The sequence below is a fragment of the Rhodococcus sp. IEGM 1306 genome (assembly GCF_036541985.1).
GTDB classification, from domain to species: Bacteria; Actinomycetota; Actinomycetes; order Mycobacteriales; family Mycobacteriaceae; genus Rhodococcus_F; species Rhodococcus_F qingshengii.
Map to the genome: position 1 here is coordinate 135,496 of NZ_JAZHFF010000009.1, position 57,671 is coordinate 193,166.

Genomic DNA, 57,671 nt, shown 5'->3' on the forward strand with positions numbered 1-57,671 from the left:
ACCGACCACGCTGGCCAAGAGCGACGTTCGGACAACGCGGCCTTTCCCCGTCTGTTCGCGTTCCTTCAAAGCCGCGACGACACCGAACGCCCCGTACATTCCGGCGAGAAGGTCGGCGATCGGAACTCCGACTCGTTGAACGTCGTCCGGACTCGAGCCGGTCAGCGACATGAGTCCGGCTTCCCCCTGGGCGATCTGGTCGTAGCCGGCGCGACCGCCTTCCGGGCCGTCGTGGCCGAAACCGCTGATGGACAGAACGATCAGTCGAGGATTGAGTTCGGCCAACCGCTCGGTCGAGAATCCGAGTCGATCGAGAACTCCGGTGCGGAAGTTCTCCATGAGAACATCGGCGCGGCAGACGAGATCTTCGAGGGTCGCGCGCCCACTGTCGGATTTCAGATCGAGCGTGATCGACTTCTTGTTCCGGTTCGTGGACAGAAAATACGTCGATTCCCGTTGTGTGTTCGGTGGTTCCAACGTGGGCTCCACAAAAGGCGGCCCCCACCCACGGGTGTCGTCGCCGCCGTGAGGTGATTCGACCTTGATCACGTCGGCACCCAGATCGCCGAGCATCATTGCCGCGTGAGGACCCGCGAGTGCGCGCGTGAGGTCGACGACTATCACGTCGTGTAACGGACCACTACGAGCACTTGTGTTGTGAGGCTTCGAAGTCGAGTTCATGTCGCACCGCCGTGTTCTGGTGTAATTGGCTGAGCCAGTTGGTGGTTGAGGCCTCCGTAGTTCGGTCGACTCCGGTCCGCTGGACCGAGAAACCGGCCAGGGCCACTGAAGGAGGTATGTGCGGCCCGTCTTTCGAACCGTAAGCGGGCACCGGTGAACGGCACATGGGTAACCTTGCCGACGACGGGTGTCAGTGGTGGGTAAGAAGTGACGAACGCTCACCGGGCGGCGCGATTGCGGTTGTATCGAACCGTTATCGGGACGTTCTGTCAGCTCATATCGTGCGAAGTCATGACATTTCGTGCATCTTCATGACCTGCAGGGCGAGTGAGACGTTCAATCGAAGGACGGGGTCGTCGGTGAACGATCCGACGACGCTCTCCAGCTTTCCGATTCTGTAACGCAAAGTGTTGTAGTGCATGTGCAGCGCCCGGGAGGCCTCGGCGACATTGCAATTGCAGTCGAGCAGGGTCTGGAGTGTCAGACGCAGGTCAGCGGCTTCGGCGTTGTCCGCCGACAAGGACTTCAGAACGTCATCGGTGAACGAACGCAGTTCGCTCTTGTCCGTCTGGAGCGAGAGGAGTCGGTGTACACCGAGTTCGTCGAAGTGTGCGATCTGCCCCGGCCCGTTGATACGTCGGCCGACGACCACGGCTGTACAGGCTTGGTCGTAGGCCGCGGGTAGATCGGCCAGGGAGTAGATCACCCGGCTCACTCCCGTGCTGAAGGATCGGCGGCCGCTGGTGCGATCGCCGGCAACCTTGCGCACCAACCCTTCGATGTCCCGAACCGCACGGTCGGTGCTGGTCGGGAAAAGCGTGACCACCTCGTGTCGAAACCCGACGGACGGCGCCGTCCGCTCGTGTGTTCGTACCACTTGTTGCCAGCCGTCGCTGAGTCGATCTTGGTCCGTGCGAGTGGAATTCGCGTGCTGGGATTCCGGGTAATCGACGTCGAGTTCTGCAACCACAACGGCAAGTGGACGAGTGACATCCCACCCCAACTGGGTGAAGTGCGCGCTCACTTCCGCAGGCGAGCCGGCTTCGCCTATCAGTGCGTCGCGGAGGAAGTCGCCGCGGAACTTGGATTCCACTGCCGCAACTGCCAGCTGTTTGGTGACGGCCAGCGCGGCAACGGTGGCCGCTCGCTCCAGCGCTTGAACGACAACTGCGCCGAGTTCGTGGGTGCCGGCGTACGCCACCATCCGGCCGTGGTCGGTGCCGCCGGCCACCACTCGGGTGAGCGCCAACTGGCCGGGAAATCCCTTGGGCGCGTTCTGTAAACCGACGGCGACCCGCTCGGTCAGGAACCGACCGGTGCTTTCGAACAACGGAAGCGCGTTCAGCGCGGCTGAATCCCCGGCCTCGGTCAATACCCTTCCGTCCGGCGAGCAGATCAGAACGCTGACGTCGAAAAGCGCGGCGAATTCTGCGGCAATCTGAGGTAGATCGCCACCTTCCAAGACGATCGATGTCAACGAGCGGTGAAGTCGATCGGCAATATCGAGTGCCGCGGACTGCTTCGCCACCAACTTGGTGAAGACCTCCGAGATCACCTCGTCGAATCCCGCGGTGACGGGAAGAACCAACAGCGGAAGCCCTCGCTGCTCTGCCATGTGCAGCATCGCCTCGGGCAGCTCGTCGAGATAACGGCCCGTTTTCACGGCAAGTGCCGCGACTCCTCGACGTGCAAGACCGTCGACGAGGTCACTGAGATCTGTGTCGTCGAGAAGCTCGCCGGTTCGCCCGTAGCGCAGCGGGAACCCGGTTGTCACCAACAACTCGTTCGGCTTCACCCAAGCGAGGATGTCCGGTACTTCCATCACGTTCACCGATTGAACGAGGTGGCGCAAGCCCCCGTGCCCGGCAAGGACTTCGGCTCCACGCAGACTGGGCAGCTCGAGGACATCCCGAACTGTGAGTCTGTAGTCGCCACCTTCTGGCAAATGTTGAAGCTCTTCGCTCGAATATTTGGCAGATCTATCCATGTCGCGAGACTACGCTCGATCACGCGACGAACATTGTCAACAGTTGACGAAAATAGCCTCTCGGAATGAGCGGTTCTCCGTATGTCTGCCAACTACCGCGGCCCGAATTGGCGATCGCCCGCGTCTCCGAGTCCAGGTATCAGGAAAGCATTTTCGTTCAGGCCGTCGTCGATGCTCGCTGTGAGGAGCCGGACCGGATGTCCGGAGTTCTTCAGTGCTTCGATCCCTTCCGGAGCCACGACTACACATATTGCAGTCACATCGGTGGCTCCGCGTGCAATGAGCAGATCGATTGTGCGGACGATGGATCCACCGGTCGCCAACATCGGATCGAGGACGTAGACGGGGGTGCTCGACAGATCAGCAGGCAGGGACTCGAGATACGGAACCGGCTGGTGTGTCTTCTCGTCTCGTGCCATTCCCACGAAACCGACGCCTGCCTGCGGAATAAGGGCACTCGCCTGTTCGACCATGCCGAGGCCCGCTCGCAAGACCGGGACCAGGAGCGGTGGATTCGCCAGCCGCACCCCCAGCGTCGGAGCAACTGGCGTCTCGATGTCGAACTGTTCCAGTTCTGCGCCGCGCATGGCCTCGTAGACCAACATATGGGTCAGTCTGCGCAAGGCGGACCGGAACGTTGCGTTGTCGCTGCGAGCGTCGCGCATGGTCGTGAGCAGAGATGCCGCCAGCGGATGGTCGACAACAGTGGTGTCCATGGTCGAATCGTAAGTGAGAACCGATGGGGCGGCGCACAACCGGTGAATCGGAGTCGAAATAACCAATCACGGTTTTCGTTTGGGCAAGTATTGACGATGCCGAAGGGTTCGAGTCGTCATAGCGTGGTCGACACGGCAGTTCCGAACCGCTCGGCTGGACTGGGCGCCCGGAGCTGTCAAGGCCCAATTTTGCCTCCACGATTCCCTATACAAGGAGATGCCAATGCCCGAAGCAATCGAGGTCCGTAAGGTTCCGCTACACAGCGTCTCCGACGCCAGTGAGCTCGCCAAGCTGATCGACGACGGTGTCCTCGAGGCCGACCGCGTCATTGCAGTCATCGGCAAAACCGAGGGTAACGGCGGCGTCAACGACTACACGCGCATCATCGCGGACCGAGCGTTCCGAGAGGTTCTCTCCGCCAAGGGTAATCGCAGCCCCGAAGAAGTGGCGGAGGTGCCGATCGTCTGGTCCGGCGGCACGGACGGCGTGATCAGCCCGCACGCGACGATCTTCGCGACCGTGCCGGCAGACAAGGTCACCAAGACCGACGAGCCGCGACTGACCGTGGGTGTCGCCATGAGTGAGCAACTGCTGCCCGAGGACATCGGCCGTACGGCCATGATCACCAAAGTTGCTGCGGCAGTGAAAGACGCGATGGCCAATGCCGGCATCACCGATCCCGCCGACGTGCACTACGTACAGACCAAGACTCCGTTGCTGACAATTCACACCATCCGTGACGCCAAGAGCCGCGGCAAGACTGTGTGGACCGAACAGACTCATGAGTCGATGGACCTGTCCAACGGCGGAACGGCTCTGGGGATCGCGGTTGCGCTCGGCGAAATCGACATGCCGACCGACGAGGATGTCATGCACAGCCGCGAACTCTTCTCCTCTGTCGCATCCTGCTCGTCCGGCGTCGAGTTGGACCGCGCGCAGATCGTCGTCGTCGGTAACGCACGTGGCGTCGGCGGACGCTACCGGATCGGCCACAGCGTGATGAAGGATCCGCTCGACCAGGACGGCATCTGGGCGGCGATCCGTGACGCCGGACTCGAACTTCCGGAGCGGCCGCACTCGAGCGACCTGGACGGTCAACTCGTCAACGTGTTCTTGAAGTGCGAGGCCAGTCAGGACGGAACGGTCCGTGGCCGTCGTAATGCGATGCTCGACGACTCCGACGTGCACTGGCACCGCCAGATCAAGTCGTGTGTCGGCGGAGTCACGGCAGCTGTCACCGGCGATCCGGCAGTGTTCGTCTCGGTATCGGCAGCGCACCAGGGTCCCGAGGGCGGCGGCCCAGTCGCTGCCATCGTCGATCTCGGTCAGTAGTAGGCAAGAACCTCGCTGGAAACCTCGACAGTCGCGCCGCCACCGGCAATTCGTCCTCGAATCAGTTGCCGGTGGCGGCGAGTCCGCCGCGGCGTACCCCACTTCACTGCTTGAAAGGATTCACGATGGTTCATGCTGCTGACCCTGTCGACGAGAGCGTTTCCGGTGCGCCCGAGAATCGCGAACTCGTCATGGCCGATGCGGTCACGCTCAGTGGTCTGATACGCAGGCGTGAAGTGTCGTGTGTCGAGGTGATGGACAGCTTCCTCGATCAGATCGAATTACATAACCCGGCGGTGAACGCGATTGTCGCATTGCGGGATCGGGAAGCGTTGACGGCGGAGGCGCGCGAGCGTGATTCGCAGTTGGCGAGTGGGGAGTATCTCGGTTGGATGCACGGGTTTCCGCATGCGGTGAAGGATCTTTCGGCGGCCAAGGGTCTGCCGTTCACGTCCGGGTCGCCGATGTTCGCGGACCGAATCGCCGAAGATGACGAACTGTTCGTCAAGCGGATCAGGTCTGCCGGTGCCATCGTGATCGGCAAGACGAACACACCGGAGTTCGGGCTCGGATCCCAGACGTACAACCCGGTGTGGGGTACGACGGTGTCGCCGTACGACAATTCGCGCACTGCCGGCGGTAGCAGCGGAGGCGCCGCTGCGTCGTTGGCGCTCCGCATGCTGCCGGTGGCTGACGGAAGCGATTACATGGGTTCGCTCCGAAACCCGTCGGCATTCAACAACGTTGTTGGGTTTCGACCATCCTGGGGTCGGATACCGGAGACGGGATTCATCGCTCAGGGCGCTGTTGTGGGCCCGATGGGCCGAACCGTCACCGACGTGGCTCACCTGCTTTCCACGATGGCGGGGCCGGATGCTTATGCACCGTTGGGGATTCGTGAGAATCCCGCGGTATTCACCGAAAGCCTCGCACGTGATCTGAAGGGCTCTCGGATCGCATGGGTCGGTGACTGGAACGGTTACCTGGCAACCGAACCTGGAGTTCTCGAGTTGTGCGAATCCTCGTTCGAGGTCTTCGAACAGTTGGGGTGCCGCGTCGAGGCGGCGCTTCCCGACTTCAAACCCGAGGACATCTGGCAACTGTTCTTGCGGTGGCGTTGGTGGGCACAGCTCGGCTTGATCGATCAGTACAACGATCCGAGCTTGCGCGAGTTGATGAAGCCCGAACTGTTGTGGGAACTCGAGCACGCGGTCACACTGTCGGCTCTCGACGTGACCAAGGCCGCGGAGGCCCGCAACGGCTGGCTGTCGGCCATTACCAAGATGTTCGAAACCTACGATTACATTCTTGCGCCCAGTGCCCAGGTGTTTCCTTTCGACAAGAACACTCACTGGCCCGAGACCGTCGACGGCCGGTCGATGGACACGTATCACCGGTGGATGGAGACGGTTGTTCCCTGGACGATGGCCGGGGTTCCGGTTGCGGGGATGCCGGTCGGCTTCGATGATCGCTCGCTTCCCATGGGTATCCAGATCATCGGTCGGCACGGCGCCGACTTGGACGTACTCCAACTCGCCTACGCATTCGAGCAGGCAACCCAGTGGGTCGAGCGGGTTCTTCCGCCCGCACTCCGCGTGAACTGACCGATCTATTTCGAACGTATCCAGTTGGGAGAGAACGACGATGGCTTCGGCATTGTGGCACGGGTTCGCGGACATGGGCGCTGTGGAGAAGAACGGCGCGTTTGTCGTCTCTCGCGGTGAGGGCGCGTACATCTGGGACCGCGAGGGCACTCGGTATCTGGATGCGACGGCGGGCCTGTGGTTCACCAATGTCGGGCACGGGCGCACGGAGATCGCGGATGCGGTGGCGGCTCAGTTGTCGAAGATCGCTCATTTCTCCAACTTCGGTGATTTTGTTCCCGAGACCACGCAGGTGTTGGCGGAGCGGTTGGCGACGATCGCGCCGGTTGCCGGGAGCAAGATCTTCTTCACCTCGGGTGGTTCGGATTCGGTGGACACTGCGGCGAAGCTCGCTCGCCGGTACTGGCACGAGGTGGGGCAGCCGGAGAAGGCGATTATCGTCGGTCGTCAGAAGGCGTATCACGGAATGCACGTTGCCGGAACGGCTCTCGCTGGTATTCCGGTGAACCGTGAGGGGTACGGCGAGCTGATGGCGGATGCGGCGACGGTCGGCTGGGACGATGCGAAGAGCCTGCTCGAGTTGATCGAGAAGATCGGTGCGAACAAGATCGCGGCGTTCTTCGCGGAGCCGATCATCGGTGCGGGTGGGGTGTATCTGCCGCCGGAGGGGTATCTGGCGGAGGTGCGTGACATCTGCCGCGAGCACGACATTCTGTTTGTCGTCGACGAGGTGGTGACCGGTTTCGGCCGGATCGGTGGTGAGTGGTTCGCGTCTACTCGTTTCGATTTGCAGCCGGACATGATGACCACGGCAAAGGGTTTGACGTCGGGTTATGTTCCGATGGGTGCGGTGTTCATCGCGCCGCGGGTGGCGGAGCCGTTCTATGCGGGTTCGTGGTGGCGTCATGGGTACACGTACGGCGGGCATGCCGGTGCTGCTGCGGCGGCGATGGCGAACCTGGACATTCTCGAGCGTGAGAATCTGCTCGCGGAGTCGAAGCGTTTGGAGGCGTCGTTGCATACGCATCTGCAGCCGTTGGCGGAGCATCCGCGGGTGGCGGAGGTTCGTAGTGGGCTCGGTGCGGTTGCTGCTGTGCAGTTGGCTGATCCGGCGGAGGCGTTGCCGTTCGTGAAGACGCTTCGCGAGCACGGTATTTCGGGTCGCGCGGCGGGTCAGGGTGCGATGCAGATTTCGCCGACGTTTGTGATGACCGATGATCAGGTCGCGGAGATGGCAGCGGGAATCCTCGCAGCCCTCGGCTAGGACTGTCGTTTTCCGTTGACAGACATCGTGTTACGGAATCATTAAGCCGAAGAAAATGTTTGGGCCCTTCGTGGCGTGGTCCTCATTTCGGTCGAAACTGCCTCCAACACTGACGATGACCCCTGCCCGCATCATCTGCCACCATTGTTGCCAATCTCGGTGAGTGGGTTCTGGCAGATTGTCATCACGTCCAAATCTCGGTCCTGCATTAGCGTTTCACTCCAGACACGGTGTTTGTGAGCTGGGGCACAAAGCATTTCGAACACCTTCCTCCTTTGCGAAAGGTCTCGTCATGCCGATCTGGACGTTGCACGGAGACGGAAAGAACATCGGAGCCGGCGAAGTGGTCGCTCCCGGCGAGCGACTCAGTTGGGCGAGAACCATCGGGTTGGGCGGCCAGCATGTCGTGTCGATGTTCGGCGCGACGTTCGTCTTCCCGATCATCATGGGCCTCAATCCTCAACTTGCCGTGATGATGTCAGGCTTTTGTACGCTCTTCTTCCTGCTGGTGGTCAAGGGGCACGTCCCCAGCTACCTCGGAACATCCGCAGCTTTTGTCGGTGGCGTTGCCGCCATTCGTGCCCAAGGTGGAACGACGGCCGAAGTGACCGGTGCGATTCTGGTGTCGGGGTTGGTTCTGGGATTCGTCGGCATCGCCATCCACTTTCTCGGCGGTGGCGTCATCAGTAAAGCGCTACCGCCGGTGGTCACCGGCGCTGTGGTGATGTTGATCGGCTTCAACCTGGCGCCCGTTGTCGCGGGGTTGTACTGGCCGCAGGATCAGTGGGTGGCACTGATCGTGATGGTTGCACTGATCGTGATGAGCGTTGCGCTACGCGGCTTCCTGGGACGTATCGCCATTCTCGTCGCGCTGGTTTTCGGCTACATCTTCTCGTGGGTCCTCGACCGGCTCTCCGGTCCGATCACGTCCGCCAGTGGTAGCGGCGCACCCACCGAGCACTTTCGTGTCAACTGGGATTCGGTGCACTCGGCGTCCTGGTTCGGGTTGCCGCCGTTCTCGGACGAAGCCAACGGGATCGTCGGTATTCATGCTCCCTCGTTCAGCCTCACATTCATCGTTCTGGTGCTTCCCGGTGTCATCGCACTGGTCGCGGAAAACGCCGGACACGTCAAGGCGGTCGCCGAAATCACGGGCGACGATCTCGACCCGTACATCGGACGCGCCATTGCCGGTGACGGTTTTGCCACCGCCATCGCCAGCGCAGTAGGCGGCTCCCCTACGACGACTCATGCCGAGAACATCGGTGTCATGGCTGCCACGCGGGTGTACTCGACCGCCGCGTACGTGATTGCGGGTTTCATCGCGATCCTGCTCGGCTTCTCGCCTAAGTTCGGAGCAGTCATGGCGGCGACGCCCGGCGGCGTCCTGGGCGGAATTCTTGTGGTTCTGTTCGGCATGATCGGTCTGCTCGGCGCCAAGATCTGGAAAGAGAACGGCGTCGACTTCGGGAACCCGCTAAATCTGATGCCGATTGCCGCCGGTCTGATCATCGGTATCGGCGACACGGCGCTGAAGTTCAGTGACACGTTCTCGCTCGGAGGTATCGCGCTCGGCACCATCGTCTTGATCGTGATGTACCACCTCTGCCGGCTCGTAGGGTCCTGGAACCCTGAACTGAACAGGCCGAAGTCCGGCAGGCGGCCGGGCGCAACGCCGGGGGCGAATGCGTCAGATGACGAACGCGAAGAGCCCGTGGCGCAGCTCACGTGATGCCAAGTTGAATGTATGCCAGGTATGACCCGTGACCGTTGTCACATCTGCACAAAACGTGAAGTGACTCATAGAGGCAGGATTGAGTAATGAAACCGTCGCCGCTGACTTATCACCGACCGTCCTCGGTCGAGGACGCGTGCCGAATCCTCTCCGAGGTCTCTCACGAGGGGAAGGTGCTCGCCGGTGGGCAATCGCTTGTGCCGCTGCTGTCCATGCGCCTCGCCGCGCCCGCCCACATCGTCGACATCGGATCGATCCCGAACCTCGCTTCGGTGACCTCGTCCGAAGACGAAGGAGTGCGGTTCCAGGCCCTGGCCACGCACTCGGTGCTGGCGGCCGACGAAGGTGCTCGTCGAGTCCAGCCTCTGCTGAACCGTGCTCTGCAGTTGGTAGCGCACCCCACGATCCGTAACCGCGGGACGAGCGTCGGCTCCATCGTCCATGCCGATCCGTCGGCGGAGATGCCGGCAGTCCTGACGCTGCTCGGGGGCAGCGTGACCGTCCAGTCGGTGCGTGGCACCCGCGAGATCGCGTCGACGGATCTCTTCGCCGGCCCTCTCGAGTCGAGCCTGGAATCAGACGAGATCGCGGTGTCGGTGTCGGTGCCCGCCGCCGAACCCGGCGTGGGAACCGCCATCGACGAGATCGCGCGTCGTCACGGTGACTATGCACTGGTCGGCGTCGTCGCCCGGATTCGCGTGGTCGACGGTCTGGTGACCGAAGCGCACATGACGTACGTGTCCGCCGGAGAGCTGGGGCAGGTCGTGGACTACACGAACGTGCTGGCGGGGGCGTCCGCGACGGATCAGCGAGACCCGCGGTGGCGCACCCTCGGGGAATGCGCCCGCGCGCAGATAGATACCGAGGCAGACATTCACGGGACGGCGGCGTACCGCTCGCAGTTGGTGTCCGCGCTCACGGCGCGGGTCGGCTTCGCGGCGGCAACGGATGCTCTCAGTGAGAACGCAGTACTGGCAGGAAAGTGGTGACAATGTCCAAAAACGATCGCTCCATCGATGATCAACTTGCCGAGCTGGCAGCAGATACCGGTGAGCACCATGTAGCTGTCACGTTCACGCTCAACGAGGTGACGAACACCGTCGTTCTTCCCTCCCGCACTCTGGCTTCGGATGCCATTCGTCACCACCTCCGTAAGACGGGCACGCACGTGGGTTGTGAACACGGCGTGTGTGGTGCGTGCACCGTGCTGCTCGACGGAAAGCCTGTTCGATCCTGCCTCGTCCTCGCGGCCAGCCTCGAAGGTCGATCGATCACCACCGTCGAAGGCCTCGTCGAGCCGGACGGCACTTTGCATCCGGTTCAGCAGGCGTTCAAGGATTGTCACGGTCTGCAGTGCGGATTCTGCACTCCGGGATTCGTGACGACCATCGCGGCATTTCTCGAGGAGAACCCCAACCCCACGCGGGAGGAAGCTACCGACGCGATAGCGGGAAACCTCTGCCGTTGTACGGGGTACCAGAACATCAGGGCGTCGGTTCTGCGCGCAGCCGAGATCAAGCGTGAACGGGCCGGGCAGTTCCCGCTCGGAATCGACGACGCGTCCACTCGGGAGGCGTTGGATCGTAAAGTGCGGGGAACAACGAATCCCGTCGGAGGACGGGCGGGTAAGGCATGAGTACTCCGGTCAAACCAGCAAAGCGCAACGGGGCGAAGCATCCCGCTTCCGATCATTCGACGGCCGATCATTCGGTTGCCGACGACGGCAAGTTCTTCGGCAAACCGATTCCGCGCGAGGAAGATACGCGTCTGCTCAGCGGGCAGGGGCGATACCTCGACGATCTGGGCCACAATGCGCTGATCGCGGCATTCGTCAGGTCGCCGCACGCCCATGCGCGAATCATCGACATCGACATCGATCAGGCGCTGGAAGTGCCTGGCGTACATGCCATCTACACCTACGAAGATCTCCTCGCGGACACGCCGGAAATGGCGGAGAACCTGCCACTGCTCATTCCTCATCCGGGAATCATCGCTCCGCGCAACGGGTATCCCCTCGCGAAGGACGAGGTGAAGCATGTCGGAGAAGCCATCGCCATGGTGGTCGCCGACAACCGGTACATCGCCGAGGACGCTTGCGCGAAGATCGACGTCACCTACGAGGCGCTGAAGCCTGTAGTGGGGATCGACGTCGCTCGCACCGCCGCCAACGCCGTCCACGCCGACGTTCCGGACAACGTCGCCGCTCACCTGCAGCACGGGTTCGGAGATCTGGATGCCGAACTGGCCGCCGCGCCGCACCGACTGACGCTGGATCTCGAAATCGAGCGTTCGGCTTCCATGCCGATGGAGGGCAAGGGCGTCTACGCACGTTGGGACGGTGACGAGAACACCCTCACGTTCTGGACCTCCACCCAGACGTCCACGTCCGCCCGCGCCGCAATCGCCGCGCGATTGGGGATGGCGCTGAACAAGGTTCACTGCATCGCTCCTGACGTCGGCGGCGGATTCGGCGTCAAGATCGTTCACCCGTGGCCCGAAGAAGTCATGATCACGTGGGCCGCTCGACGCCTCGGCCAGGCCGGTATCTCCTGCGAGGTGAAGTGGGTCGAGGATCGCCGTGAGCACTTCATCTCGAGCGCACACGAGCGCGGGCAGATCCAGAAGGTCGACATCGGATTCGACGACGAGGGTCGTCTGTTGGCGTTCGACTTCACGTTCTGGCACGACAACGGTGCCTACCTGCCGTACGGGATCATCGTCATGATCAACACCGCGACGCAGGTTCTCGGGCCGTACAAGCCGAAGTCGTTCCGGGTCAACGCCTATTCGCTGTATACCAACACCGTGATCGTGACCCCGTACCGCGGCGCCGGACGTCCGCAGGCCGTGTTCGCGATGGAGCGATCCATGGACGCCATCGCCAAGTACCTGAACAAGGACAAGATCGCGGTGCGGGAGGCGAACTTCATTCGCCCCGAGGACATGCCGTACGACTTCGGCCTGATGTTCCAGGACGGACGCCCGTTGATCTACGACACGGGCGACTATCAGGCAGGCATCGACAAGCTCAAGAAGCTCATCGACTGGGACGGATTTCCCGAGTACCAGAGGAAGGCTCGCGCCGAAGGTCGGTCGGTCGGAATCGGTATCGGTGCGTACGTCGAGGGAACCGGACCCGGACCCTACGAGGGTGCGCACGTCGTGGTCGAGACGTCTGGAAAGGTCAAGGCGGCAACTGGCTTGACGACGCAAGGCCAAGGCCATCAGACCGCGTTCGCCCAGATCGTCGCGGACGATCTCGGAGTCAAGGTCTCCGACGTCGAGATCGTCACGGGTGATACCCGCCGGTTCGGTTATGCCGTCGGCACTTTCGCCTCGCGTGGGGCGGTCATGTCGGGTTCGGCCTTCCATGTCGCGGCGCAGATGGTCGCGGAGAAGGCGAAGAAGATCGCCTCCGGAATCTTGGATCTGCCGGAAACCGAACTGGAACTCCGGGAAGGGCACGTGTGCAAGATCGGCACCGAAGCCGGAGTGGAGGGTACGTCCGTACCGCTGAGTGTTGTTGCCGTGCTGTCGAACCCGCTACGATATGCGTTCGACCGTGAGTCGAAGCTGGCCACCGGTTTCGCCAAGACCGACACGGACATGTCGAAGCCGCCGATTCCCGAGGGTGAGCAGCCCGGTCTGGAAGCAACCGGCTACTACTCGCCGCCCAGTTCTACCTTCGCTTCGGGAGTGCACGCGGCGATCGTCGAAACCGATCCCGTGACAGCCGAGATCACGGTCCGTCGTTACGTTGTCATCCACGACTGCGGAAACGTGATCAACCCCCGCATCGTCGAAGGTCAGGTCATGGGCGCCGTCGCGCAAGGTATCGGCGGCGCACTCTACGAGCGGATCGTCTACGACGAGCACGGGCAGATGCTCAACGCGTCGTACATGGACTTCTTGATGCCGTTCGTCACCGAGATGCCGGATTCGCTCGAGATGGATCACACCGTCACGCCGTCGGGACTCAACCCACTCGGAATGAAGGGTGCCGGTGAGGCGGGTGTGATCCCCACCAGCGCCGTCATCGCGGCTGCCATCGAGGACGCCGAAGGAATCTCGATCACGTCCATGCCCATTTCACCGTCCGAACTGTTCGAACTTCGACTCGCACACGCGGGTTCGTCATCAGAGGAGAATGCATGAGAATCGCCGGCACCGCGCAGCTGACGGCACCTCGCGAAGAGGTCTACGACAAGCTCCAGGACGGTCGTGTACTGGCCGCGACCATTCCCGGTGTGCAGTCGCTCGAGCAGCTCACGGACAATCACTACAAGCTCTCCATCATGGCGGGAGTTGCGTCGATCAAGGGCGTCTACGACGGCGAGGTTGTTCTGTCGCAACAGAATCGGCCCAATTCGTTTGTCATGACGGCTTCGGGGGCGGGTGCTCCCGGCACGGTGAAGGCGGACGTCACGGTCACCTTGACGGAGAACGAGGGTGGCACGCTGCTTTCGTATGACGCCGACGCCGTGGTCGGCGGGATGGTCGGCGGCGTCGGGCAGCGCATGATCACCGGTGTAGCCAAGAAGATGGCCGGGGTGTTCTTCAAGAGCATCGACGGCGTCATTGCCAACGGCATTCCCGAGAAGGTCACTGCCGCCGTGGCGGCGGCGGTACCGGCAGTGGCGGTCGAAGGCGCGCCGGTAGTTTCCGGAGCTGTCGCGGCACCGGCGGTTCTTCCGGCCGCTGCACCGACAGCGGGCGGCACAGATGCTCGCACGGTGATGGTCAGCGCCGTCGTCGGCGCAGCCATTGCTTTGTCAGGTGTTGCTATAGGCGGATTCCTGGCGCGTTCTGGTTGTCGCGAGTAGTTCGCGTAGGTGTCAACAGCTGATTCACGATGAGGGAAACGCCCCGAACCGACCAGGTTCGGGGCGTTTTTCACGTCCGCGTAACCCACTGGGGCGCCGGCGAAGATCCGCTCGTGATCGTGCGCCGAACCTTGGTCCCCCGATTCGCCGAATTGTGACAAAGAATCCGCTCTTCCGAACCTGTGGAATAGCTCTACACGTCAGGTACGAGCCACTTACCGGCTAGGCCGCAACCGTCGATCGGTACCAGACGAGACGAGCCAAAGATCTCAGGAGGAAGCGTGGAACCCAGGAAGATTCGGGTCGGTATCGATACCGGCGGAACGTTCACCGACATCGTGGCAGTGGACGACGAAACCGGCGCCATCGTCACCACCAAGACCCCGTCCACCCCGGCGGACCCCGCCGAGGGCTTTCTCGCCGGTATCGAGAAAGTGCTCGCCAAGCTCGGTGAGAGTGGCGACTCGATCGGTGCGGTCAGCCACGGCACGACCGTAGCGACGAACAAGCTGCTCGAAGGCAAGGTCGAGAACCTCGGCTTCATCACCACTGAGGGCTACGAGCACGTTCTCGAAATCGCTCGTCAGTCGGTGCCGGACGGTTACGGCAACTCGTACTTCTGGGTCAAGCCCGAACGCATCGTCCCCGCCGATCGTGTACGCACCGTCGGTGGACGCCTTTCCTTCGACGGCAGCGAGATTCGTCCGCTCGACGAAGAGAGCGTTCGCAGCGCAGCGCAGTTCTTCAAGGACCGCGGGATCCGGACCATCGGCGTCTGCCTCATGCACTCGTACGCCGATCCGACGCACGAGGAGCGCGTACGCGACATCCTCTTCGAAGTTTTCCCCGATGCGACGGTGAGCATCTCGAGCCAGGTGCTGCGTGAGTACCGCGAATACGAGCGGTCCATCACCACACTCGTGGACGCCGCGGTCAAGCCGAATATCCGCAACTACGTGAACAACATCGCGAATCGTCTGCGTGAGTTCTCGACCACCGACGGTGAACCCCGCGACATCCCGTTCTACGTCATGAAGTCCAACGGCGGTGTCCTGTCGGCCAAAGAGGTTGTTCACCAGCCTATTACGACAGTCCTGTCGGGACCGGCCGCCGGAGCCCTCGGTGCTGCGCTGATCGCCGACGCCGCCGGCGTCGAGCAGGTGTTGACCTGTGACGGCGGCGGAACGTCGACGGATGTCACCGTCGTGGTTCGCGGCGAGCCCGCGCTGACCACCGAAGGGCGAGTGGGCAACTACCCGTCGAAGATCCCGATGATCGACGTCGTGACCGTCGGCGCCGGTGGTGGGTCGATCGCGTGGATGACGCCGGAACACACCCTCCGAGTCGGCCCTCAGTCGGCCGGCGCCGATCCCGGACCGTTGTGCTACGGCAAGGGCGGCAGCGAACCGACCATCACCGACGCGCACGTCCTGCTCGGTCGCATCCCACCCCACCTGCTCGGTGGCGAGATTCCTCTCGACACGGAATTGGCACGCAAGGGCCTCGAAGAGCTTGCAACACAGCTCAGTCTGGGCTTCGAGGAGTGCGCGGTCGGCGTCCTCGAGGTCTCGGCGTGGAACCAGGCCAACGCCCTGCGTCAGATCACCGTCAAGCGTGGCCTCGACGTTCGCGACTTCACCCTCGTGACGTTCGGCGGTTCCGGCTCCCTGCTCGCCTGCCGTCTCGTCGACATCCTGGGTCTGAAAGACGTTCTCGTCCCGCTCAATCCGGGTAACGTCTCCGCGTTCGGTCTGCTGACGGTCGATGTCCGCAACGACTACGTCCAGACGCACGTCAGTCGTCACGACCGGTTGAAGGCTGAAGACCTGCAGAGCCAGTTCGACGCGCTGGCCGGCGAAGCCGAGATCGCGCTTGCCGAAGAGGGTTTCGACGAGACGCAGCGCAAGTACTCTCGCACTGCGGATCTGCGCTACCTCGGTCAGGCCTTCGAGGTACGCGTCCCGGTGGCGGAAGGTACCGTCACGACGCAGATCATGGACGACGCGGCCGAGGCGTTCCACCAGGCGCACCGCGAGCTGTACGGCTACGACTTCCGGGGAGACCCGTCGCAGCACGTGGAATGGGTCAACCTGCGCGTGAGTGGCATCGGCCCGATCAAGCGTCCGACGCTCAAGGAGATCCCGGCCGGCACCGGCGCCGACACCGCTCGAACCGGTTCGCGTCAATCGTATTTCGACAGCTGGGTCGAAACGGCCACCTACGATCGCACACTGCTCGGTGCGGGTGACGTCATCGAAGGACCGGCCGTGATCGAGGAGTTCAGCTCGACTGTCCCGATCCATCCCGGATTCTCGGCACGTATCGACACCTTCGGGAACATTCGTATCTCGAAGTCTTCCGACTCGAACGGAGTGAAGTGATGACCGCCATTCTCGATGCTGCTGCTGCCACCGCGGCCAAGCCGTACCGACTCACCGCTACCGACGGCGCGTCACCTGATCCGATTTTGGTCGAGATCGTCGCCGGTTACCTCGCCAGCGTGGAAATGGAGGTCGAGACCTCCATTTCGCGCACCTCGCGCTCACCGATGATCCGTGATGCTCACGATTTCCGCGCCGGTATTCACGACCGGAACCTCCGCAAGCTCACGGGCCGTTCGTATTCCGCGCTGGTGCATCCGATCGCCCGGGACTTCCCACTCGAGACGATGAAGCCGGGAGACGTGTACTTCCACAACGACGTCTACCTGTCCGAAGGTGGCATCGGCCATCTCCCCGACCTCTGCGTCACGGTGCCTGTCTTCGCCCGCGTCACTCCCGATGCCGAACCGAAGGTTGTTGCGTTCGTTCAGGCATTCGGTCACCACGACGACATCGGCGGTTGCTGCCCCGGCTCCATGCCGTCCGGCGCCACCACGGTGTACGAAGAGGGACTGATGGTTCCGCCGATCAAACTGTGGGACCAGGGAGTTCCCAACGAGGCGGCGCTGCGCATCATGACGCGTAACTCCCGCATGCCGGACGCCCTCGCAGCTGACCTCGACGCCGAGTGCTCGGCGTGCCTGATGGGTGCGCGTCGACTCACCGAATTGTTCGAGCGCTACGGCGTCGACACCGTCGAGTCGTGCTTCGACGCGATGATGGACGCGACCACCGAGACGTACCGCCGCGAAATCCTCAGCAAGATCCCGGTCGGTGAGTACACGTGGGAGGACTACGCCGAGCACGACGGCGTCGACGAGCCGATGCTCCACATCCAGCGCATCACGCTCACGAAGACGCGGCCGGAGGACGAGGGCGGCGAGCGACTCATCCTGGACTTCAACGGAACCGGACCGCAGGCAAAGGGCCCGATCAACCACTGCGGTGACTACGCGGACGGAAACTTCCTCATCAAGTGGTTGGCCCCGATTCTGCGTAACCTCGCGGACACCCCGGAGCGCATGGCCGAACTGGATGTCAACGAGGGCGTCGTACCGCTGATCGAGATGAAGTTCCCCGAAAAGGGAACACTGATCACCCCGATCTTCCCTGCCCCCACCAACGCGCGCACGTTCGTCATCCTCCGTCTGCTCGGAGTGCTGGCCGGCGTCGTCGCCAAGGCTGTGGACGGCAACATGCCCGCCGATCAGGAGACCATCAGGTACACCGGCGTTTACGGTGAGGACTTCGAGGGTCACTCGTACCTCATGCGTGAGGTGCTCGGCGGCGGTTCCGGCGGACGCTACTACGCCGACGGCGAGGACACGATTCACGTCGTTCCCGATTCACGGAACCTGCCGACCGAATTCACCGAGAGCCGTTTCCCCTTCATCGTCGAAAAGCTCGGTCTGGCCATGGATTCCGGCGGAGCCGGACGCTACCGGGGCGGCCTGGGATACGAGAAGCACATCCGCATGCTCAAGGATGCTCACTTCATGTCCATCGCGGACCGTTCGATCCTCGCCTGCTGGGGAGTCAAGGGCGGCAAGGCCGGTCGGCCGTTCTCCGTCGTCCTGGATCCGGGTGGACCGAACGAGCGTGAGTTCGACGCGCTGACCGATGCCGAGCCGATCAAGGCCGGCGAGGTCGTACGGATTCGCACCACCGGTGGTGGCGGTTGGGGAGATCCACTGGAGCGCCCGACCGAAGAGGTCTTGCGAGACATTCAGTGGCGCAAGGTTTCCGTCGAGGGTGCACGCGACGACTACGGCGTTGTCGTCATGATCGAGGGTGACGAGCCGACCGTCGACGAGGCTGCTACCACGGAGTTGCGGGATCAGTTGCGCTCGGAACGCGGTGAGAACGAGCCCTTCTTCGATCGGGGTCCGGGCTACGCGCAGCTTTCGGGTGGCGCCACCTCAGCGGTCTACGACTACGTCTAGGACGGAAAACTCTCATGGAGAACGGAATTGCTCGCGGCGCCGACATCGCGGTGATCGGCGCCGCGGGTAAGACCGGTGAGGCCGTCGTCGCCGCACTGCCGCCGAGCGTGACAGTTCGGCGACTGGTGCGAAAGGCGCGTGTCGACGGGGACTTCGAGGTAGAACTGGAAACCGGAAGCGGACTGCGCAAGGCGCTCGCCGGGTGCCGAGGCGTGTACTTCATTGCCCCGAACGTCCATCCCGACGAGCCCGCACTGCTTCGCAATGCGCTGACGGCAGCGGCATCGGCGGGAGTGGAGCACTTTGTCTATCACTCCGTCGCGTGGCCGTTCAGCCCGTCCATGCCGCATCACCTGGACAAAGCCAGGTGTGAGGACGAACTGCATCGTTCACCCTTGAAATGGACTGTGCTGCAACCGTGTGCGTACGCGCAGAATTTCGAGGCGGTACTCACGGGCCGATCTGACACCATCGTCCTGCCGTACAGCGCGGAAACGAAGTTCTCGTTCGTGAGTCTGGCGGACGTGGCGGCTGTTGCCGCGGTCGTACTGAGCGAGGGCTCGGGTGAACATCACGGAGCGACGTACGAGGTGGGCGGCCCGCAAGCTCTGAGCGTCATGGAGGTGGCACAGATGGTGGAAAAGCAGACGTCACGGACCGTCGCGATAGATCAGATCAGCGTGGATCAATGGCGCGAACAGATCGGCAGCAGCCTTGACGTCAACGCCAGCTCGCGTCTGGCGGCGATGTTCGAGTTCTACAACCACCACGATTTTCTTGCCGGCAGCGCGGCCGTCGAACTGCTTCTGGGTCGCCGACCGATGGCCGTCGAGAGCCTGATTCGCTGAATCCGGCTACGAAATGCCTCCTGCCGCCCAGACCACCAGTGGGGGCAGGGCGGCCAGGATCAGGCAGACCGTTCCGTTGAGCCACTTGTGCTCCACCGTGACGGCGGCGAACTCGCGCAGAATGGCGCTCGGCAGGTAGTACCGGGCGGTGTGGGAACCGATGACTTCCGCATCCAGATCGAGGCTTCGGGCAAACGTCGCAGTTCGGAGGATGTGGAAGTTGCTGGTGACCAGCACCATTCGAGGCTTCGTGGTGTTGGCACGGAGAAGGTCCCTGGTGTACTCGAGGTTCTCGAGCGTGGTGGTCGAGCGGTCCTCGAGAATCACGCTCTCGCGCGGTATCCCGTGATCGACGAGGTAGACGCACATTGCCTCCGCCTCGCTGACCACCTCGTCCGAACCCTTCCCGCCGCTCACGACCAACAGTGGTGAACGTCCTTCGCGGACCTCGGCGCGAAAGACGTCGGCCGCCTTGTCCAGACGGCTGGCAAGCAGGGGCGTCACGTCGGCGCCCGAAAGCCCGGCGCCGTGAACCACTATCGCGTCCATTCCGGGCTGGTACTTCTGGCGTCCGTAGACGTAGGAGTAGAGCAGAAAGCTCGTGAACAGAAACCCCAGGTACGACGCGACCAGGCTGAACGAACCGAGAACGACTGCGAGCCAATATCTCTGCGTCAGCAGCGCTGATGCGAGCAACACGTAGGGAACGAGCAGGCCGAGTCCGGCGACGAGTGAGAGCAGATTCGCGACGCTGAATCCCTCGCGCCGCAGCATCGTGACTCCGTTGACGATCAGGAATCCTGCAAGCATGAGCACCAGCAACGGCGAGAGCAGAGCGATCGTCGCGATGACGAACGACGGGACCTCGGTTCCCGGCGCACCCGACTGCAACATCCACAGACCGGTGAAGATCAGTCCGAGAAGTAGGTAGACGCCGTTGCTCAGCCTCCGTCGATCCTGCCTGAACCGGTAGCCGCAGAATCCGAGCAGCGCGAGGCCGATGAGGAGAAGGATCACGGAGCCAGCCTAGGCGAGGCGCTTACGACACGGGCGCCACCACCTTCGACTGCTGGATCGCGGACAGGACCCTGGTACGGCACTCGATGAACAGTGGGTCTGCCTTGGTGGTCAGTTGATCTCGAGCTCCGGTCAACGGGACGTCGACGATGTCCTGCATCAATGCCGGAGTTCCGCCGAGGACGACCACTCGATCGGACAGTTACACCGATTCGTCGACGTCGTGGGTGACGAGGAGGACGGTGATGCCAAGATCACGCTGAAGCGTCAGCAGCAGGTCTTCGAGTTCCGCGCAGGTCTGCGCATCGACGGACCCAAAGTGGGTGCGGACATGGAGGTCGAATGCATGGCCTACACCCCGCGGTTCTGACTGCTCGCGGGCACTAACCGTCCCAATCCACACGTTCAGCCAGGCGCAGCAATGTGCGTCGGCGTGTAGTGCTGGTTTCGCCGATGTGCGCGATCCGGCCGTAGATGTGGGCGCGGAAGTTCTCCACGCCATCCCGATTCTGTTCCTGCGCAGAAGTACTGGCGGCATTGTGCAGCAGGGCGCGCAAGCGATCGTAGTCGTCGCGCGGATACGAGGGTTGGTCGTTGATCACCAGCCCGGTGAGGTGTTGGCGTCGATGAGGGCGCATCACCTTGATCTTTCGTGGATGGATGGCAAACCCTTCGTCTCTGGCGATCTGCTCGACCGTCCAGAGGAGGGTGCCGACGTCGGCTACTTCGATTCCAGAGAACGCGAGGTCGTCGGCGTATCGGGTGTAGGTGAGCCAGTTCGCTTGTGCGAGTCCACTCAAGCGGATGTCGAGTTTGCGTGCGACGAGATTCGCCAGCGCAGGAGAAGTGGGTGCGCCTTGCGGAAGATGCGCGGTGCGTAGCTGTGATGCCTGTGCATACGGTAGGCCGCGCAGGGTATCGGCAGGTGTTGCAACAGTGCACAATCCGGTGAGAACGCCTGCCACTGCGGGTGGATAGCCGAGGGCGGCGAAGACGGCATGAACGCGGCTGCCGCTGATCGACGGGAAGAACTGCGCGAGGTCCGCGCCGATCACGATTTCCGACTGTGCGTGCGGAGCTGCAAAAGTCAGAGGGCTTCGACCACGGACAAATCCGTGTGCCGCGTCGTGCGGGGGCACCAGGTCGAGGATGCGGCGCAGGATCTTCCGCTGAATTTCGCGCAATCGGGGTTTCGGTACCTCGAGGAGGCGAGCGCCGGCCTTCTTGCTGATCTGCATCGGCCGGTAGTGGCGTAGCGGTCGGGGTTTCGTGCGGAGCCATTCCCCTCGGTCGGCGAACCACTCGAGTTCGGAGATCGTCAGATCCAGTGAACGAGCCAGGTCCACACTGGTGTTGTAGCGGGGAACGTCGAACCGCCACACCGAGGTTTCATTGGTGTCCAGTGAGAGAGGAACAGGCCGCAGGCGAGGTAGTTCGCGAAGCAATCGATACAGAGTCTGCGGTTCGAACGGTGGAGCGGGCATGAGGTCGAGAACGCGCACGGCCAGGAGCGTCGGGGAAACGCCGAAGACGGTTCCGAATGCCTCCTCGAGGCCGCTGAGGGTCCACGGAGTGTCAGCGGCCGCAACGGCCAGACGACGCGCCAACTCGGGATCGAGCTCGAAGTCACGCATGATTCGACTCCGGGATGCGACGGGGCGGGGTGACCAAATCCTTTGTCCGGTGCGGCGGCAAGCACGCGGAGCGTGCCGAACGCCGGTGGACGCAGTATCCAATTCTTCTGGCCGACCCAGGGGTTACCCCTGAGACTGGTCGCGTGGACCAACTCTCACCCACGCGCCGCCGCATTCCTTCACAATGGCAGACCGTTCGGTATCTGTCACGTGTGAAGCGGATCTGTCAGGAGTGGGTCCTCAGATCGACGAACGATCCGAACCGACGAACTCGCTGATCCACGGCACGACTGCTTCGCGGACGGTGACCCCCTTCGGCAGTAGTCCGTTGCTCAGCAGGAGATCGGCCGCGCGCTGCTGCTCGTCCAGGAACTCGTCGGTGACAGGGTTGACACCGAAAGGACGTCCGCGCAGTGCAGCTTCCCAGGCATCGAGGCTCGCGGACCCGCCACGCTTCTCGACGTCGTCGACGAAGACCTGGGCGGCTTCGCGGGGGTTGGCTTCGATCCAGGCGTCGGATTCCTGCAGGGCCTCGATGATCGCCTGGAGGGCCTCCGGGTTGGTATCCGCGAAATCGCGCCGGGTGAACCACAGTGAGGGGTGGCTGAAGAGTCCGTCGGTGGCGATCAGCGTGCGCAGTTCGTGGTTCGCTTCGATGTCCGTCAGCCCCGGGTACGCGCCAACCCAGGCATCGATGGTGCCGTCGACGAGGTCCGCTCCACCACCGCGTACGTCGGTGTCGACAGGGACGATGTCGGACCAGGTCAGCCCCGCCTGATCCAAGGCGAACAACAAAAGTGTGGTCTGCCACGATCCGTGCGCGATGCCGACGCGCTTGCCACGCAGGTCCTCAACCGTGTTGATCTCGGACTCTGCCTTGACTACCAGGCGCCCGTTCTCCACGCGGGGGCCGGAGATTCCGATGTAGACGAGATCGCGGCCCTGGGCCAATCCGGTGACGGGCGGCGTGAATCCGGTTCCGATCACGTCGTATCCGCCCTCCTCGAACAGCCAGTCCGAGTGCAGGGTCGGCAAGGCGTTTTCCGGGTTCACTGCAGGCTTGGCGGGAAGCTCACGCAGGTCCACCCACTCGACATCGGGGAGACGGCGTTCGAGGATTCCGGTGTGGCGCAGTACGAACAGCGAATTGTTGTGTGGGAAGTATCCGACGCGAACGGTCATGAGATCTACGGTTTCCTGTTCTGAATCAGTGATTGGGGGTGGCTAGATGAGGCCGCGTCGACGCGCCTCGTCGGCGAGTCCGCTACGGCCCCACTGCACGACGAGGTTGGATGGATCGAATTCAACCGAACCGCCGAGGGATTCGGCGATCGCCTGGAACTGGGCGCCTTCCTCGAGGAGGACGACGAACTTCGCGAGGTCGAGCAACCCGCTGCGGCCGATGACGTTGACCCCGCCGTTGGCTTCGAAGATCGCCACCAGATCGGGATCGTGTTCGAGACGCTCGAGAATGAAATCGCCTGCAGAACGGGACCGATCGATGTGCGGCGGAATCTCTCGGGAGAGCGTCAGCCTCTGCGAAGCCGCATAGCGGATGGGTAGCGTCCGATGTGTCTGTGCCCAACCGCCGAGCCACGGTGTGTGGATGTGGACAACGCTGGTGATTTCCGGATGCTGACGGAAGACCGATGCGTAGCCGGTGACAAATCCGGCCGATCCGTTGCCGGACAGCACCTCTCCATCGAAGGTGGCGACAACCGGTGACACCGACGGATCGTTCGCCCACGGTCCCGGATCGTTCAGGGCGACCGCGATTTCGGTGCCGGGTACTCGTTCGACGAAGTTGACGGTCCCGTTGGCTGCAACGGTTCCGGTCTTGCGGAAGACGTCGAATGCTTTGTCTGCTGCTTTGCGAGCTTCTTCGACGAATGCTGCGGTTTCGGTGTCGAGTCGAGTTTCGGTGGTGGTCATCGAGTCTCCAGTCCAGAAGGTGTGATCGGGGTGCGCTGCAGGAGGGGAAGAACTTCTTCGCCGACGCGGTATGCCTCTTCGAGATGCGGGTTACCGGCGAGGATGAAGGCGTCGACGCCCAGTTCGCGCAGCTCGTCGAGTCTTTCGGCGACCTGCTCGTAACTGCCGACCAGTCCGAACGCCGGTCCGCCGCGGATGAGGCTGAAGCCGCACCACACGTTGGGTTGCACTTCCAGATCTCGGTAGCCGGTGATGTGTTCGGGTACCCAGCCTTTGATGCGGGCGGCGCCCACCGAGTCACCCTGGGCTGCACGGTCGGCGGCCCCCTTGTCGACGAAGGCCCAGCCTTTCTCGATCTCGGCCCACGCGGCTTCTTCGGTGTGCCGGGCTACGACGTCGATGCGTACGGCGAATTTCGGCGTGCGTCCCAGTTTGGCCGAGTTCTCCCGCACGCCGTCGATCTTGGCTCTCAGATCGGCGTACGGTTCCAGCCAGGAAAGGTAGTAATCGGAGTGCAGTCCGGCGGCGGCGACGGCTGCGGCCGAAGATCCGGAGAAGTACACCTCGGGAAACGGTTGGCCGGCAAGCCCGGGTGGCAGTGCAGCGCCGTGGGTTTGGAAGAAGCGACCGTCGAAGTCGAAAGGTTCACCGTCCCACACACCTTTGAGGACATCGAGGAACTCGGACGTCCTGGTGTAGCGATCGTCGTGGTCGACTTTGTCGCCCCACCACAGCTGAGGCGCTCCGCCTCCACCACTGATGATGTTGTAAACCAGACGTCCGCCGGTTGCTCGCTGCAGACTGGCCGACATCCGCGCTGCCTGTACCGGGTGAAGGAACCCCGGTTGGAACGCAACCATGAAACGGTAGGTGGTGGTCTCGGCGGCCAACGCTGCTGCGGTCGCCCACGGATCCTCGGTCATCGGGAAGGACGGCAGAAGTCCACCGAGGAACCCTGCGGACTCGGAAGCCTTTGCCACCGCTGCCATGTGGTCGATGTAGCTGTATCCGTCCAATTCGCCGCCGCGGATCGCGGGAGCAATGTTGCCCGGCCCGTATCCACCGGCATCGCCGCGGTTGTAGCGACGCGGAGTACGCAGCGACGCGTGGTCGCCTTCCATCCCGATCCGCCAATAGAAATCGATGCTCATGCGGTGGCCTTCTCTTCTGTGGTGGCCTTCTCTTCCTTGCGAATCCGACCCTCGGGATCGACCAGGTGCAGGAGATGCTCGCCCGCCCGGTGCAGCTCTTCGATGTGTGGCCGACCGGACAAGACGAAACCGTCCACACCGATATCGCGATACGACGACAATCGTTGGGCCACCTCCTCGTAGCTTCCGACGAGGCCGATACTGTGCTCGTAGCCGATGCGGTCGAATCCGGACCACAGGATGCCGCCCCGATCGATCTCGAGTGCAGCGGAATCGGCTTCTCTCAGTTGCCGTTCGACGCGAGCCCAGGCTTCGTCCGCTGTTTCCCTCGCGATGATCGGGATGCGCAGGACCTTCTCGACGGTCCTGCCGAGTTCGGATGCTCGGTCGTCGAGGGTGGTGATCCGTGTCGACAACTCGTCGCCGGCAAGGGTGAACTGATGGACATCGGCATGGTGGGCCGAGAGTTCCAGAGCTTCCGGTGAGTCCCCGGTCAGATGTACTCGGGGAAAACGGAGTCCCGACAAGATGCCTCGGAATCCGCCGCCGAGTACGTCGTAGTATTCGCCGTCGAAGTCGTAACCCGTGCCGCCGAATCCGCCAGGGAGAATTTGCTCCTCGTTCCATACGCCACGGGCGACGGTCAGGAACTCCGCGGCGCGCGCGTAGCGGTCGGCTCCTCGAACCACGTCGCCGCGAGCAGCGGCGTCTTCGGGGTCCGTCTCTACCTTCACTCGCCATTCGAGACGACCTGCCGACAGGCGCTGAAGTGTCGCCGACATTTTGGCGGCGTAGACGGGGGTGCCGAAAGTGGGGTGAAACTCCACGACCACTCGCGAATGACGCGTCTGACGTAGGGCGGCGGCAGCAACGATCCAGGATTCTTCGCCATTCGGATCGTACGGTGCGACAACGCCGTTGACGCCCGACAGTTCGGCGGCGAGAACGATCTGTGCCAATTCGTCGAAGGGCCCGAAGTTTCCGGGACGAACATCGGTCGCAACGGTAGTCGGTCGCTGCGGCCCGAAGCCGCCGCGACTGTTCAGCGCGGCCACTGCTCGGCGTCCGTCACCGCGCGAGGGCAGCTCCCAGTAGACGTCCGTCATTCTGCTGTGCCCTTCGTCGCAACAAGGTTGCGTGCCTGTTCCAGTGGTTCGTGCGCCACCCAGGACTGCAGGTCGAAGTCGGCGGCAAGGAAGCCGTGCGCATACAGGAATTGCTTCTGCACCCCGAGCAGGTCCACACGCTCGTCAGACAGGCTCAGATGCAGTCCGGTGTGGAAGTTCTCGCCGTATGCTGCCACCACACCTTCGGGCCCCGACTGTGTTTCGGTTTGCAGAACGGCTCGGACCTCGTCGATGTTGGCTGCGGCCCAGTCCGCCGCTCTCAGGCTCTCGGCAAGGAAACCCACGACGATGTCCGGGCGCTGTTCGAGTAGATCGGCGTGAACTGTGATCGGTCGTGGGGTGCCGTTGTTGATGCGATCACGCAGGGAAGCAGTGGAATCGAGATCGACGGCCACCGCGAGACCGTGTTCGCGGGCAACTTCCTGGGCTCGGGCGCCCTTGACGTAGATTGCGTCGACGTCGCCGCGTAGCAGGGATTCGACGCCCCACGTCGTGTTGCGGGTGGACGAGGCGGTGCGGACCTCGGGGGCCGCCGTCGTCGCAACCTCGACGAGAGTGACGTCGGCAAAACTCAACTCGCCGAGTCGAAGTGCGGAGGCGAAGCCGTGCAGGGCCATGGCACGGGGGAAGCTCCTGGCCTGATCTGCCGCCCAGGCCGGGATGCCGATCCGAGCGCCTGCCAGAAGACCGGCTTCTCGGATGTCGGAGTCTCCGCGCACCAGGATTGCCTGGGCCTCGTCGATCCAGGTGAGCCCGATGAGCCTCGTCGGAGAACCACTGGCACGCGCGGCCAGTGCGGGGACGTTGCCGCCTTCGCGAATGAGTCCGGAGAGGTGGTGATCGAAATGGCGCACTGCCAATTCCGGTCCGGCATCTTGCAGTACGCCGAAACGCACTCCGGATTCGTTTGCCGTCCGGTCGAGCCAACCGAGACTGTTGGCGAGGCCGCTGGCGGTGGGAACGGGGCAGCGGGTGTACCAGAGTGTGTCGATTGCGGAATCAGCGATCAATGTCATGACTGTCCTGTCCGTCGGGGAAGGTGCGACCGACGCCGAGTTCCTTCAGGAAACTCGCTCGGTAGCGCAGAGATTCGGGATCGTTCCGATCGCGGGGGCGTGGTAGGTCGATGTCGACATCCAGGGCAAACCCGCCCTTGTCGAGGATGAGCACACGGTCGGCAAGTCGTACGGCTTCGTCGACGTCGTGCGTGACGAGCAGTACTGCCGGACGGTGGCGGGCGACCAGATCGCCTACCAAGTCTTGCATTTGGAGCCTGGTCAAAGCGTCGAGGGCTGCGAACGGTTCGTCGAGCAGTAATAGTTCAGGTTCGCGAACCAGAGCACGAGCCAATGCGACGCGTTGGGCCTCGCCGCCGGAGAGGGTGGCCGGCCAGGCGCGGTGCTTGTCCGCGAGGTTGACCTCGGCGAGTGCGTTGCGTGCATTGTCGGTGACCTGACGTGACCGTTTCTGTCCGACTGTGACATTGGCCAGAACTCGCTTCGACGGGATCAATCGCGGTTCCTGGTAGACAACCGTGCGGTCGCGCGGAACCAGCACCTCGCCGCTGTCCGGTGCTTCCAAACCGGAGAGCACTCGCAACAGGGTCGTCTTGCCGGTACCGCTGGGGCCGAGGAGAACGACGAACTCGCCGCGCGTGATCTCGAGGTCGATACCGCCCAGAACAGTCTTGTCACCGAACGACTTACGCACTCCGGTGAGCGAGACCGCTACCGGTGATCCGGCACGTCGCTCGGCCGCAGTGGTGCCGGTCCGCTCACGGGCTGCCAACGGCGGCAGAGGTGCTTCGGTGGATGGCAGCGAGCCGATGGTTGTATTCGTCATCGCGCCACCGACAATCTCCGCCACGGCATGGAGTACCGCTCGATCAGTCTGACGATTGCGTCAAAGATGAGTCCCAGTGCCGCGTACATGACGATGCACAGAACCATGTAGTCGGTGCGGTTGTATTCCTGCGCCAGGGTGACCAGATATCCGATGCCCTCACGTGTGCCGACCTGCTCGGCGGCGATCAATCCGGTGATGCTGAGCGACAGGCAGATTCGAAGCCCCATCAGAACACCGGGGAGGGCGGTCGGAAGAATCGCTCCGAACACCAGTCGCCAACCCGTCAAGCCGAAACCTTGTGCCGCTTCCACCATCTTGCGATCGACTCCGCGCACTCCCAGGTAGGTGTACGCGTACATGGGGGCGACGGTCGCGACGGCGATCAGGACTACCTTGAAGGTTTCGTCGATACCGAACCAGGCGATGAACAACGGAACGAGCGCGAGGAACGGAACCGCGCGGTTGATCTGCATGGTCGAGTCGATCAGTTCTTCGCCGAGCGAGGAGAGACCGGACAGAACCCCGAGCACCAATCCGACGATCACACCGACCGAAACACCGAGTGCGGCACGTTGAAGCGACGCGAGACCGAAGTCGACCAACTGACCCGACTGGTACAGCTCGGCGAATGCCGTCCACACCGCCGGAGGTCCGGCCAGGATCTCTTCGCGGATCAGTCCGGTAGCGGATCCGATCCACCATCCGGCAACCAGCAGCGCGGGCACGAGGAAGCGGAGTGGGATCGAGACCCACTTGGGCCTGCTGCGATTGCGGCGGTAGCGGGGCGTTTCGAGTTGCGGATGCTCCACTGACGGCGACGCAGTTCGTGCGGGCCGGGTCAGCGTCACCATCGGGTCACTTCCCCTCGGTGGTGGGTGCTGCCGCTGCCGAACCTGCCACAGCACCCTGGAGGTCGAAGATCACGTCACTGCCCTTGATCGGCTGCTGGATCACCTTGTTGTCGGCGAACAACGTGGAGATCGATTCGAGGTCGGTAGCGTCGGCTGCAGTCGGGTAGCGGAAGTTGGTGATCTGGCCGCCCAGGGTGATCGCGTCGTCGAGTCGCTGTCCGGAGAGTGCGCGCGGACCGGTCTGTTCGAAGACGTTCTCGAATGCTGCCGGGTCGGCCTGCTGCTTCGCGGTGAGTTCCTGGGTGACCTCGAGGAACTTCTGGACCACTTCGGGATGCTCTTCGAGTACTACGGTGCGGCCGGCGATGATGGTGCTGTCCACGGAGTCGATGCTCGCCTCGGTTGCGATCTCGACCGCGCCCTTGGCCTTGGCCTCCTGATACGGAATCAGGAACGATGCCCACGCGTCGACCTGCCCGGTGGAGAACGCCGACGCCGCGTCAGCCTGTTGCAGCGGAACACGTTCGACGGAATCGATCGGCACTCCGGCCTGCGTCAGGGCCTTGAGCGTGATGTACTCGCCCTTGCCTGCAGGGTTGACGGCAATACGCTTGCCGGCCAGATCTGCGACGGTCTTGATGCCGGACTCCGGAGTGGCGATGATGCCGGCCTGGTCCTTGTTGTACGGGTCGGACGTGGCGAAGATGCGGACACCCACGTCCTTGGACAGTGCGCCGACGACGGGACTGTATGCGCCGGTTTGGATGTCGAGTTCACCGCTGTTGAAGAGTTTGAGGTTGGAGCTGAATCCCGGTGTGGTCTTGACCCATTCGATCTTTGCGCCCAGCGGTGCCAGAGCCTCGTCGTAGGTTCCGTCACGCTTGCCGACGGCGATGGCACCGGAGTTTCCGGGATCGAAGACTTTGAGCGTGAAGTCTGCGCTGGAATTGCCTGCGGCGCTGTCGGAATCGGAAGACCCACACGCCACCGCCAACCCGGCCAGCGGGATCATGGCGAGCGCAGCGGCAGCTCGTGGCAGTCGGCGGAAGCGGGACATGTATGTGGCTCCTTCAGGCGTTGAATCGTCAGAACTGACGACGATGACGCTATTGGGTGCCTGTCCGTTTTACCCCCGTTTGTTTTCTGGAGATTGGAAATCTTGACAACATCGGAAGTCTGTTCATCTGGGCTTTTGTAGGTCCACGTTTGGTTCCTTTCCATCTGATGGAAAGGATGGCCGGACTGCTGGGTCCGTGTTAGCGTCCGATTCTCAGGTCGATCAGGCCACAGCGAAAGGATCGTTCGTGACGGACGCACGCGGCGCGGGAGTTCAGACGGTAACCCGTGCCCTGACCATGCTCACATGTTTTCGCAGTGGCGAAGAACTGGGAGTCTCGGAAGTTGCGCGGCGACAAGAGCTTGCGGTCAGCACCACGCATCGATTGCTGCAGTCGCTCGTCGACGCGGGATTTCTCGAGAAGGACGACGCAACCAGTCGGTATCGCATCGGCGCGGCGCTGGCGGCTTACGGACAGGTCTCCTACCGGCAGCATCGGATCTATCTGTCCGAGCCCTATTTGGAGCAATTGGCCGCGACGACAGGAGCATCCGCTTCCCTGGCAGTGCGAAGCGGAAGTGAGGTGGTGTTGCTCGGATTCAGTCGGTGGCGCGAGGCCGACGGGCACGTGCTGCAGGGTGTCCGCCTTCCCTTGCATGCGAGCGCACTGGGGAAAGCCTTTCTGGCTTGGTCCGATGTCGACGATTCCGAGCTGGCTGCGCTGCCACGTGAAGCGACCACTCAGCGTGCGATCACCGATGTCGCCGGTATCCGCCGGGAACTGGAACTGACTCGTGAGCGAGGATACGGATTCAACGACGAGGAGTTGACCCCGGATTTCCGAACGATCGGAATTCCGATCATCGATGGATCCGGCACTGTGCGTTACGCTCTCGGGCTTCGTGGTCCGGTCGAGCTGATGATCGACGAACGGATTCCGTTCCTCGCGGATCTTGCCAAGGTGACTGCACGACAGATCGGTGAGGTCCTTCTCTGACGTGATGTGAAAGCGCTTGTGGCAGATCCGGCCGAACGTGATTACCGTTGAAGTCGAGGGCGCGATCGCACAATGGCTACGCGACGTGACCGCGTCCTCGCGAGCGTGGAGACGAGTGATGACGACGATCGGTGTCGTTGCCCTGTTGCTGGGCGTCCTGTTGATCGTGGTCGAGGCGCATGCCCCAACCGCGGGGGTGCTCGGTGCGCTTGGAGCACTCATGATCGGTGCCGGCGTGTGGATGCTCTTCACATCCGACGGTATCGGGCAATTGATCGCGATCCCGGTGACGGCGGGGGTCGCGGTAGTCGGCCTGGGCGTGGTGGCGGTAGCGAGTCGAAAAGCGCTTACCGCGCGCCGCGCTCCCGTGCGTACGGGGACGGAATCTCTTGTCGGCTCGGACGCGACCGTTCGCAGTTGGACCGGTGTGCAGGGTCAGGTCGAGCTCGACGGCGGATTATGGCGTGCTCGAATGGAATTCGGGTACGACGATTCTGTGCCCGCCGTGGGCGAATCCGTCGTCGTAGAGCAGGTTCGAGGCCTGACTCTGAAAGTGCGCCGTCGTGAACCGTGGGAGCTGCCGCTATGACCACCGTGCTTGTCGTGTTGTCCGTGTTTGTCGTGCTGATTGCAGTCCTTGTGGGCATGTCGGTGAGAGTTCTGCGCGAGTACGAGCGCGCGGTGGTGTTCCGCCTCGGTCGACTGATCACCTTGAAGGGTCCTGGTCTGGTGATTCTGGTGCCGGCGATCGATCGTATGGAGCGGGTCAGTCTGCGAACCGTCACGCTGAAAATACCGGTCCAAGAAGTGATTACCCGCGACAATGTTCCTGTGAAGGTCACCGCCGTCACGTACTTTCGGGTCGTCGACGCTGACCGTTCGATAGTCGAAGTCGAGGATTTTCTGGCCGCCACCTCACAGATCGCCCAGACCACACTGCGCTCCATCCTCGGTAAAGCTGAGCTGGACTCGCTGCTATCCGAACGTGAACGCCTCAACGAGGATCTGCAGAAAGTCATCGACCAGCAGACCGAACCGTGGGGAGTCAAGGTCACGACCGTCGAGATCAAGGACGTCGAGATTCCGGCCAACATGCAGCGCGCCATCGCCAGGCAAGCAGAGGCCGAACGAGAGCGGCGAGCCAAGATCATCAACGCCGACGCCGAGTTTCAGGCTTCGGCCAAGCTCGCCGAGGCGGCCGAGGTGATCAGCCGCAATCCGACCACCCTGCAGTTGCGTTATCTACAGACGCTTCACGAGATCGGTAGTGAGAACAACTCCACCGTTGTCTTCCCCTTGCCGCTGGATCTTGTCCGGCCCTTTATCGGTGGCGGAGTTGCGGCAACTCCCGCGACCCAAGAACCTGCCCGTTTCGTCTGGAATGCGAAAGTTGTTGATTAGCATCCAGTTTCGGTTCTCCATCCCTTGTATTCGAAACTTTGTTCGATTAAACTTTGAGCATGGACAGTCGGGAAGCGTGGCAACTGGATGGCGAGGACCTCAAGGGTGAGGTTCTGGATCTGGTGCGCGCCCGGCACGAGTTGCAGTCGCGGATGGTGTTGCTGATCGTGGAGATGTTTTCCCGGGACGTTCTCGGTGGGAAGGGTTTTCGGGCGATCGCGCAGTGGTTGCATGGTTCGACGAATCTGGAGATCGGTGAGTGCAGTCTGCTGGTCGGGTTGGCGCGGTTGTTGATGCTCGAACCGGTTGTCGGCGATGCGTTTCACCGCGGTGACGTGGATGCGTTGAAAGCCCGTCAGGTGGCGTCGTTTTGTCAGCATCCACCCAAGAACATGACCCTGGCGGATGTGGACAAGGCCCGCGGGATCTTGCTTGGCCTGGCGTCGAAGAACATTGCCGATTGTGATGCGGTGCGGGCGGCGATCCGGCGGATCGAGAAGCAGTACGGCAAACGCGAGGACGGCGTTCCGGTGGGTGAGGATTCGGAGCGTAACGAGTTCTACGCCTCGAAAGGGTTGTACGGGCGCGTGTCGGTGAAGGGTGACTTGGATGCTGTGAACGGGGCCCGTCTGATCACGTTGTTGTCGAGCCTGTCTGCGCCGATACCGGAGAAGGACGGCGTGAAGGACACGCGTACGCCGGCATTACGACGGGCGGACGGGTTCTGCGAACTACTGCGGCGGTACGAGCGGGCGGGGTTGGGTCCGATCGAGGGCGGGGTGAAACCGCACATCACGGTGACTGCGTCCGCAAAAGACATGACGGATCTGCAGGCTTTGAAAGACCTCCTGCCGTCGACGGAGGAACTCGGGTTTGCGTGGGCGGATTGGGTGGGCCCGATCAGTATCGATACTGCGCGGATGTTGGCGTGCGACTGCACCGTGACGCGGATCTTGTTGGACGAGAACGGTGTTCCGCTCGACTGCGGTAAGGAAGCGAGAACGGCGACGGTTCCGCAGCGGCGGGCGTTGGCGGTTCGGGATGGCGGGTGTGCGTTTCCGGGGTGCGGGACGCCGTCGGGGTGGTGCGATGCTCATCATATTGTTCACTGGAACGATGGTGGCCCAACAGATCTCGACAATCTGATCTTGTTGTGCGGTCATCATCATCGGACACTGCACCACACCGAATGGCGGGTGGAGATCGGCCCGGATCGCAAAACGGTGTTCTACCCGCCGATGTCTGTTGATCCGTATCAACATCCGATCGGCGGGAACAGCCCACCCACAGCAGCCTGAACGGGCGCAACTGAATACGTACACACCGGGGCTTAGCCATGCCCCGGTGTGTACGGCGTGTGCGGTCAGAGCATCGTCGAGATATGGTCCGGCAGCGCGACACCGGAGTCGAGATCCTCGGACGGGATCGGTTCACCGAAGTGCGTAGTTGCGGGAACTACTCCAGCCCAAACGGTTTCGATACCGATGTCGACGGCATCGTCACCGGGGCCGCCGGTGCGAGCCTTGACGGAAGCCTCGTACAACGGCAGCGCAAGAACGATGGTTGCCGCCATTTCCTTGCGCGTGTGATCCCGCAAGTGTTGGGAACGTCCGGGAACCACCTGGTCGACGATCAGATTCAAAGCCTTCACGCGTTCGTCGCCGTCGGTCACGACTCGAGGTGATCCGATGATGACGCCGCTGCGGTAGTTCATCGAGTGGTGGAAGCCCGACCGAGCCAACACGAGCCCGTCGAGGATCGTGATGGTGATGCAGATTTCGCTGTCGGGAGCCAAGCTCCGTGAAGCGACTGAACCGTGAACATAAATAGATCCGCCGCGGTCGGGGCCGTCGAGGTCGAACCCGTAGGCGGTGGGAAACACCATGGGAACTCCGCCGACGGTCACACCCATGTGGCACAGCTTCGCGGACTGCAAGACGTCGACGAGTGCCGCGCGTTCTGCGACGCCGTGGTGGCGGGCGCGCTTGTGCGTCGTACGTGCTGTCGGGGACAGCGGAACAGGTGCAGTGGGGGCAGGAGCAGGGGCAGCAAAGACAACGGAATCTGTCATGCAGACAATGCTGGTGGCAAAGTGGCTTCAAGTCATGGTCCAATCAGTGGAGACTTCGATAGGCCACTTCGATTTGCCACTTCCGGGAGGATTCCGAATGTTTCTGCCTTCGGCGGTAGCCGTCGTCCTCGACCGGACAGATCGGCGGGCGCTCCCGATCCAGATTGCCGACCACCTCAGAGCTGATATCCGCAGTGGTAAGGCGGCAGTGGGTCTGAGGTTACCCAGTTCCCGGAAGCTGGCGGCGGAACTCGAGGTGGCGCGGGGCGTCGTGGAACGGGCGTATGAGCAGTTGATCGCCGAGGGTTGGCTTGTCGCTGTGCACGGCTCAGGCACCTTCATTGCCGAGGCGCCCTCCCCCATGGTCACTCCCACGACTACACCGAAGAATGCCGCCGACAAGATGTCGCCCAGGGTGCAGCTCCGGCCGGGCGTGCCGTGGACGCCGCCGCGTGCATCGGCAGCGTGGCGGCGGGCGTGGCGTGACGTCGGGTCCAAACCGCCACCTTTCGAGGATCCCGATCCTGCGGGTGACTACGAATTGCGTTCGGCACTATCGGAATTGCTGGCAAGAGCCCGCGGAATGTCGGTTGAACCCGAGAGAATCCTGATCACCTCAGGTGCCACGCATGGTCTCGGCCTCGCCCTGTCGGCTCTGCGTACCCGTGGTGCTGTTCTGGCGATGGAAGATCCCGGATACCGGTATGCGTCCTCGGCCGCTACAGCCTGTGGATGGTCGCTGCTCGACGTGCCCGTCGACGCTCATGGTCTCTGTGTCGACCAACTCGAAACTGCGTCGGAGAGCGTCCGTGGCGTGTATGTGACACCGTCCCATCAGTATCCGACGGGTGGGCTGCTTCCGGTAGGTCGGCGCAACCAGTTGATCGAGTTCGCCCGCGTCCGCGACGTCGTCCTGTTCGAGGACGACTACGACTCCGAATTCCGTTACGACGTAGCGCCTTTGCCTGCGCTTGCCCAGTTGGCTCCTGATCGGGTGGTGTATCTCGGAACAGTTGCCAAGACGCTCGGCGCCGGAATTCGATTGGGCTGGTTGGTGGCTCCCCTCGACCTGGTCGACCGCATAGCAGTACACCGCCAGCGAATCGGCGACTTCCCGTCGGTTCCGCTGCAGCAAGCACTCCTGTCCCTGCTCCGTGACGGCGAATGGGATCGAGCGGTACGTACCGCCCGGCGCAGGTACCGGGAGCGCGATCGGGCGGTCGAGGATGCGCTGTCATCGTTCGGTGAACTGCGGGGTCTCGGCGCCGGCATGCACACGACGCTCATGCTCGACGCGGATCTGGCAGCGACCGTCGCTCGCGAGGCACTTGAACACGGCGTCGAAGTGCCCACCCTGGTCGAGTCCACCCGAACGCACGGAGACCCTGGCGGATTGGTCATCGGCTACGGACGGGTGGAATCCGCGGACCTCGAATATGCGCTCGAGGTGATAGCCGAGTGCCTCGCACGTCACAGCGCGTGAAGTCTCGTTGATCGGGAGTGCGGCAACGGATGGGCGTGGTCCGGTTCTAGCGTCTGCTCGTGACGATCCGAAGCCAGACCTTTCCGCACCTGCTCGCACCAGGCACCATCGGCCCGATGACCGTGCCCAATCGCGTGGTTCTCCCTGCGATGGACATGAACCTGTGTGAAGACGGGGAAATCGAAAAGGGCGACATCGACCACTTCGTGGCGCGTGCAGCTGGTGGAACGGGTCTGATCATCACCGGTTGCTGCGCTGTTGCGTATCCGCTGGGCTGCACCAGCCGCAAGGAACCGGGGCTTTCGGAAGACCGGTTCATCCCCGGTCTCAAGGCGTTGGCCGACGCAGTCCACGACGCAGGCAGCAAGCTCTGTGTGCAGATGACACACCACGGCAAGGTGGCGCGCATCGATACCCTCGACGGCCGACCGCAGTTGGTCCCGTCCACGCCGAAGCCGCCGGGTGACATGAGCGCGATGGCCGATTGCACGCCCGAAGAACTGGGCAAGATGGCTGCCATCAACGAGGGCAAGAGGGCTATGTACCACGAGGCAACCGAGGAAGATCTTGATTGGCTGGTCCGCATGTTCGCCGAGGCTGCCGGACGGGTGAAGGCGGCGGGCGGCGACGCCGTCGAGATTCACTGTGCCCACAACTACGTCCTCGGAGCGTTCCTGAGTCGGTACACGAATCAGCGCAGCGACGAGTACGGAGGTTCCATGGAGAACCGTGCTCGCCTCGCTTGTGAGGTCATTCGGGCGGTCAAGGAGGAGGTCGGTGGTGCGCTTGCCGTCATCGTGCGTCTGGCCGGTCAAGAGTACGGCGAAACCGACGGGCTGACGGTCGACGAGGCTGCTGCGGCCGCGAAGATGTTCGAAGAGGCCGGAGCTGACGCCATTCATGTCACCGGTACCGCGCTGAATGCTTTTGCCAACTTCACCGACGGACCACTGCCCGACAAGGTCGGCTATTACACCGACAATGCAACGCGAATCAAGCAGGCGATATCGATCCCCGTGATCACCGTCGGACGTATGCTCCCCGGGGTCGGCGAGAAGATGATCGCGGAAGGTCGCACGGACTTCGCCGCAATGGGCCGCCAGCTCCTGGCCGATCCACAGTTGGTGAATAAACTCAAAGACGGTGTACCCGAGCGGGTTCGGCCTTGCATCAATTGCTACGTCTGCGTGCAGGAGAACTTCTGGGACGAGACCCCGCTGTGCGCGGTGAACCCTGCCCTGGGCAACGAAGCGCTTCTCCCCTTCGTTCGGACCAGCACTCCGAAACACATTGTTGTGGTCGGAGCGGGCCCCGGTGGTCTCGAAACGGCTCGCGTGTCCGCTGAACGTGGGCACCGAGTCACGGTGTTGGACAAATCCGATCGCCTCGGCGGCACCCTGTGGTTCTCGAGCCTCACTACCCCGGACAACGGGCGTCTGCTCAGCTGGTTGAAAGTGGAAATCGAGCGTCTCGGTGTCGATGTTCGACTGAAGACCGAAGCCTCGGTTGCCTCGATCCGGGCACTGAACCCCGACGCCGTAGTCGTGGCCACCGGTGCGGTTCGTGAGCGGCCTAGCGTTCCGGGCGGTGATCTCCCGCACGTGCACACCGGTGATTCGTTGCGCGCGTTGATGACCGGAGCTGGAGACGTCTCACAGGTACCGCCGTTCCTGCGGACGATGGCCAAGTTGGGCAAGCTGTCCGGTATTACCAAGAGCCCCGCGGCGATCCGAGCTGTGACCCGCAAGTTCCTGCCCATGGGTAAAGACGTTGTCGTGATCGGTGGTTCGCTTGTCGGACTCGAGCTTGCGGAGTTCCTGGCCGAGCGAGGTCGCAATGTGACGCTGATCGAAGAAGGCCAGCAGTTGGGTATTCCGATGGCGATGCCGCGCCGCTGGACGGCGGTGCGCCACGCCAAGCATGTCGGTGTGGACATTCACCGCAATTCAACGGTGCAGCGAATCACCAAGGAGCACGTCGAATTCCGTTCCGGTGACAAGACACGGACCGCTCCAGCCGACATGGTTGTCGTCGCGTCGGGAGTGTCGGCGCAGGCGCCACTGGCCGATTCTCTGATCGGCGTCGTGTCCGACGTACATGTGGTCGGTGACGCGGTGAACGTCGACTACATCGAGGGCGCGATGCACACGGCGTGGAAAGTCGCGATGGATCTGTAGTTCAGCATCAGGTAGCGCTTTGTGCCGCAACGATGTCCGGCCACCAGCGGGCCGCGACATCGGGGTGCGCACGTAGTCGACTCTTGAGGGCATTCGCCCCGTAGGAATCGTGTATCGGGTTGTTCGCGTCCACGGTGACGCCGGTGGCGCGCGCCGCCAGCTCGGGCGGTAGGTCGAACTCCGGGATCTGCGCTGCGTAGTTCGGGTTGAAGAAGAACGGCACCGAGATACGTTCGCCGTCGCCCTCGGGTGAAACTACCCGGTGCACAGTCGCTTTCAAGTATCCGCCGGTAGCGACCTCGAGCAGTTCGCCGATGTTGACCACCAGCGCCCCGTCGATCGGCGGCGCGTCGATCCAGTCGCCGTCGTGCTCGACCTGCAGACCGCCCTTGCCCGGTTCGACATAGAGCAGAGTCAGCACACCCGCGTCCTTGTGTCCGCCGACGCCCTGGGAGCCGGCACCTTTCGGGCGGCCCGGGTAACGCACCACCTTGATGAGGATCGACGGATCGTGAGCGAACGCGTCGTCGAAAATGTTCGCATCCTGGCCCAGGGCTACCGCCCATTCGCGTAAGAGGCTCAGTGCGATCGAGGTGAGCGTGTCGTTCCACTCGGTGATGACGTCGCGAAGTTCGGGAAGGGCGTCGGGCCACTGGTTGGGGCCCTGCAGGATCTCCCAGGCCGGTGAGGTGTCGGTGCGCTCGGCCGCGGGCTGTTCGGCCCCGATGTCGATCTGCTCGCGCCAGTCCTGCTTGCCTTCGGTCAGTTCGCCGCCGAGCCGGGTGTACCCACGGAAGTGCGGGCTGCGGACGTTCTCGATCGCGAGCTTCTCGGCAGTCGGCAGCGCGAAGAACTCGCGGGCGACGGCGAGGAGGCGGCGCTGCAGTTCGTCGGGAATTCCGTGGCCGACCAGGTAGAAGAATCCGACCTCGTGGGTGGCCTCGCGGAGCTGAGTGCGGAACTGCTCGGCGGTGTCGGGGTTCTGCGCAAGCGACAGATCGAGCACTGGCAGCGACGTAATCGACATGGGGTCCTCGATCCGTGTGATGGTTCTGATGTCCATCATTCCACGCTGAGCGGCACCCGGACCCGCACGGCAATTCGGCAGCCGCAGGCGTGATTACCCGCGCGGATGCGGAAACACCCTGCGGATAACAGAATCGGGGCCTTGCGCCGTTGGCGCAAGACCCCGAATCAGCGTGAACCTAAATCAGGCCTCGTCGGCTCCGATGATGAAGGCTTCGAGCTCGATGCGAGCCTTGTCGTCGGCCATCTGGACCGGCGGGGACTTCATCAGGTAAGCGGAAGCCGGGTAAACCGGTCCACCGATGCCGCGGTCCTTGGCGATCTTGGCTGCGCGGACGGCGTCGATGATGATGCCGGCAGAGTTGGGCGAATCCCAGACCTCGAGCTTGTACTCCAGGTTCAGGGGAGCGTCACCGAAGGCGCGGCCTTCGAGGCGGACGTATGCCCACTTGCGGTCGTCGAGCCACTCCACGTAGTCCGAGGGACCGATGTGGACGTTGCGGTCGTGAACCTTGCCGGCAAGTGCGCCGGTCAGGTTGGACGTCACGGCCTGGGTCTTGGAAACCTTCTTGGACTCCAGGCGATCACGCTCGAGCATGTTCTTGAAGTCCATGTTTCCACCGACGTTGAGCTGGTAGGTGCGGTCCAGCACGACGCCGCGGTCTTCGAACAGCTTCGCCATCACGCGGTGTGTGATGGTGGCGCCGACCTGGCTCTTGATGTCGTCGCCGACGATCGGGACGCCGGCGTCCTTGAACTTGGCAGCCCACTCCGGGTCGGAAGCGATGAAGACGGGCAGAGCGTTGACGAATGCAACGCCTGCGTCGATCGCGCACTGTGCGTAGAACTTGTCAGCGTCGTCGGAACCGACGGGCAGGTAGGAGACGAGGACGTCGACCTGAGCGTCCTTGAGTGCCTTGACGACGTCGACGGGCTCGGCGTCGGACAGCTCGATGGTCTCGGCGTAGTACTTGCCGATGCCGTCGAGGGTCGGGCCACGCTGAACGGGAACGTCCAGGGGCGGGACGTCGGCGATCTTGATGGTGTTGTTCTCGCTCGCGAGGATCGCCTCGGAGAGGTCGAAGCCGACCTTCTTGGCGTCGACGTCGAACGCAGCGACGAACTGCACGTCGCGGACGTGGTACTTACCGAACTTGACGTGCATGAGGCCGGGGACCGTCTGGGTCTCGTCGGCATCCTTGTAGTAGTGGACGCCCTGAACCAGGGACGAGGCGCAGTTACCCACGCCCACAATGGCTACGCGCACCGCGGTGCTGTTCTCACCCATGGTCGGGTTCTCCTTCTTTCCGGGATGTTCCTGTTGTCGATTGCTCGGCTGCGATCAATTCGTTGAGCCAACGCACTTCGCGTTCACTCGATTCGAGTCCGAGCTGATGGAGCTGACGGGTATAGCGGTCCAGCGATCCGCTGGCCCGACCGACGGCCTCGCGGAGCCCCTCACGGCGCTCCTCGACCTGACGTCGCCTGCCTTCGAGGATCCGCATCCGCGCTTCTGCGGGGGTGCGGCTGAAGAAGGCGAGGTGAACGCCGAAACCGTCGTCGGTGTAGTTCTGCGGCCCGGTGTCGGCGACCAGTTCGGTGAACCGTTGCCGACCTTCCGGAGTGAGCTGGTAGACGCGACGCGCCCGACGCTTGAGCGTGCCGGTGGCAGTGTCGACGTCTTCCGAGATCAATCCGTCGGCTTGCATGCGCCGCAGTGCCGGGTACAGCGATCCGTACGAGAACGCGCGGAATGCGCCGAGCAGACCAGTGAGCCGCTTACGCAGCTCGTATCCGTGCATCGGTGACTCGAGGAGCAGCCCGAGGATTGCGAGTTCGAGCAACTGACAAACCTCCCGAGTCGTTGAACCTAACCGCTTGATGCGATAACCAACTATATCGCGCCGATATATAAAACCACACTGCGGCCCGATACGTGTACCAAGGTGTCACGGCTAGATCAGGGGGTGAACGGGTAGATCGACATGATTTCCCCGTCGAGGCCAGCGGTCAGGTACCCGCTCTCGTCGAGGTCGTTGCCGACGTGAATCTGGATGGTCGGAACATTTTCGGTGCTATCGACAGAGACGTACCGAGTGGTCGGATTTTGCACCGACGTCGTTGTTCCGGCGCCGTCGAGCAGGGCGATCACGATGCGAGGATCGAGCTGTCTGACGTCGATCTGTGTCACGTCGGGTTCGCGTGATCCTCCTGAAGTCGTGTCCTCGAGGTCGCCTCGGTAGTAGCTGTCCAGGCTCTTGCGCGGCGCGGCAGGATCGGCGCGCGTTACGCGTGCATAAGTGGGATAGATGGTCATCTCGTCGACCAGTCCGCTGCCGTACTCCGTTTCGATGGCATGGAACATCGCCCCCAGGCCGTCGACGGTGTGTAACTGTGGCTCGGGGCTCGAGAAGATCGTGACGTCGGACGCGGCGTATTTGATTCCGAAACCGACAGCCGAGACCAGTGACAGCGCGATGATCACAACGGCGATCCAACGCGTGTCGAGCGAAGGTTCTTTCCGAAGAATGGGTAGGGACGCCTCGGTCTGCAGATCGGACGTCAAATCTTCGAGATCGCCGAGAGTGACTGCCACCGCGGCGAGTTCGGTCAATTCGTCGTGCTCGGTCGCCGTGAGTTGTCCGTCGGCGAAGGCGGAGTCCAGCACTGCGCAGGTAGCCTCGCGATCGGCATTGCGAGCGCGGGTGGTCCTGGTCAGATCGTTCGGCATGTCCGGGGCCTATCGAGGAGTGAAGGGAGACAAGCGGATCGGGCGGCCATCCGGGGTCAAATCCATTGAGCCGCTCGCGCCGAGGTTGTTGCTGGCGTAGATGGAGATGCGTGGATCGTCGCTCGACGAACTCATGCTGATGTGTGTGATCTCGGCGTCGGGGACGTTGAGATTTGCGGACACTCCTGCCAGATATCCGGCGAGTTTGTCGATGTCGACGGCAGCGAGGTCGAAGGTGACGGTGCTGGCTGCTCGAGTCGACGTGCTGTCGCGTGGTGTGAAACCGCCTCGAAAGTCGATGTCTTCCTCCAGGTTCGGCGAGACAGCGGCGGCGCGAGTGACGCTTGCATAGCCGTCGTAGAAGTTGGCGGAATCGATTATCGTCGTGCCGTACTTGGCGCTGTATCTGGTGATGAATTCCCCGATCCCGCTTGCGGTGACCGTGTTCAACGTCGAACTCACAATGGGGGCAAGCGGTTCGACGTTTTCGGCTGCCGCCGGTGGAGGCGGTGGGGGTGAAGGGTCGGCGGACAAGGTGAGGTACCCGATCAGGCCGGCGAAGATAGTCGATGCGGCTGCGAGGTACCAGATCTTGTCGATACGGCGAACTTTGGCGACGGCGTTGCGCAGCGTTGCTTTCTGCAGATCGCGGACCAGCAGATCGAGCTGTCCGAGCGTGGTCGCGGTCATGGCCGCAGCCGTCCGGTTCGCGTGCTCGTCGACCGTGATCTGGCCGTCGGACAGAGCCGTATCGAGAACGGCGCAGGTATCGGAACGGTCGACGTCGCGCGCACGGGTGCGCGTAGAGGTAGTAGTCGGGGACCCACTCACCGGCTCACCCTAGCTCCCGTACGGGTAGGAACGAGAGATCTCGCCCCACGGCGTGACCTCGATGCGTCCTTGGTGGCCGAGTCCGTTCTCTGCATAGATCGCGATCTCCGGGACGCCGTAGTTCGCGTCCACGATCAAGTGGGTGATCGCGGCGTCCGAAACATTGACATAGTCGCCGATGTTCACCATGTACGGCGCGAGCTTGTCGATCTGGATGGAACCGAGGTCGAAGGTCGGCTGGCCCGTTCGCCGCGGAATGGACGTCACTTCCCTCTCGAAGCCGTCGCGAAAACTGATGGACTCGGTGAGAGCGGGAGCATCGGGGACCGCCCGGCTCACTGATGAGTAGTCGCCGTGGAAGCTGGCGTCGTCTACGAACATGTCACCGAACTCTTCTCGATACCTCTCGATGAATGCGCCGATTCCTTCCGGCGTCAACGTGTCGATGTGTGCGATCAGGATCGGTTCGACGGTCGGCTCCGGCACCGGGGTGGTGGTCGGCAACGGCGGAGCGAGGGAAGTAGTGCTGGCATAACTGGCTGTGATGTCTTCCGAGGGCGTCAACGGTGACCGACTCCACGCCACTGCTGCGATCGCGCCGACGACGATCAGAGCAGCAGCACCGACGAACACGGCCTTTCGTGCCGTCGACGTCCGAGGCACCGTTTTGGTCTCGATCTTCGGCACCTGCAGATCGTTGACCAGGCGTGCGAGTGCGAGCAGGGTCTTCGCGGACTTCGCCTTCTCGGTCCGGTCGAAGTAGTCCTCCGCGCTCAACTGCCCTTCGGCGTACGCGGCGTCCAACACATTGCACGTTTCGACGCGATCAAGATCACGAGCGCGCGTCATCGGAGAACGAGAAGACTTCACAGGAAGTGATCGTAATGGCTGGTCGCCATGCCCCCAGCCCCCGAAATGTGTTCATCGTGACCCTCCCGAACCGTCCGTCGCGGCACGGACGCACGTACGCTGGTCAGGTGCGGATACAGCGGCAAGTTGTGGACTACGCGCTCGCGCGTCGGTCTGTGCTGGCCGAAGTGTCTGCGGGTCGGACCGACGTCAAGCAGGTGTGTGACGCCGATCCGTACCTACTCAGAGCCGCGAAGTTCCACGGCCGGGGCAGCGACGTCGTCTGCCCCATTTGCCGCAAGGAACAGTTGACGCTCGTGTCCTGGGTGTTCGGCGACAAGCTCGGTCAGGTTTCGGGATCGGCCCGAACCTCGGACGAGCTCGCTCGGCTTGCGGAAACAGCAGAGGAGTTCACGGTGCACGTTGTAGAGGTGTGCCGTACCTGCAGTTGGAACCACTTGGTGCAGTCCTATGTGCTCGGCGCAGTACCTGCGCCGCCGCGACCGCGGCGAGCACGCCCACCAAGCCGGCGCACCGCCAGCGAGTAACGCCACACCCGAAGAAGGGCCCGATCGAAGTCTGCACGTGATCGGTCCGTGACCACTGGAGATTTGATTCGTGAGTTCCCCCAGCAACAACAACCCGGGCGGCAACAACCCGGGTGGCCGTCCCGTCGGTCCCAACCGTCCCGCCGGACCTCCTCAGGGTCGTCCGCCGCAGGGACGTCCCATGGGCCCACCACCGCAGGGACGCCCTCCGATGGGTCCGCCCCCTCAGGGTCGTCCGCCGCAAGGTCGTCCGATGGGACCCCCGCCCCAGGGGCGTCCGCCGCAAGCCCGACCTGCCGGCCCGCCTCCTCAGGGCCGCCCCGCCGGTCCCCCTCCTCAGGGTCGTCCGCCGCAAGGCCGACCTGCCGGCCCGCCGCCTCGAGATCGCGCCGTAGGCGCTCAGGCGAACGAACCGACCCAGCGCGTCGCGGCAGCAGCAGCGACCACCCGTAGCAACGCGGGCACCCGCCCGCCGGTCGGACCTCCACCGACGAAGCCACCGACAGGTGGCTCCGGTGGCGGTGGCAACGACGGACAACCCCCGAAGGGAAGAAAGAGCACCGTGAAGAAGAAGTCCAAGTGGCGCACAGTTCGCCGCTCGGCCTACGTCTTGGTGGCGCTCGGTCTTGTTCTGCCCGTCCTTGCCTTCATGGCGGCGTACATCGTGCAGGACGTCCCCAAGCCCGGTGACCTCAAGACCAATCAGGTGGCGACGGTCTTTGCCGCCGACGGCACCACGGTGATCAGCACTGTCGTCCCGCCAGATGGCAACCGCGTCGAGGTCTCGCTCGATCAGGTACCGCCGCACGTTCGCAACGCTGTTCTGGCCGCAGAGGACCGCGATTTCTACTCGAACCCGGGCTTCTCGATCTCCGGTTTCGCACGCGCGGCCCGAGACAACGTCCTCGGTCGCGACAGCGCCGGTGGTGGCTCGACCATCACGCAGCAGTACGTCAAGAAGGCGCTTGTCGGCTCGGAGCGTTCGCTGACGCGAAAGATGAAGGAACTCGTCATCTCCTCGAAGATGGCCAACGAGTGGTCCAAGGACGACATCCTCGCCGCGTATCTGAACACCATTTACTTCGGTCGCGGCGCATACGGCATCGGCGCAGCATCCAAGGCTTACTTCGGTAAGCCCGTCGACCAGCTGTCCATCGAAGAAGGCGCCGTCCTGGCGTCGTCGATCCAGCTTCCGTCGCTCCTCGATCCCGAGACCAACCCGACAGGCGCGAAGTCCCGTTGGGATTACGTGCTCGACGGCATGGTGTCCGCCGGCACGCTGGATCAGGCCGCGCGCACGCCGATGCAGTACCCCGCCTACATCCCGCTCGCCCAGGTCGACAACAGCAGCCAGGGCTCGACCGGACCCGAAGGCCTGATCAAGCGTCAGGTGCTCAAGGAGATCGGCGACGCTGGAATCAGCGAGCAGTTGCTCAACACCGAGGGCTTGCAGATCACCACGACCATCGACCCGCAGGCTCAGGCCGCAGCGGTCGAGGCAGCCCGTTCCAATATGGAGGGTGAGCCGGAGAATCTGCGTACCGCAGTTGTCTCGGTCGATCCGAAGACCGGAGCCGTCAAGGCGTACTACGGCGGTGAGGACGGCGCGGGATACGACTTCGCGAATGCCGGACTTCAGACTGGTTCCTCGTTCAAGGTGTTCGGCCTCGCAGCCGCCCTGGATCAGGGAATCCCGCTCTCGCAGATGTACGACAGCTCACCGCTGACCGTCAACGGCATCTCCATCGGCAACGTCGAAGGTGAAAGCTGCGGCACCTGCACCATCGCAGAGGCGCTCAAGCGTTCGCTGAACACCAGCTTCTACCGTCAGATGCTCAGCCTCGACGGCAACGGCCCGCAGGAAATCGCGGACATCGCTCACAAGGCAGGCATCCCGAAGGACATCCCGGGCGTCGGCCCGTCGCTCACCGAGGCCGACGGTTCCGGCCCCAACAACGGCATCGTGCTCGGCCAGTACCAGGCCCGCGTGCTCGACATGGCGTCGTCGTACGCGACACTCGCCGCGTCCGGTACGTATCACGCACCGCACTTCGTGCAGAAGGTCGTCGCGGCCGACGGCACCGTGCTGCTGGACCGCGGCGCGCCCGCCGGTGAAGACCGCATCGACGCTGCCGTGGCGGACAACGTGACGGCTGCGATGCAGCCGATCGCGGCGTACTCGCGCGGTCACAACCTGGCCGGCGGACGTCTGTCGGCGTCGAAGACAGGTACTGCGCAGCTCGGTGACACCGGAGCCAACAAGGACGCGTGGATGGTCGGCTACACGCCGTCGCTTTCGACCGCGGTCTGGGTCGGAACTCCCGACGGTGAAGCGATCACCAATTCCGGTGGCGCGATGATCTACGGCTCGGGTCTGCCTTCGGACATCTGGAAGGACACGATGGACGGCGCCCTCGAGGGCACCGACAACGAGAAGTTCCCGACGCCGGGCAAGATCAACGGTCAAGCCGGTGGTGTTCCGGAGTACACGGCTCCCGCACCGCCCAAGACGTCGGCGCCGCCGACCACCGCACCGACGACGACGGAAAACACTCCGCCGCCCGTGGTGACAACGACGCAGGTCGAGGTTCTGCCGGGCATCACGATCCCGATTCCGGGCATCTCCCGGCCGACGACAACCACGCCACAGGTACCGGGGGCAGGCGAGACCACCGAGGAAGAACCGGCAGGTGTGAGCCCCGGCCAGTAGTTGGAGGGTGGTCGGTTCGAAAGACGGTAACCTCGCGGAGTGGCCGCGAATGCTGATGATGCCGAACCGACCTCCCCCGCTCCGCTGGCCGAAGATCTTCGTTCGGCGGATTGGCGGGACGTTCCCAGTCGCAACGACGCGATGGTGTCTGCGCTGTCGGGAACCGTCGGCGGTCCGGTAGGTCGTCACGCACTGATCGGGCGCACTCGCTTCTTCACACCGATGCGAGTGATCCTTCTGCTCGCCGTGGTGTTCTTGGCTTTCGGCTGGTTCGCCAAGGCGGGTTGTATTCAGCAGGCGCCGGTCGGCGAGAGCGGGCAGGTCGGCCTCGACTGGAGTGGCAGCCGTCAGTACGTGGCGATGTGTTACTCCGATACCGTTCCGCTGTACGGAGCCGAGCGCCTCGATCAGGGAGCATTCCCGTACAAGACGTCGTGGGAAGAAGTACGCGGCGACGGTTCGATCCAGATGCGGTACATGGAGTATCCGGTCATCTCGGGGCTCTACCAGTACGGCGCAATGAAAGTCGCGAAGGCGTGGGATTCGATCACCTGGCTGCCGGGCGCGATTCAGGTGGCGCTCTATTTCAACGTCGTGGCGTTCGGGTTGGCGTTGGCGTGGCTGGTCACCGTGTGGGCGAGCACCCTGCTGGCCGGACGACGAGTGTGGGACGGCGCTCTGATCGCGTGCTCCCCTTTGGTGATCGTGCACGTGTTCACGAACTTCGATCCTCTGGCGACGGCGTTCGCGGCGGGTGGGTTGTTGGCGTGGGCACGCAAGCGGCCCGTGCTCGCGGGAATCCTGCTCTGCCTGGGCGGCGCCGCAAAGCTCTACCCGCTGCTCCTACTGGGACCGCTCTTGGTCCTGTGTCTGCGCGCGGGCAAGACGAGGGACTGGCTGGTGACCGCTCTCAGCGCGGTCGCGGCATGGCTTGCGGTGAACCTGCCCATTGCCGCGCTGTACCCCCATGGTTGGTACGAGTTCTTCCGGCTCAACTCCGAACGCGGGGCCGATCCGGATTCGCTCTACAACGTGATCGCGTCGTTCACGTCGTGGAAGGGCCTCGACGGTCCTCTCGCACAGGGTGAGTCGCCGTCGAATCTCAACGCCGTCTCTCTGCTTTTGTTCGTGGCCGTCTGCATCGGTGTCGGATACGTCGCCCTGACGGCGCAGCGTCGTCCGCGAGTTGCGCAGCTGTGCTTCCTGTTGGTGGCGGGCTTCCTGCTCACGAACAAGGTGTGGAGCCCGCAGTATTCTCTGTGGCTGGTGCCGCTGGCCGTGTTGGCCTTGCCGCACCGCAGACTCCTGCTCGCGTGGATGACCATCGACGCCCTGGTCTGGGTTCCACGAATGATGTATTACCTCGGGGTGTCCAACAAGGGGCTGCCCGAGCAGTGGTTCACCGGAACGGTCGTGATCCGGGACATCGCGGTACTCGTTCTGTGCGCGCTGGTGCTCCGGCAGATCTACCGGCCGTCGGAGGATCTCGTGCGGTACGGGTTCATCGACGATCCGGCGGGCGGTGTTCTCGATCAAGCACCGGACAAACAACCTGCCTGGCTACCCGGTTGGCTGAAGCCGTCCAAGGCGAAGGAACCGGAACCCGTCACGGTCTGAGGTCACCACTCGTCGAGGGTGGTGTACCCGTCCTGGACCGCGCGGGCAAACAATGCTGCCTTCGTGGGAGCCGGCCGCCCGACGTCGCTGTACTTCGTGCGGATCCGAGTGATGTGTGTGTTGACGGTGCAGACGCGTAGGCCGAGTGTCTCGGCGACCTCGGACTTGGAATCCGAACGTAGCCAGGCAAGAAGTACTTCGATCTCACGGACGCTCAGCTTCGGCTTGTGTTTGCCGTGCTTGGGGTTGCCGACTCGGGACACGTTTGCCTCGATCTTCGGAGAAATGCCGATTGAAGACATGCGAGTAGCGCCTTTCGACGGAGGGGATGGGCGTCGACTGCCGTATTTGCAGAAGGGCTGCTGGCTCAGGGTGCGACTGAGACGAGTATTTCGATCGAGGTGTCTCAGTGGAACGGGTGCAACTCTCTCGATACAGAGTCCATACAACGGACAAATCCCCTACCTGCTCCGATAGAGTGCGTCGCTATGAACTCGAAGGCGGAAGCCGGTACGCACAATCAGGTCGATCCCGCCCGGATCGAGTCGCGTGGGCAGTTTGCTGAGACGCTCACTGCACTGCGGAACGCAGCCGGACTGACGGTCCGCGAAGCCGTCGAGCGTTCGGGTGGTTTGCACGGAACCGTCAGCGGATGGTTTGCCGGCCAACACCTGCCGACGCCGGCGAGTACCCCGATGTTTTTCGCGCTCCTCGAGGCCTGCGGCGTCGATTCCGAGGATGAGCGGCAGCGCTGGATCAGTGCGGTGCAACGAGTGAGACAGCTGACGGCCAGACGACGCGGCGACGCCACCGTTCCGTATCGAGGTCTCGAGTCGTTCCGGCAAGAGGACGCCGAGTGGTTCTTCGGTCGAGACGAACTCACTGCCAACTTGGTTGAGCGGGTGGCGTCGGCGATACGAGGTGTCGGTCGCCGTCAGTTCATGGTGATCGGTGCCTCCGGATCGGGTAAGTCGTCGTTGCTGCGGGCCGGGCTCGCCCCCAAGATCGCCGGGGACGATCCACGGTTCGACGGTTGGCGGGTGGAAACCCTGCAGCCGGGTACGGGAGGAATTCCGTCGTCGATCTCCGACGAACCAACCGTCTTGATCCTCGACCAGTTCGAGGAACTGTGGACGCAGTGCGACGGTGATCGGCGCGAGGAAATACTGCGGACCCTCGCGGAACTCGGTGAGAACACGATCGCAATCATCGGAATGCGCGCCGACTTCTACGGGCTCGCGGCGGAGGAACCACTTTTGGTGCCGCTGCTCGACGATTCGCCGATGGTGGTCGGGCCGCTGACCGACGAACAATTGCGCGAGGTGATCGTCGAGCCGGCGGTCAAGGCCGGGATGACCGTGCAGAGCGAATTGGTTCAGGTTCTGGTCTCCGAGCTGACACCACGCGGCTCGCGCACGGCGAGCGACCCCGGAGCTTTGCCCTTGCTGTCACACGCACTGTTGGGGACCTGGCAACGGTCGACGCGTAAAACTCTGACCGTCTCGGATTACTACGCCACCGACGGGATCGCCGGAGCTGTCCAGCAAAGCGCGGAGGAAGTGTACGGCGAGCTCACAGAGAGGCAGCAGCAGTTGGCGCGCAGGATCTTCCTGCGATTGGTCAACGTCGACGAAGTGACGCAGACGCGTCGGCGGGCACCGCGCACCGAACTTTTCCTCGGTGACGACGTCGACGACGTGAATACCGTCATCGACCGGTTCGCCTTACGCCGCCTTCTCACCGTCGACGAGGAGACCGTCGAGGTTTCGCACGAGGTCTTACTGTCAGCGTGGAGTCGGCTTCGCGATTGGATCGACTCGGACCGCGCCGGCCTGGCGGTTCATCGCCGGTTCACGTACGCGGCGCAGGTGTGGGAAGACAGTGGACGCGACCCCGGCGCGCTGCTCGGACCCGCACGTCTTCACCTGACGGAAGAATGGCTGAACTCGGGTGAACTCGGTCTCCCACTGGAACCGAGTCGGACCCGCGCCGCCGACCTCAACGCCACCGAGCGGGAGTACCTCGCCGCGAGTATCGAGCATCGTGATCAGCAGGAATTTGCCGATCGCCGACGTACACGCGTGCTACGACGGCTCGTGACTGCGCTGGCAGCCGCGTCGGTGATCGCTCTGGTGTTGGCGGTGGTTGCCACCGTCGCCGGTATCGGCGCCAATCGTCAACGTGTCCAAGCAGATACTGCGCGCGACGAGGCGATGTCGCGTCAGGTGGCCACCGAGTCGATCAGGATGCGTGAGCGGGATCCGTCGCTGGCGTCGCAGCTTGCTCTGGCGGCATTTGCGGTCAACGAAACGACCGAAGCCCGCTCGGCATTGCTGGATGCGTCGGGCGTTCATTCGGCTACTCGCATCATCGGACCGCCCGGCGCGATGAAGGCCCGGATCAACCCAGCTGGAACTGTTGTGGCGGTGGGTGGTTCGGACGGGAAGGTCAGGCTTTATCCGATGGTGGACGGTGTTGCCTCAGCCGTTCCGCAGGCGGAGTTCCTCGGAGTCTCGGAGGGCACGGCCCTCTTTGCCGTCGCCTACAGCCCGGACGGACGGCTCCTTGCGACCGGTGGTGCCGGCGGCGCTGCACTCTGGGATGTGTCGGACCCGAAGAATCCGGTCCGTGGAACACTTCCCGTCGACGGTGAACGCGTAGTGCAGGACATGGAGTTCAGCCCAGACGGAACCAAGCTGGTCGCCGGTACCTCGACGCCCGACGTCCTGCGATGGAACATCGACACCTCCACGAATGCCGTTGCTTTGCCTGCTCTTCCGCATCCAGCTGACGGCATTGTCACCGCGACGTTCAGCCCCGACGGACGTTTCCTCGTGGCGGGCGGGCGTCAAGCGACTCTGCGCGTGTGGGACGTCGCGAAGTGGGGTGAGGAATCGGCGCCGATCTTCGCGACCGAGCCCAACGGCACCACCGTCCACTACCTCGGCGTTGCCTTCAGCCCGGACGGACGTGAGCTCGCGGCGGGAACCACTGGCAGGGAGGTGGTTCGGTGGGACATGAGCGATCCGGCGCGCCCCACTCCCCTGCAGGCACTGACGGGATTTTCCAGCTACGTCAACGAACTCAACTACGGTAAAGATGGAACACGCCTTGCTGCAGGGAGTTCCGACAACTCCGTGCGCGTGTGGGACCCCCGAACCGGGGCATTGATCGAGACACTTCCGGACAGTGGGGCGGTGACCACAGTCGACTACAGCGATGACGGCCGCAATCTGGTCACCGGGGGACTCAACGGTGTGACTCGCGTGTGGGCTCTTCCGGGTCCGGTCTGGGCGGGAGCTCGGGACACGATCTTCACCAGTCCCTTTGCCGCGGACGGCTCGCGTCTGGTGGCCGGCGTCGGTGCCAGGGGTGGCGCGATGTTGGCGTGGAACACCGAGGATCTCGATCGCCCCGCGGTGATGCCGGAGTTGAAACCGCAAGGGGACGACTCTTTCAGCGGTGCGTCGGCGGTGTCGGCAGACGGGAACCTGGCTGTGAGCGGCACCGGCGGCGGCGGTGCATATCTTTGGGACCTGAGTGATCCGGCGTCGCCACGTATCTACGGCGAGCCTGCGGTATATGTGAAGGGCATCGTGGCGGTTGTCGCGCTCAATCCCGCCGGAGATCTGCTGGCGGTGTCCTCGCAGGACGACAACAGTATTGCGTTGGTCGACGTTTCCGACCCGTCGGCTCCGAAACTGTTGTCGTCGACCGATGTCGGCTCCTACCCGCAGATGATGGCCTTTCAGCCAGGTACCGACATCTTGGCGATCGCGAACGCCAAGAACGAAGTGGATCTGTGGGACGTGTCGAACGCAGCGTCGCCCCGGGTGGCGGCGACGGTGGGTGGATTCGAAAGCTACGCATTAGCAGTGTCTTTCAGCGCCGACGGAACGCTGTTGGCCGCTGGAAGTGCGGATCACGGTGTCGCCGTGTGGGACGTACGCACACCGTCGGCACCCGAGGAACTCGCTCGTCTCGTCGGCCCCGAGGGCGCAATCTATTCGATCTCGTTCAACCGCGCCGGTGATCGGCTCGCTGCCGGTGTCGGCGACGGAACCGTCTGGCTCTGGGACATCGAGACTCCCTCGCAGGCAACACGATTTGCGACGCTGTCCGCCTACCCGGGTCGCGTCAACGACGCTCAGTTCGCCGGCGAGAGTGACATGATCGCGGGTAGCGGGTCGGACAAGACCGTTCGCTTGTGGGGAATCGACCCCGACGGCGTCGTTGATCGATTGTGCCGCACCGCAGGATCTCCCATCACGGAAGCCGAATGGGAGCGGTACCTGCCCGGTGTTCCCTACCAGGATCCGTGTGCCGGCTGACGCGCTTCAGTTCATCCAGAACTCGAGCGCCGCTTCCCGACCCAGCTCGCCTCCGCTGCCGGTGATCACCAGTCCGGCGGAGGTGAGCTTGTACGTCACGTCCTTGTTGGTGACGGTGAATCCGTTGCCCGTGGGCGTCGGATCGTCGAGTTCGATGGTGGCGCCGTCGCTCAGCCGTTGACCCTTGTAGTAGTAACGCCCGACTCCGGTTTCGCAGATGACGATTCGTGATCCGGTCGTGACGGCGATGGCGACGGCGGGATTGGTGGAGTTGCAACTGGGGCCGCCGGAGATGAAGCCCTGACGGTTGGTGCCCGAGACGGTCGGCGCTGGTCCGATCGAGGTTGTGACGCGTGGGGGCGTCGTCGTTTTCGGCGCTGTGGTGGGTGCACTCGGCGCCCGAGTCGTGGTCGTGGAGTACGAGTACGGCGTCGTATAGGTGAGACTCCGCGAACTCGCTTCATTGGCGGCGTTGCCGAAAGCGGCGGCGAGCAGCCCGAAGAACGCGATCCACACGATCACGGCCAGGATGCCGAGTGCGGTGAAGATGTAGCCGATGATCAGTCCGGCAAGGGCGAGTCCGTCGCCTTCTTCGCCGGTCCGTTTGATCTGGCCGCGAGCGATGTGCCCGAAGACGATCCCCAACGGCGCGATGAGGAACGCGAAGACGAGGGCGAGTACCGCGAGTGTGTTCGTCGGCCGCCTGCCGTACGGATCGGGCTGCCCGTACGGAGCCGGTTGCCAATTCTGATTGCCCTGGTACCCGTACCCACCCTGATCGCTCATGAGGTGAATCTTGGCATGGACTTCGTCGAAGAGTGCAGGTGATGGCTAGTTTCGGGTACGTGTCTCGAGCTGAGGTGCGATGGTCGGCCAATCGTCGTCGGTCATCGCGAACAGCGCTGTTGTACGCCAACTGCCGTCGACACGGCGTCGGTGCTTGCGCAGCAGGCCCTCGAACTGAGCGCCGAGCTTTGCGATCGCGGCCCTGGATTGATCGTTGAACTCGTCCGTGTGCCACTCGACGCGTACGGCTTCGAGCTGGTCGAAGGCGTGACGAAGCAGGAGCAGCTTCGATTCGGGATTGATCCCGGTTCCCTGAACCGATCGCGACAACCACGTGTATCCGATTGCAAGACTGCGGTTTACCGGGTCGATCTGGTACATGGACGTGGTGCCGACCACGGCGTTCGTCACGATGTTCACCTGCGCAAAGGCGATCCGATTAGGGTCGTCGGTTGCTGCAGCGATGTACTTCTGTGCCTGTTCCCGATCGGTGATGGGCGATGCGGTCCAACGAAAGATCGCCGGGTCGTCGGCAGCAGCGAGCAGAGCGTCGGTGTGCGCGACGCCCAGGGGTTCGAGTCGGACACGATCACCGGTCAGCGTCGGTGATTCGAACCATGATGCAGTCATCAGGCGTGCTCCCGTGAGTGAGTCGGAAGGTTGTTGTCGGAGTTGGCAATCTGATCGGTCCCACCGGCAATCGGATACCGCAACGGGACTCGCAGGAACAAGAAGAAGAACACGGCGAGCAGGATGACGTGGCCCCACACGCTCGCCTGGACGACGGCCTCGTACTTGCTCGGATCGAGATTCATGTCCAGTTGGTAGAAGTACCGGAAGATGCCGATACCCAACGCTGCGTCGGCGATCAGATAGGCGACGATCCAGAACCACCGGATCTTGAACAGTACGAGGAAAGGCAGGATCCACAGTGTGTACTGCGGTGAATTGACCTTGTGCAGCAACACGAATCCGCACAGCATCGCGGCACTGACTGCAATCCACGGAAAGTAGCCGTCGCGGACGTAGCGGCGCCAACCCAGATACATCGCGAGCGCGAACGACAACAGGATCATCACCGGAGACAGGATGCTCACCAGTGCGTCGTAGTCGGCGTTGAGTTCGCGAACTCCGAAACCGTAGAAGGGGCGCAAACCCCAGAACCACACCGAGTTGGTGGTGATGTCCGCGCTTCGCTTCTCCTGGAAGCTGAACGACGCGCGCCAGCCTTCGTAGGAAATGAGGGCGAACGGCAGGTTGACGAGGACGACGGTGACGATCGCCGCGCCCGCCGTCATCAGCGCTCCACGAACGTCGTAGCGCTTGCCTTCGGTGCCGCGTAGAAGCACGTAGGCCATGAGCGGCAGCACGAACATTCCCGGGTACAGCTTCAAACAGAAACCGATCGCCAGGATGACGGCCGCCAGAACCGCGCGAGTTCGCAGCGGGATCCGCTCGAACGTCATCAGGAAGATCGCGCCGACGCTGGTGGCCACCACCGGGAGCTCCCAGTTGTGGAATGCGTACAGAACCAGGGGCGGAGTCGCCGACCACACGAGCGCGTACGCGCCGCTCATCTTGCCGAGCATCCACGCCGTGAGCAGTCCGAAAGGAGCCAGGATCAGGGCCGAGTGCAGAAGGAAATCGGTGTCGGTGTGTGAGCCGATACCGCCCAGCCACATCAGAATTCCGCTGAGCACCGGGTATTCGACGGTTCCGCCGGTCAGGAATCCTTCGGGCGTTATCCCTCCGGTGACGAAGGGGAACAGATGCTGATCGATACCTCGTCCGAGCCAGAGCAACTGAATGTCGGAGTAGCAGACGTCGATGTTCTTGTTGACGTCGAAGTTCAGGCTTCGTCCGTCGGGCGCGAACGGTGCACCGCCGCATCTGGCCTTGTTGAAATAGCCCAGCGCCATCGTCAGCCCGCACAATCCGACGACCAACGCCAGGATCGACGCCGGGGTCTTGCGGTCTGTTCGCATGATTCTCACCCTAAGGGGGCGCAGTGGCTCGCGGGGTGATGCGTCTGCGCCACGCGTCGCGCATCGACCTGGCGGTCTTCCCGGAGGGCCGGGACGATTTCCCTGGTCAAGGCCCCTCGTGTAACCTACGAGGGTTGCTGACGCAACGACCCTCCTGCCACGGATAGTCCGTGGCCGTTTTCACTTAGTCCACAGGAGGTGATGAGGTCTTATGCGTCATTACGAATTGATGGTCATCCTTGACCCCAGCCTGGACGAGCGCACTGTCGCTCCTTCACTGGATACGTTCCTCAATGTTGTGCGCCAGCACGGCGGCACGATCGACAAGGTCGATGTCTGGGGTAAGCGTCGTCTCGCCTACGAGATCCTGAAGCATGCTGAAGGTATCTACGCGGTGATCGACATCAACGCCACTCCCGCCACCGTCGCTGAGCTCGATCGTCAGCTCGGTCTGAACGAGTCGGTTCTGCGCACGAAGGTTCTGCGCCACAACAAGTAATTACTGTCGGTAGCGAGCTCTACTCTCGCGCCCAACGGTCTTACATCAATGCAGGAGGAACCACATGGCTGGCGACACCATCATCACCGTCATCGGAAACCTGACGGCTGATCCTGAACTTCGTTTCACCCCGGCGGGTGCCGCGGTTGCAAACTTCACGGTTGCTTCCACGCCCCGCACCTTCGACCGTAATTCCAATGAATGGAAAGACGGCGATGCGCTGTTCATGCGTTGCAACATCTGGCGCGAAGCAGCCGAGAACGTCGCGGAGAGCTTGACCCGTGGTTCACGAGTAATCGTGAGCGGCCGGCTCAAGCAGCGTTCGTACGAAACTCGCGAGGGCGAAAAGCGAACTGTCGTCGAGCTCGAAGTCGATGAAATCGGTCCTTCACTGAAGTACGCCACGGCAAAGGTCAACAAGGCCAACCGTGGTGGCGGCGGTGGAGGCGGCAACTTCGGCGGTTCCTCCGGCGGATCGGGTGGCGGACGTCCGAGCGCTGCACCTTCGGGTGGAGACGATCCTTGGGGCAGTGCGCCTCAGGCTTCGGGCTCCTTCGGTGGTGCGGGCAGCGACGAACCGCCCTTCTGATCCGTACCTGATCAGGAACATCCAGAAAAGAGCAAAGACATGCCGAAGCCGCCCTTGCGCGACAAGGTTATGAAGAAGAAGGTCTGCACCTTCTGCAAAGAGAAGAACACGCAGATCAACTACAAGGACACGACGTTGCTTCGTAAGTACGTCAGCGATCGCGGAAAGATCCGTGCTCGCCGTGTCACCGGCAATTGCGTCCAGCACCAGCGCGACGTTGCCATTGCCGTCAAGAACTCACGTGAGGTAGCACTGCTGCCTTACGCCACCGTGGCTCGCTAAGGAAAGGGAGGAAAGAACATGAAGCTCATCCTCACCGCTGACGTGGACAACCTCGGTGCGCCTGGCGACACCGTGGAGGTCAAGGACGGCTACGGCCGTAACTACCTGCTCCCCCGCGGACTGGCAATCGTCGCCACCCGTGGCGCCGAGAAGCAGGTCGAGGGCATCCGTCGTGCACAGGAAGCGCGCGCTGTGCGCGGCCTGGATCACGCCAAGGAGCTCAAGGCAGCTATCGAGGGCCTCGAGTCCGTAACGCTGACGGTCAAGACCGCCGGTGGCTCGGGCAAGCTCTTCGGTTCGGTTACCGTCGCTGACGTCGCTGCTGCGATCAAGGCTGCCGGTGGACCGGTTGTCGACAAGCGCTCCATCGTGTTGCCGAAGGCTCACATCAAGAACACGGGCAAGCACGCCGTGGTCGTGAACCTGCACCCCGATGTGGTTGCCAAGTTCAACCTGAACGTCGTCGGCGCATAGTCGACTGTTCGTCTCGTCGGGCCCCGCACACTTCGGTGTGTGGGGCCCGACGTTTTGTTTCGGGGTGCGGTGTGCCGCCTGGCAGCGTCCCGAATCGGACCTGGGGATAACTCTCACACTGTGATGTTCGACTTGGTGATCAGTGACGAATCGGGCGAGGCAACACGCCCGACACGCCGACGCGCCGACTGTGGAAAAACTATTTTCATCAACAGGCCTGTGAAATTGTGGATAGCCATCTACCTGGTCTTATGTAGTTACTATGCAAAGTAGTCCCCAAATGCTCCACAGGCGGTGCACACCGTGGGGCGGGAGTTTCCACAAAGCATCCACAGCTTTATCCACAGTCCGGTTT

Annotated in this window: 52 protein-coding genes (1 of these 52 running past the window's edge); 26 read left to right on the plus strand and 26 right to left on the minus strand. The window is 62.9% G+C overall.

The features are described 5' to 3' along the window. The 3 genes from V3587_RS23870 to upp form a co-directional block, all read right to left on the minus strand. Positions 1-681 carry the 5' portion of a CaiB/BaiF CoA transferase family protein gene (locus V3587_RS23870; RefSeq protein WP_007735210.1) on the minus strand. The gene continues 546 nt to the left of window position 1, outside the view, so the window shows 681 of its 1,227 coding nt (coding positions 1-681); its start codon is at positions 679-681; its stop codon lies beyond the left edge, outside the window. Between the two features lie 289 nt (positions 682-970). Next, positions 971-2,668, minus strand: coding sequence for a PucR family transcriptional regulator (locus V3587_RS23875; protein WP_047270151.1), 1,698 nt, complete (start codon positions 2,666-2,668; stop codon positions 971-973). Between the two features lie 92 nt (positions 2,669-2,760). Beyond that, positions 2,761-3,384: a uracil phosphoribosyltransferase gene (upp, locus tag V3587_RS23880; RefSeq protein WP_007735207.1), complete on the minus strand. Its 624-nt coding sequence runs from the start codon at positions 3,382-3,384 to the stop codon at positions 2,761-2,763. A gap of 223 nt (positions 3,385-3,607) precedes the next feature. Between upp and V3587_RS23885 the strand changes: the two genes are divergently transcribed. Next, complete coding sequence (locus V3587_RS23885; RefSeq protein ID WP_007735206.1) at positions 3,608-4,717, plus strand: ring-opening amidohydrolase; 1,110 nt, start codon at positions 3,608-3,610, stop codon at positions 4,715-4,717. On the opposite strand, the gene V3587_RS23890 is transcribed toward V3587_RS23885, so the two are convergent. Next, on the minus strand, positions 4,711-4,851 hold the full coding sequence (locus V3587_RS23890) for a hypothetical protein (protein WP_155277953.1): 141 nt from the start codon (positions 4,849-4,851) through the stop codon (positions 4,711-4,713). The two genes, V3587_RS23885 and V3587_RS23890, sit on opposite strands and share 7 nt — an antisense overlap. Here V3587_RS23890 and V3587_RS23895 point away from each other — a divergent pair. From V3587_RS23895 to V3587_RS23940, 10 genes are all read left to right on the plus strand, one after another. Further along, on the plus strand, positions 4,843-6,321 hold the full coding sequence (locus V3587_RS23895) for an amidase (protein ID WP_047270153.1): 1,479 nt from the start codon (positions 4,843-4,845) through the stop codon (positions 6,319-6,321). The genes V3587_RS23890 and V3587_RS23895 overlap by 9 nt on opposite strands. A gap of 40 nt (positions 6,322-6,361) precedes the next feature. Beyond that, entirely contained in the window at positions 6,362-7,585 is a 1,224-nt protein-coding gene (locus tag V3587_RS23900; RefSeq protein WP_172827079.1) for an aminotransferase family protein, read from the plus strand. A 292-nt stretch (positions 7,586-7,877) separates the two neighbouring features. Next, positions 7,878-9,317 (plus strand): uracil-xanthine permease family protein, encoded by a 1,440-nt coding sequence (locus V3587_RS23905; protein WP_003945984.1) that lies wholly within the window; start codon positions 7,878-7,880, stop codon positions 9,315-9,317. Between the two features lie 89 nt (positions 9,318-9,406). Continuing rightward, positions 9,407-10,309: an FAD binding domain-containing protein gene (locus V3587_RS23910; RefSeq protein ID WP_007735487.1), complete on the plus strand. Its 903-nt coding sequence runs from the start codon at positions 9,407-9,409 to the stop codon at positions 10,307-10,309. 2 nt (positions 10,310-10,311) lie between these two features. Beyond that, positions 10,312-10,956 (plus strand): (2Fe-2S)-binding protein, encoded by a 645-nt coding sequence (locus tag V3587_RS23915; RefSeq protein ID WP_003946048.1) that lies wholly within the window; start codon positions 10,312-10,314, stop codon positions 10,954-10,956. Then, entirely contained in the window at positions 10,953-13,475 is a 2,523-nt protein-coding gene (gene cutA, locus V3587_RS23920; protein WP_019746089.1) for an aerobic carbon-monoxide dehydrogenase large subunit, read from the plus strand. The genes V3587_RS23915 and cutA overlap by 4 nt, the downstream gene beginning before the upstream one ends. Continuing rightward, positions 13,472-14,143 carry an SRPBCC family protein gene (locus V3587_RS23925; RefSeq protein WP_007735490.1) on the plus strand — a complete coding sequence of 224 codons (672 nt, stop codon included), beginning with the start codon at positions 13,472-13,474 and terminating at the stop codon, positions 14,141-14,143. The genes cutA and V3587_RS23925 overlap by 4 nt, the downstream gene beginning before the upstream one ends. Positions 14,144-14,424: 281 nt before the next feature. Beyond that, entirely contained in the window at positions 14,425-16,524 is a 2,100-nt protein-coding gene (locus tag V3587_RS23930) for a hydantoinase/oxoprolinase family protein (RefSeq protein WP_007735491.1), read from the plus strand. After that, positions 16,524-18,467 (plus strand): hydantoinase B/oxoprolinase family protein, encoded by a 1,944-nt coding sequence (locus V3587_RS23935; RefSeq protein WP_125052442.1) that lies wholly within the window; start codon positions 16,524-16,526, stop codon positions 18,465-18,467. Before V3587_RS23930 ends, V3587_RS23935 begins: the two co-directional genes overlap by 1 nt. Before the next feature lie 14 nt (positions 18,468-18,481). Then, entirely contained in the window at positions 18,482-19,315 is an 834-nt protein-coding gene (locus tag V3587_RS23940; RefSeq protein ID WP_003945973.1) for an NmrA family NAD(P)-binding protein, read from the plus strand. Between the two features lie 6 nt (positions 19,316-19,321). On the opposite strand, the gene V3587_RS23945 is transcribed toward V3587_RS23940, so the two are convergent. Together V3587_RS23945 and V3587_RS23950 are read right to left on the minus strand one after the other, a co-directional pair. Continuing rightward, positions 19,322-20,332 (minus strand): YdcF family protein, encoded by a 1,011-nt coding sequence (locus V3587_RS23945; RefSeq protein ID WP_050656900.1) that lies wholly within the window; start codon positions 20,330-20,332, stop codon positions 19,322-19,324. Between the two features lie 22 nt (positions 20,333-20,354). Continuing rightward, positions 20,355-20,522 (minus strand): hypothetical protein, encoded by a 168-nt coding sequence (locus V3587_RS23950; protein ID WP_283377374.1) that lies wholly within the window; start codon positions 20,520-20,522, stop codon positions 20,355-20,357. Positions 20,523-20,555: 33 nt separating this feature from the next. Between V3587_RS23950 and V3587_RS23955 the strand changes: the two genes are divergently transcribed. Then, a complete protein-coding gene (locus V3587_RS23955; RefSeq protein ID WP_283377375.1) occupies positions 20,556-20,702 on the plus strand; it encodes a hypothetical protein in 147 nt (48 codons plus the stop codon). 13 nt (positions 20,703-20,715) lie between these two features. Here V3587_RS23955 and V3587_RS23960 read toward each other — a convergent pair whose 3' ends face one another. From V3587_RS23960 to V3587_RS24000, 9 genes are all read right to left on the minus strand, one after another. Then, on the minus strand, positions 20,716-21,966 hold the full coding sequence (locus V3587_RS23960; RefSeq protein ID WP_283377376.1) for a reverse transcriptase family protein: 1,251 nt from the start codon (positions 21,964-21,966) through the stop codon (positions 20,716-20,718). A 240-nt stretch (positions 21,967-22,206) separates the two neighbouring features. After that, complete coding sequence (locus V3587_RS23965; protein ID WP_283377377.1) at positions 22,207-23,148, minus strand: ABC transporter substrate-binding protein; 942 nt, start codon at positions 23,146-23,148, stop codon at positions 22,207-22,209. A 42-nt stretch (positions 23,149-23,190) separates the two neighbouring features. Beyond that, positions 23,191-23,898, minus strand: coding sequence for a class II aldolase/adducin family protein (locus V3587_RS23970; RefSeq protein ID WP_054187225.1), 708 nt, complete (start codon positions 23,896-23,898; stop codon positions 23,191-23,193). After that, the gene (locus V3587_RS23975) at positions 23,895-25,049 is read right to left on the minus strand and encodes an LLM class flavin-dependent oxidoreductase (protein ID WP_003946051.1); all 1,155 of its coding nucleotides are present in this window, start codon (positions 25,047-25,049) and stop codon (positions 23,895-23,897) included. Before V3587_RS23975 ends, V3587_RS23970 begins: the two co-directional genes overlap by 4 nt. Continuing rightward, positions 25,046-26,155, minus strand: coding sequence for an LLM class flavin-dependent oxidoreductase (locus V3587_RS23980; RefSeq protein WP_283377378.1), 1,110 nt, complete (start codon positions 26,153-26,155; stop codon positions 25,046-25,048). Before V3587_RS23980 ends, V3587_RS23975 begins: the two co-directional genes overlap by 4 nt. Next, positions 26,152-27,192 carry an ABC transporter substrate-binding protein gene (locus V3587_RS23985; RefSeq protein ID WP_283377379.1) on the minus strand — a complete coding sequence of 347 codons (1,041 nt, stop codon included), beginning with the start codon at positions 27,190-27,192 and terminating at the stop codon, positions 26,152-26,154. The genes V3587_RS23980 and V3587_RS23985 overlap by 4 nt, the downstream gene beginning before the upstream one ends. Further along, positions 27,176-28,018, minus strand: coding sequence for an ABC transporter ATP-binding protein (locus tag V3587_RS23990; RefSeq protein WP_283377380.1), 843 nt, complete (start codon positions 28,016-28,018; stop codon positions 27,176-27,178). The genes V3587_RS23985 and V3587_RS23990 overlap by 17 nt, the downstream gene beginning before the upstream one ends. Continuing rightward, positions 28,015-28,872 (minus strand): ABC transporter permease, encoded by an 858-nt coding sequence (locus tag V3587_RS23995; protein ID WP_003946011.1) that lies wholly within the window; start codon positions 28,870-28,872, stop codon positions 28,015-28,017. Before V3587_RS23995 ends, V3587_RS23990 begins: the two co-directional genes overlap by 4 nt. A 4-nt stretch (positions 28,873-28,876) precedes the next feature. Further along, positions 28,877-29,929: an NrtA/SsuA/CpmA family ABC transporter substrate-binding protein gene (locus V3587_RS24000; protein ID WP_050656908.1), complete on the minus strand. Its 1,053-nt coding sequence runs from the start codon at positions 29,927-29,929 to the stop codon at positions 28,877-28,879. 247 nt (positions 29,930-30,176) lie between these two features. Between V3587_RS24000 and V3587_RS24005 the strand changes: the two genes are divergently transcribed. The 4 genes from V3587_RS24005 to V3587_RS24020 all read left to right on the plus strand — a co-directional run bounded on the left by V3587_RS24005 (position 30,177) and on the right by V3587_RS24020 (position 33,625). Then, a complete protein-coding gene (locus V3587_RS24005) occupies positions 30,177-30,926 on the plus strand; it encodes an IclR family transcriptional regulator (protein ID WP_030537941.1) in 750 nt (249 codons plus the stop codon). A 118-nt stretch (positions 30,927-31,044) separates the two neighbouring features. Next, complete coding sequence (locus V3587_RS24010) at positions 31,045-31,515, plus strand: NfeD family protein (protein ID WP_064689121.1); 471 nt, start codon at positions 31,045-31,047, stop codon at positions 31,513-31,515. Continuing rightward, a complete protein-coding gene (locus V3587_RS24015) occupies positions 31,512-32,327 on the plus strand; it encodes a slipin family protein (RefSeq protein WP_050656912.1) in 816 nt (271 codons plus the stop codon). Before V3587_RS24010 ends, V3587_RS24015 begins: the two co-directional genes overlap by 4 nt. Positions 32,328-32,386: 59 nt before the next feature. Then, a complete protein-coding gene (locus V3587_RS24020) occupies positions 32,387-33,625 on the plus strand; it encodes an HNH endonuclease signature motif containing protein (RefSeq protein WP_283377381.1) in 1,239 nt (412 codons plus the stop codon). A gap of 65 nt (positions 33,626-33,690) precedes the next feature. Here the strand turns inward: V3587_RS24020 and V3587_RS24025 are convergent, their stop codons facing one another. Beyond that, a complete protein-coding gene (locus V3587_RS24025; protein ID WP_283377382.1) occupies positions 33,691-34,398 on the minus strand; it encodes a pyridoxamine 5'-phosphate oxidase family protein in 708 nt (235 codons plus the stop codon). A 97-nt stretch (positions 34,399-34,495) separates the two neighbouring features. Between V3587_RS24025 and pdxR the strand changes: the two genes are divergently transcribed. Further along, positions 34,496-35,881, plus strand: a complete 1,386-nt coding sequence (pdxR, locus tag V3587_RS24030; protein ID WP_283377383.1) for a MocR-like pyridoxine biosynthesis transcription factor PdxR — start codon at positions 34,496-34,498, stop codon at positions 35,879-35,881. A 59-nt stretch (positions 35,882-35,940) separates the two neighbouring features. Then, positions 35,941-38,058: an NAD(P)/FAD-dependent oxidoreductase gene (locus V3587_RS24035; protein WP_283377384.1), complete on the plus strand. Its 2,118-nt coding sequence runs from the start codon at positions 35,941-35,943 to the stop codon at positions 38,056-38,058. A 7-nt stretch (positions 38,059-38,065) separates the two neighbouring features. Here V3587_RS24035 and V3587_RS24040 read toward each other — a convergent pair whose 3' ends face one another. The 6 genes from V3587_RS24040 to V3587_RS24065 form a co-directional block, all read right to left on the minus strand. Then, positions 38,066-39,124 (minus strand): isopenicillin N synthase family dioxygenase, encoded by a 1,059-nt coding sequence (locus V3587_RS24040; protein ID WP_019746062.1) that lies wholly within the window; start codon positions 39,122-39,124, stop codon positions 38,066-38,068. 144 nt (positions 39,125-39,268) lie between these two features. Beyond that, entirely contained in the window at positions 39,269-40,372 is a 1,104-nt protein-coding gene (locus V3587_RS24045) for an inositol-3-phosphate synthase (protein WP_003945979.1), read from the minus strand. Then, a complete protein-coding gene (locus V3587_RS24050; RefSeq protein ID WP_003946014.1) occupies positions 40,365-40,928 on the minus strand; it encodes a PadR family transcriptional regulator in 564 nt (187 codons plus the stop codon). Before V3587_RS24050 ends, V3587_RS24045 begins: the two co-directional genes overlap by 8 nt. A gap of 116 nt (positions 40,929-41,044) precedes the next feature. After that, entirely contained in the window at positions 41,045-41,815 is a 771-nt protein-coding gene (locus V3587_RS24055) for a DUF1707 SHOCT-like domain-containing protein (RefSeq protein WP_050656989.1), read from the minus strand. A 9-nt stretch (positions 41,816-41,824) separates the two neighbouring features. Then, positions 41,825-42,646 carry a DUF1707 SHOCT-like domain-containing protein gene (locus tag V3587_RS24060; protein ID WP_042922022.1) on the minus strand — a complete coding sequence of 274 codons (822 nt, stop codon included), beginning with the start codon at positions 42,644-42,646 and terminating at the stop codon, positions 41,825-41,827. 9 nt (positions 42,647-42,655) lie between these two features. Continuing rightward, positions 42,656-43,495: a DUF1707 SHOCT-like domain-containing protein gene (locus V3587_RS24065; RefSeq protein ID WP_007735521.1), complete on the minus strand. Its 840-nt coding sequence runs from the start codon at positions 43,493-43,495 to the stop codon at positions 42,656-42,658. Positions 43,496-43,623: 128 nt separating this feature from the next. Here V3587_RS24065 and V3587_RS24070 point away from each other — a divergent pair, with 128 nt between their 5' ends. The 3 genes from V3587_RS24070 (at position 43,624) to V3587_RS24080 (ending at position 48,370) form a co-directional block, all read left to right on the plus strand. Next, a complete protein-coding gene (locus tag V3587_RS24070; protein ID WP_042448217.1) occupies positions 43,624-44,043 on the plus strand; it encodes a DUF5318 family protein in 420 nt (139 codons plus the stop codon). Between the two features lie 562 nt (positions 44,044-44,605). After that, positions 44,606-46,753: a transglycosylase domain-containing protein gene (locus tag V3587_RS24075; protein WP_283377399.1), complete on the plus strand. Its 2,148-nt coding sequence runs from the start codon at positions 44,606-44,608 to the stop codon at positions 46,751-46,753. Positions 46,754-46,792: 39 nt separating this feature from the next. After that, positions 46,793-48,370 (plus strand): glycosyltransferase family 87 protein, encoded by a 1,578-nt coding sequence (locus V3587_RS24080; protein ID WP_283377385.1) that lies wholly within the window; start codon positions 46,793-46,795, stop codon positions 48,368-48,370. 2 nt (positions 48,371-48,372) lie between these two features. Here the strand turns inward: V3587_RS24080 and V3587_RS24085 are convergent, their stop codons facing one another. Beyond that, the gene (locus V3587_RS24085; protein ID WP_003941253.1) at positions 48,373-48,672 is read right to left on the minus strand and encodes a helix-turn-helix transcriptional regulator; all 300 of its coding nucleotides are present in this window, start codon (positions 48,670-48,672) and stop codon (positions 48,373-48,375) included. Between the two features lie 186 nt (positions 48,673-48,858). Here V3587_RS24085 and V3587_RS24090 point away from each other — a divergent pair, with 186 nt between their 5' ends. After that, positions 48,859-52,701 carry an nSTAND1 domain-containing NTPase gene (locus tag V3587_RS24090; RefSeq protein ID WP_283377386.1) on the plus strand — a complete coding sequence of 1,281 codons (3,843 nt, stop codon included), beginning with the start codon at positions 48,859-48,861 and terminating at the stop codon, positions 52,699-52,701. A gap of 6 nt (positions 52,702-52,707) precedes the next feature. Here the strand turns inward: V3587_RS24090 and V3587_RS24095 are convergent, their stop codons facing one another. The 3 genes from V3587_RS24095 to V3587_RS24105 are packed head-to-tail and all read right to left on the minus strand — an operon-like array spanning position 52,708 to position 55,472. Next, positions 52,708-53,487 carry a DUF4190 domain-containing protein gene (locus V3587_RS24095; protein WP_064689049.1) on the minus strand — a complete coding sequence of 260 codons (780 nt, stop codon included), beginning with the start codon at positions 53,485-53,487 and terminating at the stop codon, positions 52,708-52,710. A 45-nt stretch (positions 53,488-53,532) separates the two neighbouring features. Beyond that, on the minus strand, positions 53,533-54,117 hold the full coding sequence (locus V3587_RS24100; RefSeq protein ID WP_030537128.1) for a GNAT family N-acetyltransferase: 585 nt from the start codon (positions 54,115-54,117) through the stop codon (positions 53,533-53,535). Continuing rightward, positions 54,117-55,472: a glycosyltransferase family 87 protein gene (locus V3587_RS24105; RefSeq protein ID WP_283377387.1), complete on the minus strand. Its 1,356-nt coding sequence runs from the start codon at positions 55,470-55,472 to the stop codon at positions 54,117-54,119. Before V3587_RS24105 ends, V3587_RS24100 begins: the two co-directional genes overlap by 1 nt. Before the next feature lie 211 nt (positions 55,473-55,683). Between V3587_RS24105 and rpsF the strand changes: the two genes are divergently transcribed. The 4 genes from rpsF (at position 55,684) to rplI (ending at position 57,316) form a co-directional block, all read left to right on the plus strand. Continuing rightward, positions 55,684-55,971 (plus strand): 30S ribosomal protein S6, encoded by a 288-nt coding sequence (rpsF, locus tag V3587_RS24110; protein WP_003941237.1) that lies wholly within the window; start codon positions 55,684-55,686, stop codon positions 55,969-55,971. 64 nt (positions 55,972-56,035) lie between these two features. Then, positions 56,036-56,560 carry a single-stranded DNA-binding protein gene (locus tag V3587_RS24115; RefSeq protein ID WP_003941248.1) on the plus strand — a complete coding sequence of 175 codons (525 nt, stop codon included), beginning with the start codon at positions 56,036-56,038 and terminating at the stop codon, positions 56,558-56,560. Positions 56,561-56,599: 39 nt separating this feature from the next. Beyond that, positions 56,600-56,842, plus strand: a complete 243-nt coding sequence (rpsR, locus tag V3587_RS24120; protein ID WP_003941245.1) for a 30S ribosomal protein S18 — start codon at positions 56,600-56,602, stop codon at positions 56,840-56,842. 18 nt (positions 56,843-56,860) lie between these two features. Then, positions 56,861-57,316, plus strand: coding sequence for a 50S ribosomal protein L9 (rplI, locus tag V3587_RS24125; protein ID WP_007735531.1), 456 nt, complete (start codon positions 56,861-56,863; stop codon positions 57,314-57,316). Positions 57,317-57,671 lie beyond the last annotated feature (355 nt).

Bases quoted from the DNA above. Each gene is read 5' to 3' on its own strand.
- pdxR (WP_283377383.1), top strand. From the start codon at position 34,496: ATGTTTCTGCCTTCGGCGGTAGCCGTCGTCCTCGACCGGACAGATCGG.
- V3587_RS23900 (WP_172827079.1), top strand. From the start codon at position 6,362: ATGGCTTCGGCATTGTGGCACGGGTTCGCGGACATGGGCGCTGTGGAG.
- V3587_RS23905 (WP_003945984.1), top strand. From the start codon at position 7,878: ATGCCGATCTGGACGTTGCACGGAGACGGAAAGAACATCGGAGCCGGC.
- rpsF (WP_003941237.1), top strand. From the start codon at position 55,684: ATGCGTCATTACGAATTGATGGTCATCCTTGACCCCAGCCTGGACGAG.
- V3587_RS24055 (WP_050656989.1), bottom strand. From the start codon at position 41,815: ATGCCGAACGATCTGACCAGGACCACCCGCGCTCGCAATGCCGATCGC.
- V3587_RS24020 (WP_283377381.1), top strand. From the start codon at position 32,387: ATGGACAGTCGGGAAGCGTGGCAACTGGATGGCGAGGACCTCAAGGGT.
- V3587_RS24095 (WP_064689049.1), bottom strand. From the start codon at position 53,487: ATGAGCGATCAGGGTGGGTACGGGTACCAGGGCAATCAGAATTGGCAA.
- V3587_RS24115 (WP_003941248.1), top strand. From the start codon at position 56,036: ATGGCTGGCGACACCATCATCACCGTCATCGGAAACCTGACGGCTGAT.
- V3587_RS23885 (WP_007735206.1), top strand. From the start codon at position 3,608: ATGCCCGAAGCAATCGAGGTCCGTAAGGTTCCGCTACACAGCGTCTCC.
- V3587_RS23995 (WP_003946011.1), bottom strand. From the start codon at position 28,872: ATGGTGACGCTGACCCGGCCCGCACGAACTGCGTCGCCGTCAGTGGAG.
- V3587_RS24065 (WP_007735521.1), bottom strand. From the start codon at position 43,495: ATGACGCGCGCTCGTGATCTTGATCGCGTCGAAACGTGCAATGTGTTG.
- V3587_RS24105 (WP_283377387.1), bottom strand. From the start codon at position 55,472: ATGCGAACAGACCGCAAGACCCCGGCGTCGATCCTGGCGTTGGTCGTC.
- V3587_RS23895 (WP_047270153.1), top strand. From the start codon at position 4,843: ATGGTTCATGCTGCTGACCCTGTCGACGAGAGCGTTTCCGGTGCGCCC.
- V3587_RS23965 (WP_283377377.1), bottom strand. From the start codon at position 23,148: ATGACCGTTCGCGTCGGATACTTCCCACACAACAATTCGCTGTTCGTA.
- V3587_RS23970 (WP_054187225.1), bottom strand. From the start codon at position 23,898: ATGACCACCACCGAAACTCGACTCGACACCGAAACCGCAGCATTCGTC.
- rpsR (WP_003941245.1), top strand. From the start codon at position 56,600: ATGCCGAAGCCGCCCTTGCGCGACAAGGTTATGAAGAAGAAGGTCTGC.
- V3587_RS24040 (WP_019746062.1), bottom strand. From the start codon at position 39,124: ATGATGGACATCAGAACCATCACACGGATCGAGGACCCCATGTCGATT.
- V3587_RS24100 (WP_030537128.1), bottom strand. From the start codon at position 54,117: ATGACTGCATCATGGTTCGAATCACCGACGCTGACCGGTGATCGTGTC.
- V3587_RS24000 (WP_050656908.1), bottom strand. From the start codon at position 29,929: ATGTCCCGCTTCCGCCGACTGCCACGAGCTGCCGCTGCGCTCGCCATG.
- V3587_RS23985 (WP_283377379.1), bottom strand. From the start codon at position 27,192: ATGACATTGATCGCTGATTCCGCAATCGACACACTCTGGTACACCCGC.
- V3587_RS23990 (WP_283377380.1), bottom strand. From the start codon at position 28,018: ATGACGAATACAACCATCGGCTCGCTGCCATCCACCGAAGCACCTCTG.
- V3587_RS23940 (WP_003945973.1), top strand. From the start codon at position 18,482: ATGGAGAACGGAATTGCTCGCGGCGCCGACATCGCGGTGATCGGCGCC.
- V3587_RS24015 (WP_050656912.1), top strand. From the start codon at position 31,512: ATGACCACCGTGCTTGTCGTGTTGTCCGTGTTTGTCGTGCTGATTGCA.
- V3587_RS23925 (WP_007735490.1), top strand. From the start codon at position 13,472: ATGAGAATCGCCGGCACCGCGCAGCTGACGGCACCTCGCGAAGAGGTC.
- V3587_RS24090 (WP_283377386.1), top strand. From the start codon at position 48,859: ATGAACTCGAAGGCGGAAGCCGGTACGCACAATCAGGTCGATCCCGCC.
- rplI (WP_007735531.1), top strand. From the start codon at position 56,861: ATGAAGCTCATCCTCACCGCTGACGTGGACAACCTCGGTGCGCCTGGC.
- V3587_RS23910 (WP_007735487.1), top strand. From the start codon at position 9,407: ATGAAACCGTCGCCGCTGACTTATCACCGACCGTCCTCGGTCGAGGAC.
- V3587_RS24010 (WP_064689121.1), top strand. From the start codon at position 31,045: ATGACGACGATCGGTGTCGTTGCCCTGTTGCTGGGCGTCCTGTTGATC.
- cutA (WP_019746089.1), top strand. From the start codon at position 10,953: ATGAGTACTCCGGTCAAACCAGCAAAGCGCAACGGGGCGAAGCATCCC.
- V3587_RS23915 (WP_003946048.1), top strand. From the start codon at position 10,312: ATGTCCAAAAACGATCGCTCCATCGATGATCAACTTGCCGAGCTGGCA.
- V3587_RS23980 (WP_283377378.1), bottom strand. From the start codon at position 26,155: ATGACGGACGTCTACTGGGAGCTGCCCTCGCGCGGTGACGGACGCCGA.
- V3587_RS24025 (WP_283377382.1), bottom strand. From the start codon at position 34,398: ATGACAGATTCCGTTGTCTTTGCTGCCCCTGCTCCTGCCCCCACTGCA.
- V3587_RS24045 (WP_003945979.1), bottom strand. From the start codon at position 40,372: ATGGGTGAGAACAGCACCGCGGTGCGCGTAGCCATTGTGGGCGTGGGT.
- V3587_RS23975 (WP_003946051.1), bottom strand. From the start codon at position 25,049: ATGAGCATCGATTTCTATTGGCGGATCGGGATGGAAGGCGACCACGCG.
- V3587_RS24085 (WP_003941253.1), bottom strand. From the start codon at position 48,672: ATGTCTTCAATCGGCATTTCTCCGAAGATCGAGGCAAACGTGTCCCGA.
- V3587_RS23960 (WP_283377376.1), bottom strand. From the start codon at position 21,966: ATGCGTGACTTCGAGCTCGATCCCGAGTTGGCGCGTCGTCTGGCCGTT.
- V3587_RS23890 (WP_155277953.1), bottom strand. From the start codon at position 4,851: ATGAACCATCGTGAATCCTTTCAAGCAGTGAAGTGGGGTACGCCGCGG.
- V3587_RS23935 (WP_125052442.1), top strand. From the start codon at position 16,524: ATGACCGCCATTCTCGATGCTGCTGCTGCCACCGCGGCCAAGCCGTAC.
- upp (WP_007735207.1), bottom strand. From the start codon at position 3,384: ATGGACACCACTGTTGTCGACCATCCGCTGGCGGCATCTCTGCTCACG.
- V3587_RS23875 (WP_047270151.1), bottom strand. From the start codon at position 2,668: ATGGATAGATCTGCCAAATATTCGAGCGAAGAGCTTCAACATTTGCCA.